This is a genomic window from Psychrobacter sp. H26 (genome assembly GCF_059073035.1).
On sequence record NZ_JCACRW010000001.1, the window covers coordinates 1,038,087 to 1,095,757 of the forward strand.

At 45.7% G+C, this 57,671-nt stretch carries 44 protein-coding genes and 1 tRNA gene (2 of these 45 cut by a window edge); 15 read left to right on the forward strand and 30 right to left on the reverse strand.

Going from position 1 to position 57,671, the window contains the following annotated elements; translation table 11 throughout:
* The 4 genes from AC5JPT_RS04235 to AC5JPT_RS04250 all read right to left on the reverse strand — a co-directional run.
* Positions 1 to 5,466, reverse strand: the 5' portion of a protein-coding gene (locus AC5JPT_RS04235) for an Ig-like domain-containing protein (RefSeq protein WP_493857224.1). 4,785 nt of this gene lie to the left of the window's left edge; only the first 5,466 of its 10,251 coding nucleotides appear in the window; it begins with the start codon at positions 5,464 to 5,466; its stop codon lies beyond the left edge, outside the window.
* Positions 5,467 to 5,513: 47 nt separating this feature from the next.
* The gene (locus tag AC5JPT_RS04240) at positions 5,514 to 6,074 is read right to left on the reverse strand and encodes a hypothetical protein (RefSeq protein ID WP_493857225.1); all 561 of its coding nucleotides are present in this window, start codon (positions 6,072 to 6,074) and stop codon (positions 5,514 to 5,516) included.
* A gap of 1,132 nt (positions 6,075 to 7,206) precedes the next feature.
* The gene (locus AC5JPT_RS04245) at positions 7,207 to 7,875 is read right to left on the reverse strand and encodes a cupin domain-containing protein (RefSeq protein WP_493857226.1); all 669 of its coding nucleotides are present in this window, start codon (positions 7,873 to 7,875) and stop codon (positions 7,207 to 7,209) included.
* Positions 7,876 to 8,116: 241 nt separating this feature from the next.
* A complete protein-coding gene (locus AC5JPT_RS04250) occupies positions 8,117 to 8,980 on the reverse strand; it encodes a universal stress protein (protein ID WP_493857227.1) in 864 nt (287 codons plus the stop codon).
* A 236-nt stretch (positions 8,981 to 9,216) separates the two neighbouring features.
* Here AC5JPT_RS04250 and AC5JPT_RS04255 point away from each other — a divergent pair, with 236 nt between their 5' ends.
* The 7 genes from AC5JPT_RS04255 to AC5JPT_RS04285 all read left to right on the forward strand — a co-directional run bounded on the left by AC5JPT_RS04255 (position 9,217) and on the right by AC5JPT_RS04285 (position 17,667).
* The gene (locus AC5JPT_RS04255; protein WP_493857228.1) at positions 9,217 to 9,750 is read left to right on the forward strand and encodes a DUF2058 domain-containing protein; all 534 of its coding nucleotides are present in this window, start codon (positions 9,217 to 9,219) and stop codon (positions 9,748 to 9,750) included.
* Positions 9,751 to 10,225: 475 nt separating this feature from the next.
* Complete coding sequence (locus tag AC5JPT_RS04260; RefSeq protein ID WP_493857229.1) at positions 10,226 to 10,630, forward strand: hypothetical protein; 405 nt, start codon at positions 10,226 to 10,228, stop codon at positions 10,628 to 10,630.
* Between the two features lie 230 nt (positions 10,631 to 10,860).
* Positions 10,861 to 13,062, forward strand: coding sequence for a dihydrolipoyl dehydrogenase family protein (locus AC5JPT_RS04265; protein ID WP_493857230.1), 2,202 nt, complete (start codon positions 10,861 to 10,863; stop codon positions 13,060 to 13,062).
* A gap of 126 nt (positions 13,063 to 13,188) precedes the next feature.
* Positions 13,189 to 14,487: an ABC transporter substrate-binding protein gene (locus AC5JPT_RS04270; RefSeq protein ID WP_493857231.1), complete on the forward strand. Its 1,299-nt coding sequence runs from the start codon at positions 13,189 to 13,191 to the stop codon at positions 14,485 to 14,487.
* The gene (locus AC5JPT_RS04275; protein ID WP_493857232.1) at positions 14,484 to 16,247 is read left to right on the forward strand and encodes an ABC transporter permease; all 1,764 of its coding nucleotides are present in this window, start codon (positions 14,484 to 14,486) and stop codon (positions 16,245 to 16,247) included. Before AC5JPT_RS04270 ends, AC5JPT_RS04275 begins: the two co-directional genes overlap by 4 nt.
* An 84-nt stretch (positions 16,248 to 16,331) precedes the next feature.
* The gene (locus tag AC5JPT_RS04280; protein WP_493857233.1) at positions 16,332 to 16,976 is read left to right on the forward strand and encodes an ATP-binding cassette domain-containing protein; all 645 of its coding nucleotides are present in this window, start codon (positions 16,332 to 16,334) and stop codon (positions 16,974 to 16,976) included.
* 61 nt (positions 16,977 to 17,037) lie between these two features.
* A complete protein-coding gene (locus AC5JPT_RS04285) occupies positions 17,038 to 17,667 on the forward strand; it encodes a CDP-alcohol phosphatidyltransferase family protein (protein ID WP_493857234.1) in 630 nt (209 codons plus the stop codon).
* 17 nt (positions 17,668 to 17,684) lie between these two features.
* On the opposite strand, the gene AC5JPT_RS04290 is transcribed toward AC5JPT_RS04285, so the two are convergent.
* From AC5JPT_RS04290 to speB, 9 genes are all read right to left on the reverse strand, one after another.
* Complete coding sequence (locus tag AC5JPT_RS04290; RefSeq protein ID WP_493857235.1) at positions 17,685 to 18,296, reverse strand: TetR/AcrR family transcriptional regulator; 612 nt, start codon at positions 18,294 to 18,296, stop codon at positions 17,685 to 17,687.
* A 257-nt stretch (positions 18,297 to 18,553) separates the two neighbouring features.
* Positions 18,554 to 20,065 carry an aldehyde dehydrogenase family protein gene (locus AC5JPT_RS04295; RefSeq protein ID WP_493857236.1) on the reverse strand — a complete coding sequence of 504 codons (1,512 nt, stop codon included), beginning with the start codon at positions 20,063 to 20,065 and terminating at the stop codon, positions 18,554 to 18,556.
* 152 nt (positions 20,066 to 20,217) lie between these two features.
* Positions 20,218 to 21,624 (reverse strand): YjiH family protein, encoded by a 1,407-nt coding sequence (locus AC5JPT_RS04300; RefSeq protein WP_493857237.1) that lies wholly within the window; start codon positions 21,622 to 21,624, stop codon positions 20,218 to 20,220.
* The gene (dld, locus tag AC5JPT_RS04305; RefSeq protein ID WP_493857238.1) at positions 21,608 to 23,398 is read right to left on the reverse strand and encodes a D-lactate dehydrogenase; all 1,791 of its coding nucleotides are present in this window, start codon (positions 23,396 to 23,398) and stop codon (positions 21,608 to 21,610) included. The genes AC5JPT_RS04300 and dld overlap by 17 nt, the downstream gene beginning before the upstream one ends.
* A 59-nt stretch (positions 23,399 to 23,457) precedes the next feature.
* Positions 23,458 to 25,176, reverse strand: a complete 1,719-nt coding sequence (locus AC5JPT_RS04310) for a 5-guanidino-2-oxopentanoate decarboxylase (protein WP_493857239.1) — start codon at positions 25,174 to 25,176, stop codon at positions 23,458 to 23,460.
* Positions 25,177 to 25,317: 141 nt separating this feature from the next.
* Positions 25,318 to 26,061, reverse strand: a complete 744-nt coding sequence (locus AC5JPT_RS04315; RefSeq protein ID WP_493857240.1) for an MBL fold metallo-hydrolase — start codon at positions 26,059 to 26,061, stop codon at positions 25,318 to 25,320.
* Positions 26,058 to 26,870, reverse strand: coding sequence for a carbon-nitrogen hydrolase family protein (locus AC5JPT_RS04320; protein WP_493857241.1), 813 nt, complete (start codon positions 26,868 to 26,870; stop codon positions 26,058 to 26,060). The genes AC5JPT_RS04315 and AC5JPT_RS04320 overlap by 4 nt, the downstream gene beginning before the upstream one ends.
* On the reverse strand, positions 26,867 to 28,213 hold the full coding sequence (locus tag AC5JPT_RS04325) for a purine-cytosine permease family protein (protein WP_493857242.1): 1,347 nt from the start codon (positions 28,211 to 28,213) through the stop codon (positions 26,867 to 26,869). Before AC5JPT_RS04325 ends, AC5JPT_RS04320 begins: the two co-directional genes overlap by 4 nt.
* A 130-nt stretch (positions 28,214 to 28,343) precedes the next feature.
* Entirely contained in the window at positions 28,344 to 29,312 is a 969-nt protein-coding gene (gene speB, locus AC5JPT_RS04330; RefSeq protein ID WP_443526363.1) for an agmatinase, read from the reverse strand.
* 250 nt (positions 29,313 to 29,562) lie between these two features.
* On the opposite strand from speB, the gene AC5JPT_RS04335 reads away from it, so the two are divergent.
* A complete protein-coding gene (locus AC5JPT_RS04335) occupies positions 29,563 to 30,465 on the forward strand; it encodes a LysR family transcriptional regulator (RefSeq protein ID WP_493857243.1) in 903 nt (300 codons plus the stop codon).
* 14 nt (positions 30,466 to 30,479) lie between these two features.
* On the opposite strand, the gene AC5JPT_RS04340 is transcribed toward AC5JPT_RS04335, so the two are convergent.
* The 3 genes from AC5JPT_RS04340 to AC5JPT_RS04350 form a co-directional block, all read right to left on the reverse strand.
* Positions 30,480 to 32,273, reverse strand: a complete 1,794-nt coding sequence (locus AC5JPT_RS04340) for a potassium/proton antiporter (RefSeq protein ID WP_493857244.1) — start codon at positions 32,271 to 32,273, stop codon at positions 30,480 to 30,482.
* Between the two features lie 204 nt (positions 32,274 to 32,477).
* Positions 32,478 to 32,813, reverse strand: coding sequence for a GlpM family protein (locus AC5JPT_RS04345; RefSeq protein ID WP_319052153.1), 336 nt, complete (start codon positions 32,811 to 32,813; stop codon positions 32,478 to 32,480).
* Positions 32,814 to 33,003: 190 nt separating this feature from the next.
* Positions 33,004 to 34,674 (reverse strand): alpha-keto acid decarboxylase family protein, encoded by a 1,671-nt coding sequence (locus AC5JPT_RS04350; RefSeq protein ID WP_493842966.1) that lies wholly within the window; start codon positions 34,672 to 34,674, stop codon positions 33,004 to 33,006.
* A 259-nt stretch (positions 34,675 to 34,933) separates the two neighbouring features.
* On the opposite strand from AC5JPT_RS04350, the gene AC5JPT_RS04355 reads away from it, so the two are divergent.
* A tRNA-Gly gene (locus AC5JPT_RS04355) sits at positions 34,934 to 35,008 on the forward strand.
* A 368-nt stretch (positions 35,009 to 35,376) separates the two neighbouring features.
* Positions 35,377 to 35,688: a DUF1244 domain-containing protein gene (locus tag AC5JPT_RS04360; RefSeq protein ID WP_319050448.1), complete on the forward strand. Its 312-nt coding sequence runs from the start codon at positions 35,377 to 35,379 to the stop codon at positions 35,686 to 35,688.
* 75 nt (positions 35,689 to 35,763) lie between these two features.
* Here the strand turns inward: AC5JPT_RS04360 and AC5JPT_RS04365 are convergent, their stop codons facing one another.
* Positions 35,764 to 36,207, reverse strand: a complete 444-nt coding sequence (locus AC5JPT_RS04365; RefSeq protein WP_443526352.1) for an SRPBCC family protein — start codon at positions 36,205 to 36,207, stop codon at positions 35,764 to 35,766.
* Between the two features lie 69 nt (positions 36,208 to 36,276).
* Complete coding sequence (gene rluF, locus AC5JPT_RS04370; protein WP_493857245.1) at positions 36,277 to 37,272, reverse strand: 23S rRNA pseudouridine(2604) synthase RluF; 996 nt, start codon at positions 37,270 to 37,272, stop codon at positions 36,277 to 36,279.
* A gap of 444 nt (positions 37,273 to 37,716) precedes the next feature.
* On the opposite strand from rluF, the gene AC5JPT_RS04375 reads away from it, so the two are divergent.
* Positions 37,717 to 38,517: an alpha/beta fold hydrolase gene (locus tag AC5JPT_RS04375; RefSeq protein WP_493857246.1), complete on the forward strand. Its 801-nt coding sequence runs from the start codon at positions 37,717 to 37,719 to the stop codon at positions 38,515 to 38,517.
* Positions 38,518 to 38,629: 112 nt separating this feature from the next.
* Here AC5JPT_RS04375 and AC5JPT_RS04380 read toward each other — a convergent pair whose 3' ends face one another.
* The 5 genes from AC5JPT_RS04380 to AC5JPT_RS04400 form a co-directional block, all read right to left on the reverse strand.
* Positions 38,630 to 39,334, reverse strand: a complete 705-nt coding sequence (locus AC5JPT_RS04380) for a hypothetical protein (RefSeq protein ID WP_493857247.1) — start codon at positions 39,332 to 39,334, stop codon at positions 38,630 to 38,632.
* Positions 39,335 to 39,636: 302 nt separating this feature from the next.
* A complete protein-coding gene (locus AC5JPT_RS04385; RefSeq protein WP_493857248.1) occupies positions 39,637 to 40,794 on the reverse strand; it encodes a CaiB/BaiF CoA transferase family protein in 1,158 nt (385 codons plus the stop codon).
* Positions 40,787 to 42,988 (reverse strand): 3-hydroxyacyl-CoA dehydrogenase NAD-binding domain-containing protein, encoded by a 2,202-nt coding sequence (locus tag AC5JPT_RS04390; RefSeq protein ID WP_493857249.1) that lies wholly within the window; start codon positions 42,986 to 42,988, stop codon positions 40,787 to 40,789. The genes AC5JPT_RS04385 and AC5JPT_RS04390 overlap by 8 nt, the downstream gene beginning before the upstream one ends.
* Positions 42,989 to 43,059: 71 nt before the next feature.
* A complete protein-coding gene (locus tag AC5JPT_RS04395; protein ID WP_493857250.1) occupies positions 43,060 to 44,268 on the reverse strand; it encodes an acetyl-CoA C-acetyltransferase in 1,209 nt (402 codons plus the stop codon).
* A 56-nt stretch (positions 44,269 to 44,324) separates the two neighbouring features.
* Positions 44,325 to 45,476: an acyl-CoA dehydrogenase family protein gene (locus AC5JPT_RS04400; protein WP_493857251.1), complete on the reverse strand. Its 1,152-nt coding sequence runs from the start codon at positions 45,474 to 45,476 to the stop codon at positions 44,325 to 44,327.
* 368 nt (positions 45,477 to 45,844) lie between these two features.
* On the opposite strand from AC5JPT_RS04400, the gene AC5JPT_RS04405 reads away from it, so the two are divergent.
* A complete protein-coding gene (locus tag AC5JPT_RS04405) occupies positions 45,845 to 46,483 on the forward strand; it encodes a TetR/AcrR family transcriptional regulator (protein WP_493857252.1) in 639 nt (212 codons plus the stop codon).
* A gap of 221 nt (positions 46,484 to 46,704) precedes the next feature.
* Here AC5JPT_RS04405 and AC5JPT_RS04410 read toward each other — a convergent pair whose 3' ends face one another.
* A complete protein-coding gene (locus AC5JPT_RS04410) occupies positions 46,705 to 47,340 on the reverse strand; it encodes a hypothetical protein (RefSeq protein WP_493857253.1) in 636 nt (211 codons plus the stop codon).
* Between the two features lie 563 nt (positions 47,341 to 47,903).
* Between AC5JPT_RS04410 and AC5JPT_RS04415 the strand changes: the two genes are divergently transcribed.
* The 3 genes from AC5JPT_RS04415 (at position 47,904) to AC5JPT_RS04425 (ending at position 52,946) form a co-directional block, all read left to right on the forward strand.
* Positions 47,904 to 49,103: a sugar transporter gene (locus AC5JPT_RS04415; protein ID WP_493857254.1), complete on the forward strand. Its 1,200-nt coding sequence runs from the start codon at positions 47,904 to 47,906 to the stop codon at positions 49,101 to 49,103.
* Between the two features lie 330 nt (positions 49,104 to 49,433).
* Entirely contained in the window at positions 49,434 to 50,696 is a 1,263-nt protein-coding gene (locus tag AC5JPT_RS04420) for an MFS transporter (RefSeq protein WP_493857255.1), read from the forward strand.
* Positions 50,697 to 51,062: 366 nt separating this feature from the next.
* The gene (locus AC5JPT_RS04425; RefSeq protein WP_493857256.1) at positions 51,063 to 52,946 is read left to right on the forward strand and encodes an autotransporter domain-containing protein; all 1,884 of its coding nucleotides are present in this window, start codon (positions 51,063 to 51,065) and stop codon (positions 52,944 to 52,946) included.
* Positions 52,947 to 53,115: 169 nt separating this feature from the next.
* On the opposite strand, the gene arfB is transcribed toward AC5JPT_RS04425, so the two are convergent.
* From arfB to AC5JPT_RS04455, 6 genes are all read right to left on the reverse strand, one after another.
* Positions 53,116 to 53,529, reverse strand: coding sequence for an alternative ribosome rescue aminoacyl-tRNA hydrolase ArfB (gene arfB / locus AC5JPT_RS04430; protein ID WP_493852050.1), 414 nt, complete (start codon positions 53,527 to 53,529; stop codon positions 53,116 to 53,118).
* A gap of 61 nt (positions 53,530 to 53,590) precedes the next feature.
* Positions 53,591 to 54,481, reverse strand: a complete 891-nt coding sequence (locus AC5JPT_RS04435; RefSeq protein WP_493857257.1) for an HpcH/HpaI aldolase/citrate lyase family protein — start codon at positions 54,479 to 54,481, stop codon at positions 53,591 to 53,593.
* A 107-nt stretch (positions 54,482 to 54,588) separates the two neighbouring features.
* Complete coding sequence (locus AC5JPT_RS04440) at positions 54,589 to 55,353, reverse strand: SDR family oxidoreductase (RefSeq protein WP_319050466.1); 765 nt, start codon at positions 55,351 to 55,353, stop codon at positions 54,589 to 54,591.
* Between the two features lie 194 nt (positions 55,354 to 55,547).
* A complete protein-coding gene (locus AC5JPT_RS04445) occupies positions 55,548 to 56,342 on the reverse strand; it encodes an SDR family NAD(P)-dependent oxidoreductase (RefSeq protein WP_493857258.1) in 795 nt (264 codons plus the stop codon).
* A 3-nt stretch (positions 56,343 to 56,345) separates the two neighbouring features.
* Positions 56,346 to 57,353, reverse strand: coding sequence for an NADP-dependent oxidoreductase (locus AC5JPT_RS04450; RefSeq protein WP_493857259.1), 1,008 nt, complete (start codon positions 57,351 to 57,353; stop codon positions 56,346 to 56,348).
* Positions 57,354 to 57,375: 22 nt separating this feature from the next.
* Positions 57,376 to 57,671, reverse strand: partial view of an acyl-CoA dehydrogenase family protein gene (locus AC5JPT_RS04455; protein WP_493857260.1) — the end only. It continues 1,510 nt past the right edge of the window; only the last 296 of its 1,806 coding nucleotides appear in the window; its start codon lies beyond the right edge, outside the window; its stop codon occupies positions 57,376 to 57,378.

The following is a 57,671-nucleotide window of genomic DNA, read 5'->3' on the forward strand; positions in this document are numbered from 1 at the left end:
ATCGTCTGCATCATTTGCAATGGTCACGTCAACAATACCGTTACCAAGATTTGCATCAAGGTCATCTTCAGTCACTTCGTACTCAACGGTGATCGGATCACCACCATCAGGGGTTACTGTTAAGGTTACTGTGTCGCCTGCAACGGTGCCAGATGGCAGGGTTACTTGGGTTTGAACACCATCTGCAAACTCTGCGGCATTGACCCCATCATCCGCTTCATCATCAATGACCACGACTGGTGCTGCGATAGCGGCATCTGCTTCGCCGCCAGGCGCCACGGTATCTACCGTTATGGTGGTCGCAGGAGACGCGGCACTCACGTTACCGGCGGCATCTGTAATGGTGTAGCTGATGTCATAGGTGTCATCAGCAAGTGGGGTGTTTGGTGTTAGGGTGTTCCCCACTAAGGTGGCTGGTACGGCCTCGCCATCGACCAACAATGTCGGTGTGCCGTTAGCCAATTCACCATCTGGTATGACCACACCTGGGGTGTTGTCGTTGGTGATGCCGTCATCAGGGATGGTTTCGGCAGGGTCAAGCAAATCGCCATTGCCATCTACGTTGTCGGTGATGACTGGCGCTGCAAGCGGTGTGTCAGGCGCTGTGGTGTCAACGGTAAAGCTCACCGCGTTACTAGGCGCACTCACGTTACCAGCCGCGTCGGTTACGGTGGCAGTCACACTATACTCACCATCGGCAGTGATGCCATCGTCTGCATCATTTGCAATGGTCACGTCAACAATACCGTTACCAAGATTTGCATCAAGGTCATCTTCAGTCACTTCGTACTCAACGGTGATCGGATCACCACCATCAGGGGTTACTGTTAAGGTTACTGTGTCGCCTGCAACGGTGCCAGATGGCAGGGTTACTTGGGTTTGAACGCCATCTGCAAACTCTGCGGCATTGACCCCATCATCCGCTTCATCATCAATGACCACGACTGGTGCTGCGATAGCGGCATCTGCTTCGCCGCCAGGAGCCACGGTATCTACCGTAAAGCTCACCGCGTCACTAGGCGCACTCACGTTACCAGCCGCGTCGGTTACGGTGGCAGTCACACTATACTCACCATCGGCAGTGATGCCATCGTCTGCATCATTTGCAATGGTCACGTCAACAATACCGTTACCAAGATTTGCATCAAGGTCATCTTCAGTCACTTCGTACTCAACGGTGATCGGATCACCACCATCAGGGGTTACTGTTAAGGTTACTGTGTCGCCTGCAACGGTGCCAGATGGCAGGGTTACTTGGGTTTGAACACCATCTGCAAACTCTGCGGCATTGACCCCATCATCCGCTTCATCATCAATGACCACGACTGGTGCTGCGATAGCGGCATCTGCTTCGCCGCCAGGCGCCACGGTATCTACCGTTATGGTGGTCGCAGGAGACGCGGCACTCACGTTACCGGCGGCATCTGTAATGGTGTAGCTGATGTCATAGGTGTCATCAGCAAGTGGGGTGTTTGGTGTTAGGGTGTTCCCCACTAAGGTGGCTGGTACGGCCTCGCCATCGACCAACAATGTCGGTGTGCCGTTAGCCAATTCACCATCTGGTATGACCACACCTGGGGTGTTGTCGTTGGTGATGCCGTCATCAGGGATGGTTTCGGCAGGGTCAAGCAAATCGCCATTGCCATCTACGTTGTCGGTGATGACTGGCGCTGCAAGCGGTGTGTCAGGCGCTGTGGTGTCAACGGTAAAGCTCACCGCGTTACTAGGCGCACTCACGTTACCAGCCGCGTCGGTTACGGTGGCAGTCACACTATACTCACCATCGGCAGTGATGCCATCGTCTGCATCATTTGCAATGGTCACGTCAACAATACCGTTACCAAGATTTGCATCAAGGTCATCTTCAGTCACTTCGTACTCAACGGTGATCGGATCACCACCATCAGGGGTTACTGTTAAGGTTACTGTGTCGCCTGCAACGGTGCCAGATGGCAGGGTTACTTGGGTTTGAACACCATCTGCAAACTCTGCGGCATTGACCCCATCATCCGCTTCATCATCAATGACCACGACTGGTGCTGCGATAGCGGCATCTGCTTCGCCGCCAGGCGCCACGGTATCTACCGTTATGGTGGTCGCAGGAGACGCGGCACTCACGTTACCGGCGGCATCTGTAATGGTGTAGCTGATGTCATAGGTGTCATCAGCAAGTGGGGTGTTTGGTGTTAGGGTGTTCCCCACTAAGGTGGCTGGTACGGCCTCGCCATCGACCAACAATGTCGGTGTGCCGTTAGCCAATTCACCATCTGGTATGACCACACCTGGGGTGTTGTCGTTGGTGATGCCGTCATCAGGGATGGTTTCGGCAGGGTCAAGCAAATCGCCATTGCCATCTACGTTGTCGGTGATGACTGGCGCTGCAAGCGGTGTGTCAGGCGCTGTGGTGTCAACGGTAAAGCTCACCGCGTTACTAGGCGCACTCACGTTACCAGCCGCGTCGGTTACGGTGGCAGTCACACTATACTCACCATCGGCAGTGATGCCATCGTCTGCATCATTTGCAATGGTCACGTCAGCAATACCGTTACCACCGTTGGCATCGAGGTCATCTTCAGTCACTTCGTACTCAACGGTGATCGGATCACCACCATCAGGGGTTACTGTTAAGGTTACTGTGTCGCCTGCAACGGTGCCAGATGGCAGGGTTACTTGGGTTTGAACACCATCTGCAAACTCTGCGGCATTGACCCCATCATCTGCTTCGTCGTCAATGACCACGACTGGTGCTGCGATAGCGGCATCTGCTTCGCCGCCAGGCGCCACGGTATCTACCGTTATGGTGGTCGCAGGAGACGCGGCACTCACGTTACCGGCGGCATCTGTAATGGTGTAGCTGATGTCATAGGTGTCATCAGCAAGTGGGGTGTTTGGTGTTAGGGTGTTCCCCACTAAGGTGGCTGGTACGGCCTCGCCATCGACCAACAATGTCGGTGTGCCGTTAGCCAATTCACCATCTGGTATGACCACACCTGGGGTGTTGTCGTTGGTGATGCCGTCATCAGGGATGGTTTCGGCAGGGTCAAGCAAATCGCCATTGCCATCTACGTTGTCGGTGATGACTGGCGCTGCAAGCGGTGTGTCAGGCGCTGTGGTGTCAACGGTAAAGCTCACCGCGTTACTAGGCGCACTCACGTTACCAGCCGCGTCGGTTACGGTGGCAGTCACACTATACTCACCATCGGCAGTGATGCCATCGTCTGCATCATTTGCAATGGTCACGTCAACAATACCGTTACCAAGATTTGCATCAAGGTCATCTTCAGTCACTTCGTACTCAACGGTGATCGGATCACCACCATCAGGGGTTACTGTTAAGGTTACTGTGTCGCCTGCAACGGTGCCAGATGGCAGGGTTACTTGGGTTTGAACACCATCTGCAAACTCTGCGGCATTGACCCCATCATCCGCTTCATCATCAATGACCACGACTGGTGCTGCGATAGCGGCATCTGCTTCGCCGCCAGGCGCCACGGTATCTACCGTTATGGTGGTCGCAGGAGACGCGGCACTCACGTTACCGGCGGCATCTGTAATGGTGTAGCTGATGTCATAGGTGTCATCAGCAAGTGGGGTGTTTGGTGTTAGGGTGTTCCCCACTAAGGTGGCTGGTACGGCCTCGCCATCGACCAACAATGTCGGTGTGCCGTTAGCCAATTCACCATCTGGTATGACCACACCTGGGGTGTTGTCGTTGGTGATGCCGTCATCAGGGATGGTTTCGGCAGGGTCAAGCAAATCGCCATTGCCATCTACGTTGTCGGTGATGACTGGCGCTGCAAGCGGTGTGTCAGGCGCTGTGGTATCTCGAATAGCATTGGCTGTTACAGCAGGGGAGATATTACCAGCCGTATCTTCGATCCTGACAGAAACTTCTAATGCAGCTCCTTCTTCTGGTGCAGGTATTTCCACCTCAACATTACCAGCTTCAATATCGTCATTAGTCAAAACCTTTTCGACACCGTTGACAATCACGGTATAACCAACACTCGAACTGTCTGGCAAGTCAACAATAACATCTACCTGATTGCCCTCTATCTCGTCAGCTGTGATAAAGGCATCTCCGTTACCGATAGCTACACCGTCTGGCGCTTCAGGCGCATCATCTGTGTCTCGAGTAGCATTAACTGTAACAGCCGTCGACTCGTTTCCAGCTACGTCTGTGATACTGGCAGTGACTTGCAGTGACTGACCTTCTAGTGGTGCATCAATAGTTACGGTTGCCATATCATTAGCAATGTCATCATCGGTTATTAGCTGGTCGATACCATTAACAGTAACAGTGTCACCTACAGAAGCATTATCTGGTAAACCAATAGAGACAGTGACTTGATTATCACTAATCTCATCAGCGGTGATCAAGGCGTCACCATTACCAATATTAATACTTGGAGCATCAGGAGCAGTAGTGTCGGGGGCGTTTACTGGATCAGATTCTACTGAGGTATTACCTGCCGCATCGGTAGCAATGGCATTAATCGTCTCACCATTGGCAAGCGGTGTATCAAGAGTTACCTCGTAGACACCTGTGGTAGCATCTGCTATTGCTGTACCAATAACATTGTCATCTGCATCTAAGATGTCTACGCGACTGCCAGGCTCGCCGCTACCTGTGACGGTCGTACCGTCGAAAGCATCAATACTTGGGGCATCAGGGGCGGTAGTATCAGGGGCGTTTATTGGATCAGATTCTACTGAGGTATTACCTGCCGCATCGGTAGCAATGGCATTAATCGTCTCACCATTGGCAAGCGGTGTATCAAGAGTTACCTCGTAGGCACCTGTGGTAGCATCTGCTGTTATTGTACCAATGACATTATCATCTGCATCTAAGATGTCTACGCGACTGCCAGGCTCAGCGTTACCTGTGACGGCAGTACCATCAAAAGCATCAATACTTGGGGCATCAGGGGCGGTAGTGTCTGCTTCTGAACTATCATCATCGTTATTATTACTACTCCCTCCCCCTAAAGCCGCTGCTGCGACTCCTGCACCTGCTAGACCCAACAACCATGGTAGCGCTGCAAAACCTTCAGCATCTGTCGCCCCTATCCACCAAGGACTGGAGTACGCATTTCCGCCCAGAGAGTGACTTTGAACCTCGTCTACCTGCATCTCAGTGACGTAATCTGTCACGTCACCTGTATCAGGTAAGTAGTAGTAATAATTTCCATTTCCAGCAGCACCGACAAGTGCGCTGTCAATATCATAAAACCCTTCAATAATGAGATCAGGGTTTTGACTATTATTCTCAAAAGAAACATGTAGATCTTTACTCACACGCTTAGTGACTATATTGTTGGGAGCGCGTCCAGCTGCTACATCAAAAATCTCATAATTCGTTTTGTCAGTAGCTTGTATCACTGTAGGTATATTGTTTTGTGTAATCACAGTGTGCTCAGCAACTGTCCCGACTTGATTGTTGGCCTTAACGGTTATAGTTTTCATAAAATCATCCTTGATTAAAGAATTCTAAACTAGGTTGCAATCTAGAATCATAAGTGAATTTTTTTGTCCTTAATTTTTGATAGCGATAGCTGGATAATGGTTTGGAAGACGTGCTCAGTATCACCAGTAGTGATGGACATAGTATCGACGTACCTCATGGTACCTAGAGACATAGCCTCTACGTCATCTCGTTTTACTAAGATGTTGTCAGTGATATTAGTATGGAATTGAAAAAAGCTTGGCTTATGGCTTTTGGTTTCTTGGCTGTATGGTGTTTGACCATATATAGACTTGTACAGAACGGCAGGTATATTGCAGAGATCACCAATATTAAAGTGAGCAACATTTTCTAGGCATGTTTGCTTATCAGTTATCATTCGCCGGATGGTAGAAGGCGTTACATTCGGTAAGCAAACCTGCAAGTATGGTGTTATACGAGGAATATATTGACGTTTTCTAGAACGAGGCCCAGTACTATCGAGGGTCTTGTTTGTTGATGTGATCAAAGAATCAGGACTACGGGCAGGTCTTACTGGGTCAGCCACTTCATCCTGGCAACCTACTAATTTCGCTAATTTAGCCGATAATAGTCTGGTTGATATCATCATAACCATCGACCTCCTGTCGATAACAAACACACCTTACTAATTAATATTTTCAAATTTATATTTTTTAGACACAAACCATCCCCGTAGAATATATATCTTCTTTGTAAATATATATACCTTAGAAAATCTGCTTCTTATATCAATACTATTCTTTTACAATTTTAATGCAATACGGCTATTATTATAAAATTGTAAACAATGTTTCATTGTGTTTTTTATTAAGACTTTCTCCTGCTCTCTAGACCTTACGGTACATACATTCTTATCATTAAATATAATAAATTCTTTTGATAAAAAGGTTCATAACACTTGTATAAGTATCAGAAATTATTGTAAAAGTTTAAAAAATCTCAAATCATCTAACTATATCAATAAGAGTCTATCTTGCTAGTTTTAGTCAATATAGATAAATAAGTCGTCAACTGTTCTGGCTTCATCCTATTTTTATTTATTAAATCAGCTCTATTATATCTATATAAATAAGTAAAAATTATGAATAGAAAAAATATTACAAGCAAACTGAATAAAATAGCACTGATATTTTAGTAACCCTTAACCAATTAAAAATTAGTTATACATTAATATATAATAAAAAACTTATTATATTTTTATCGAGAATTTTCATAAATGCAGCTTATATGACAACAGTAATTGGATAGACTTAATTTGATTAATAAATGCTGTGCTTTACGAGTGTCCAGTCACCTCATCTTAGGCTTCATGAATATATGAAAGAGTAAATCCTTCGGTGATTTTATATTTGGAATGACACATAGAATATTCCTGACTAATCAGCAGCAGTATTGTAAGTTGTTGGCAATGTTTGTACGTAAAGGTAAAGAATTATACAGCGCTCTATATGCTCCGCATAAAGATGAGATCTCCAAAAAGAGGTTTTAGAGGCCATAGTAGAGAATGATACTTGATTACTTTGAATGATAGAGAGGCGTTAAACGCGAGATGCTTAGATGCTTAGATGCTTAGATGCTTAGATGCTATATGACAGTAGTACGGTGGCAGGTAATTGCAGACTGGTCTAATACAAGTAGATACATACAGGTATGGTTATATCCACTATAGATACTAGTGTAAATATGAACTTTTAGTGCGGTGTTTTATAGACGTGAGGTGCTTAAAGCCCAATTATCTGGCTCAAATGTCCCATCTTTAGATATATCGTAGCACCCTTTGGTCCTGCCTTGGTCTGTGCATATGTGTCTGTAGGTAGACGTATCCACCCATCACGCTGATATACTTGTCCCTCGTCTAGCAGCTCACCTGCCAACACTAACAACTCTGCACCGCCGCTGACAATATCAGTAAATAGCAACTCGCCAGCGTCTATACGTAGCAAGCTAACCTGCTCAGTCCCATTTGAAAAAAGAGGACAGACATCACGGTTGCCTTGTCGCTGCCAATTGGTCCTATCTTGAGTATCGATAGCCACATGACTTGATTCATCAGATGTCATTTGTCGCAGTTTAACAAAGATCACCGCGCCTTCATCGCTATAGGGTTTGTGACCTGAGTTTGGCGGGTTACGTAAATACCAACCTGCTGGATAATGTGTGTCGTCTGCAGAAAATGTCCCTGACAGGACTAGAATCTCTTCTCCGCCCGGATGCATATGATGCGGAAAATAAGAGTTCGGTGCATAGCGCACAAGACTGGTTGCACGGGCTTTTTCTTCACCCACGCGGTCTAGCATGACACGCTCTACGCCGCTCTGAGGCGACTGTACCCATTGATGGTTTGCAGGTGTAAGGGCAGCACGGCATGAGAAATCTGCATTGATACGCATAAAATATTCCTAGGATAATGTGAAGTTGCTGAATCACTCATCATCCAACTCAAGCGGTTATTTGGCGCGCTAGATAACCGCTTATGACAATAAATAGTAGACGATGACACTGTGTGCGTAGACCATATGTGCTTAGACCAATAGCCTAGCAAAAGCTGGTGTGAGCTTAATCTAGTGTCTCTCTAATAAAGAAACAAGCAGCCTAACAAAAAAAAGCAGCAAGGACTTACTGACATATTAATTAACGCACTAAAATGACAGGTGACAACGTACTGGCGATGATTTCTGTCGTGGTGCTCCCAAGGAATAGCTGCTGCCACTTAGAGTGTCCGTAGGCACCTACCACCATAATATCGATATGATTATCTACTTGAAATGTTAATAACCCATCAACAGTATCAGCAGCAGATAAGTGATGTGCTTCAACCACAAAGCCTGCGTCCTCTAGCTCAGCCGCGGCGCCGCTCATACTTTGCTTGGCAGCATCATTATGATTACCCACCATCACGATATGACCTTCCAAGCCTTTTAATAAAGGGCTTTTTGCTACCATCCATGCCGCTTTGATGGAGGTTTTACTCCCATCAAACGCAATCATATAGGATTTAGGCGTTTCAAAGGTCTCTGAGCAGATCAGTATGGGTATGTCCGATCCACGAGCCACCGTCTCGATTTGGCTACCAATATTGATTCGGCTGTTTTTATGATCTTCACCGCGCCGTCCCATCACGATTGCACGGTTTTCTGTTTTGAAATGTTCAATACTAGGCAACAGCTTACCGTGGCGCTGATACACGCGCACATTGACATCGGCGAAGTGATTTTGGATATGACTTTTTGCGTCTTGTACCAAGGCATTGCTATAGCTATTAACGACCTTTGCTCTTTGCTCATCTAATTGCGACAACTCTTGTAGCAAGAACTGGCGACTGTTTATCCCTATCGCCCCTGACAAGTCACGTCTGACTGAAGCGGGTACATCGCTGACATGTAATAGCCCAACAGGTAGGTTCAGTCTGCTGGCATACCATGCTGCATAGTCACAAACCGATTCGGTTACTGCTGAGCCGTCAATACAAGCTAAAATATGCTGTGAGGTTGTCATAATCCATCCTTAGATTGTGTTATTTATTCTTATATAGCTTGGCATATACCGCCAACCTACGCCCTCTATGCGAGAGAAAGCGTTACAAACGCTATCCCTTAATTCGATGATAACCAATTTGGACGGTTTCAGCCAGTGCGTAACCACAAGCGCTACTAAAGTTTGCTACAATACCTCCTTTAGTGTTTATGATTCAGTATTTAAGACTTACGTATCGTTATTTAGGTGATTAAATTATGGCAAAAAACGCCCTACAGGCTCAACTATTAAAGGCTGGATTGGTCGATAGTAAAAAAGCCAAAAAAATCAGCAAGCAAACTCAGCATGCCAAGCGTACTGGCGACTCAGAAAGTCTAGAGACCAAAAAAGCGCTGGCAGATGCCCAAGCAAAAAAGCTTGAAAAAGATCAGCAGCTCAACCAACAAAAACAGCAAGCGCTAGAAGAAAAAGCATTAAAGGCTAATATCATCCAAATGATTAAGCAGCATCAAATAACGGATACAGATGGTGAGGTCAGCTATCAGTTCGTTGATGAGTCTAGAGTAAAGAAAATTGCTATCACACAGAAGCTGTATGATCAGATCGTAGCAGGTCATGTCGTGATCGCACGACTAGAAGACAGCTACGCCCTACTTCCTCGTCCATTGGCAGATCGCATCGATACAAAAATGGAAGGCTTCATGGTCGTGTCTAATGACACCGCTGAAGAAGTACTAGAAGAGGATGATCCTTACGCCGCTTATGTGATTCCAGACGATTTGATGTGGTAGGTATCTCGTTACTGCTGTACTGCTTAGATAAGTTTGTAGTCAAAACCCCTTCATAGAATCAATGTTTTATGAGGGGGTTTTGCTATCTAGAGTCAGCTGGCATAGACATTCGCTTGCCAAACTGCTTGAAAGTGCATTGTCTACAATCAAGAAGAAAGCACCTATGACTGGTTATGCTTCTTTAAGCGACTATTGCTGGTTTGGTCGAAAAAAGTAACCAAGCCCTATAAATACCATATTATGAATGTATAAGCTTGAACAGTCATTCAATAACCACTACAATGCGATTTTAAGGTATTCAGCGGTAATCTTTTATTTATATTTGAGTAATCACTCAAATATATAAGTATGTCGACTATGTCTATTGACATGTAATAGTAGACGTTTGCACTGTCATCATCTACGTAGATTACCTATATAGCTGTGTTTATATCGTTCTTAATTCACTTTCACCCTTTCTCAGAAGAGATCACTCATGCCAAAACACTTACCTCTCTCATTACTATTACTTCGACTGGGTGTTTTTATTGTCTTTCTTGTTTGGACACTAGACAAATTCGTAAACCCTGAGCATGCTGCCAATGTATTTGCTAAGTTTTACGCTCTAGAAAACTTGGGCACTAGTATGGTTTATGCGGTTGCTAGCTTGCAGATCATTCTCATATTGTTGTTTGTCGCGGGTTTATTCAAAAAATGGACATACGGTATTATTTTATTGCTCCATGCTGCCTCGACCTTTGCCACCTTTCATCTTTATCTTCAGCCCTTTGACAACTTGCTGTTCTTTGCCGCATGGCCGATGCTAGCTGCTTGCTTGGTACTGTTCTTGATGAGAGACTATGACACTTGGACACTGGGCAAAAACACTGCTGTGGCATAATTTTTGGTTGCATCTGCTGTTAGACTCTATAATTACCAAATAATATAAATACCAGACAGCAGGTTGCAGGTCATATACTATAGTTCTGAGGTTTTACGTTTTGTCTCAGGCATACCAGTAAACCGTTCAGCGCAGTAGCTCTATACAATTACTACCATCACGTCATGACACTACTCATAGTGCAATGACGACGACTTTAGCCTTCGCCACACTATTAGGCCGGATCCCTCATGATTAAGAGAATATTTTTAATACTATTAATATTGATACTAGCGGCAAGCTTTTTTTATTTTGACCTCAATCAATTACTGACGCTTGACGGCTTAAAAGGGTCGATGGCTCAGTTCAATGAGTATAAAGCACAGTCCCCGTTACTGGTTATCGGTGGTTTCTTCTTACTCTATGTGGTCGTCACTGCCCTATCCTTGCCAGGCGCTGCTATTTTGACTTTGGCAGCGGGAGCACTGTTCGGATTGGTGCAAGGCTTACTGATTGCCTCATTTGCCTCTACTATAGGTGCAACGCTCGCTTTTTTGACCTCACGTTATCTGCTGCGCGATACCATCAAGCAGCGCTTTCCTGAGCGTCTGGCAGCAATTGATAAAGGCGTTGAAAAAGAAGGCGCGTTTTACTTATTTACCTTGCGATTGGTACCGATATTTCCGTTCTTTTTGATTAATCTGTTGATGGGCGTTACCGCTATCAAGTCATGGACTTACTATTGGGTTAGCCAAATCGGTATGCTTGCTGGTACTTTTGTTTTTGTAAATGCAGGGACACAGTTGGCACAAATTGATAGTCTATCAGGGATCTTATCATTCGATTTGATCCTCTCATTTGCGCTATTGGGCTTGTTCCCATTGATCGCAAAAGGAGTGATAAATATGTTCAAAAAAAGACGCGTCTATAAGAACTATAATAAGCCCAAAACCTTCGATCGCAATATGATCGTCATCGGCGCAGGTGCAGGCGGTCTAGTGACCAGCTATATCGCCGCGACAGTCAGGGCAAAAGTCACCCTGATTGAGGCAGGAGAGATGGGCGGTGACTGCTTGAACTATGGCTGTGTCCCAAGCAAAGCCATTATTAAAAGTGCAAAAGTCGCAGAGCAGATGCGTGATGGTGAGAAGTATGGTCTTGAGAATACCACGCCGCATTTTTCATTCAAAAAAGTCATGGCGCGCGTACACGATATCATCGCGGAGATTGCACCGCACGATAGCGTCGAGCGCTACACTGATCTGGGCGTTGAAGTCCTAAAAGGGTATGCCAAACTGATCGATCCATGGACGGTGGAGGTCACCCTCAATGATGGTGGCACTCAGACGCTCACGGCACGCACTATTGTGCTTGCCACTGGTGCACGCCCCTTTGTCCCGCCACTTCCAGGTATTGAGGAGACAGGTTATGTCACCAGCGATACCTTGTGGGAGAAATTTGCAACGCTTGATGAGACACCCAAAAAGCTCGTTGTGTTAGGTGGTGGCCCCATTGGCTCTGAGCTGGCACAAGCATTTGCGCGTCTAGGCTCAGACGTCACCCAAATCGAACGCAGCACACGTCTTATGAAAAAAGAAGATGAGGAAGTCTCCGAGTTTGCTCAAAACGCACTAGAGGCCAGCGGTGTCACGGTCTTGACATCTCACCAAGCGGTTCGCTGCGAGATTCGTGATGGCAAAAAGTACATTATCGTTCAGCAGCTAGGTGATGAGGATCAAAGCAGTCAGCAAAAAGGCCTACAAGAAAATCTACAACCAGAGATGGCGCTTGAATACGATGAGCTACTGTGTGCAGTCGGTCGCAGCGCTCGTCTTGAAGGTTATGGACTTGAAGCGCTCGGTATCGAGACAGATCGTACTGTGGTTACCAATGAATACCTAGAAACGCTATATCCTAATATTTATGCAGCAGGTGATATTGTTGGGCCTTATCAGTTCACACATGTTGCCTCACATCAAGGGTGGTATGCTGCGGTCAATGGCTTGTTTGGTCACTTTAAGAAGTTCAAAGTTGATTACCGAGTGATTCCATGGACGACCTTTATTGATCCTGAAGTCGCTCGCGTGGGTTTGAACGAGCAAGAAGCAATCGATAAAGGCATTGATTTTGAAGTGACGCGCTACGACTTTGAAGAATTAGATCGTGCGATCACTGATAGCGCTGCCAAAGGCTTTATTAAAGTCATTACACCCAAAGGCAAAGACAAAATCCTAGGGGTTACGATAGTGTCCGAGCACGCTGGTGATTTGATGAGCGAGTTTGTACTCGCAATGAAACATGGCTTGGGACTGAACAAAATACTTGGTACTATTCATACCTACCCAACATGGGCGGAGGGCAACAAATACGTTGCTGGCGAATGGAAACGCAACCACGCCCCTGAAACCGTATTGAACTGGTTAGAGAAATATCACACATGGCGTCGTGGTTAGCCGCCTGTATGGCCATTGAATGACCTGATCGACAAAACAAGCCTGAGATCATCTGGTTGAGCTAAGGTGTGTCCTTAATAGTTTTTATCAGCTCAACTCAGACATATAAGCATAATGGAAGCTTCAATGGACCCAACCTCTTCTCTACTGATGCTAAGACGCTTCACAAAATGTAGTGCTTATGCAGCGATGCTTGGCATTTGTATTGGTATTTCTGCCAGTACCGCATCAACCAACAGCACCACGAGTGACCAAGCGTTATCGCCATGGCAACAGATAGAGGCGCAAGGTAAGAATCAAGACGTTTATTTTTATGCGTGGGGCGGCGATCCACAGATCAATGCTTATCTACAGTGGGCGGCCAAGCAGGTTGAAGATAAATATAATATCAACTTGGTCCATGTCAAACTGAGCGATACCAGTGAGGCTGTCAGCCGCGTACTCGCAGAAAAGTCAGCCAATAATAACGATCAGGGCAGTGTTGATCTGGTATGGATTAATGGCGCTAACTTTGCCACCATGAGTGAAAACTCATTGTTACTCAAGCAATGGGCAAATAAACTGCCAAATTTCTCATTAACCGATCCCAATAATAATCCGACAGTCAATTATGATTTTGGTGTACCAACCGAAGGAATGGAAGCCCCTTGGGGACAGGCGTCATTGACCTTTTATTATGACAGTCTCTCGGTCAATACACCGCCGGCCACCCTTGATGAACTCAGCACTTGGACAGCACAGAATCCTGGACGCTTTAGCTACCCAAAGCCGCCTGACTTTTTGGGTATGAGCTTTTTAAAATATGCCCTGGTCATGCTCCATGAGCAGCACGATGCTGAGACCGGTCAAAACACCAAAGCACAATTGAGCCTGCCTGCCACTGAACAAAACATCGCGCTCGTACTAGATCCATTGTGGGCATTTTTGGATGACTTTCATCCGACGCTGTGGCGTGATGGTGAGCAGTTTTTACAGACAGGGGCACAGATGCGCCGTTTGGTCGATGATACCGAGCTGAGCTTAGCCTTTACCTTTTCAGCACCTGAAGTGCCTGCCGCCGTCCAGCGATTTGATTTGCCCAAAAGCATACGCAGTTATGCGATGAGTGATGGTAGCTTGAGTAATACGCACTTCGTTGCCATTCCTTACAATACAAGCCACCCACAAGCCGCGCAGCTGGTCGCTAACTTTTTGATGAGTCCAGAGGCGCAGGCGCACAAGCAGACCCCTGCCGTGTGGGGTGACAAAACGGTATTGGTCCAGTCAATGCTTAATCCTGAGCAGCAAGCACTGTTTGATAGTAAGCAAATACATCCAAGCGCCCTACCCTTTGACAGCATCACGCGCACAGTGAGTGAACCGCATCCAAGCTGGGTAGATGCCATTATGCAAGGTTGGCAAATTCGTTATGGGGTAAGCCCATGAGTCAGGGTTTTGACAAAATAGCAAAGACGCAAGCGCGCGCCAAACCTTTTCTCCTTGAGCAAACAGACTGGTTTACACGTATTGTCACTTTGAGTCCAAAACTCTTGGTTTTGATATTGATACTACCTGTATTGGGCGGTCTGATTGGTGTGGTGTTGCCTGCTTTTGGCTGGGTGCCTGCGCTCGATAGAACCACGCTTAACTTACAGAGGTTTACTGAGCTTTGGCAAACGCCAGGACTTACTCAGATGGCAGCCTTGAGCGTTGCTACTGGACTCATCAGCACCCTACTTGCTTTTATTCTCGCACTGATGATATTGGCAGCCTTTTTTAACAGTATTTGGCTACAACGTATTGAGCACTTACTAAGCCCTATCTTAGTCATTCCTCATGCTGCAGCCGCTATTGCGGTAGGGTTTTTGATTGCGCCGTCTGGGATGTTTGCACGGCTCATCTCTCCGTGGCTCAGCGGCTGGGCGTTGGCACCAAACGGTATATTGCCACATGACCCTTACGGCATCAGTATTATATTGGGTCTAACCTTAAAAGAGCTCCCATTTCTGTTATTAATGGCGTTAGGCGCGTTAGCACAGCCTGAGCTTGGTAAAAAGCTACGACAGCAATATAAAGTCGCACTCAATCTCGGCTACTACCCGATCACTGCTTTTTTTAAGGCAGTATTTCCTCTGTTATACCCTTTTTTACGTCTGCCCATATTGGCGGTACTCGCTTATGCCAGTGCAAGCGTCGAGATGCCATTGATACTCGGTCCTAACACCCCGCCCACGCTCGCCGTCTCTATCATGAATTGGTTCAATGATGTGGATTTGACCTTGCGTATAAAGGCCTCTGCTGGAGCACTATTACAGCTGGCATTGACGGCAGGGTTGGTCGCTTTTTGGTTAGGCGGTGAAAAAGCCATCAAAGCATGCTGCGGTGCTTCTTTGACCAATGGCAAACGCCAATACGCGGATAAAGCATGGCAAAAAATTACTGGTGTACTTACTGTCTTCGTTATCGGTTTTATGCTGCTCTCGCTTATCGGTCTGGCATTATGGTCTATTGCTGGCTATTGGCGATTCCCAGCGCTGCTACCAGAGCAGTTTGTCTGGTTGCATTTTGATAGTGCCTTTGCACAGATGGATACGCCACTTTTTAATACCCTAACTATCGGTCTTGTCAGCACTGCATTTGCGATTATACTTGCCCTGTTGTGTCTAGAAGCTGAGCAATTGCGTGCAAAGCATCTTTCAAACTTGACCAGTTTGATTATTTACTTACCACTACTGGTGCCCAGCATTGCCTTTTTGTTTGGCTTGGTGTGGATGCAGCAATTAATCAATTACCAATCAGCATTTTTCAATGTTGTCTTTGCGCATGTGTTATTTGTCTTACCTTATGTGTTTTTGTCACTTGCCAGTAGCTATCGACGTCTAGATCCTCGCTTTGCCCATGTGGCAGCCAGCTTAGGTGCAGCACCAATTAAGGTGTTCTTTCAGATCAAACTGCCGCAGTTGTTTGCCCCGATTTTGATAGCTATCGCACTTGGTCTAGCGATTAGTTTTGGTCAATATTTACCTACACTATTAGCAGGCGGCGGTCGTATCGCCACGATAACGACAGAAGCGGTGACACTCGCGAACGGTGCCAGTAGGCGCACCAGTGCCGTTTATGCCATCATACAAATGGCGCTGCCGCTCATTGGTTTTATACTGGCTTGGATATTGCCAAAGTTATTTTTTAGAAGTGGCGCTCGCTAGCAGTCTGATCGTTCATAAAAACGGTCACCAAAAATATCAACCATAAAAATATCAGTCGTTCAAAACGCATATAAAGGGTTCTCGATGCCATCAACTTTACAGATAAAAGACTTGCAGCTGTTTCGTCAAAACGAGCGATTACTCAGTATGGATGAGCATATCGCTGGTGGCGACATACTTACCGTAATGGGACCTTCTGGTAGCGGCAAGTCAAGCTTACTGAACTGGCTGACGGGATCATTATCCAAGGATTTTACGTCAACTGGTACGGTATGGCTAAACGATCAAGACGTCACTCACCTGCCAGCGCACATGCGCGGTATTGGCGTACTGTATCAAGATGCGCTGCTGTTCTCGCATTTGTCAGTGGCAGGCAATATTGCTTTTGCGATGCCAAAAAACAATAAAGACGGTGGTAAGAAGCAACGACTCGAAAGAATAGAGCACGCGTTAGCACAAGTGGGTTTGGCAGGTATGGGAGATCGACACCCTGACAATCTATCAGGTGGTCAACAAGCGCGCGTGGCATTACTACGGACCTTGCTTGGCGCACCCAAAGCCATACTACTGGATGAGCCCTTTAGTAAGCTTGATACTCAGCTCAGACAAGACACGCGCCAGCTGGTCTTTGAGCAAATACAGACATACAAGCTCCCTGCTATCATGGTGACACATGATGAGAGCGATGCCAAAGCAGCAGGCGGCAAAATCATTCACCTTGATCGATAGCCTTGGATATTATGCTCAAACATCCAAACACAGTATAAGCGAACCACAAAAGGCACCTTGCATGCTAGACAAGTTTCTTACGCCTGTTATCAAACCGATCCTTAATCCTGTCGTTGTGGTCTTACACAAACGCGGTGTCACCGCAGATCAGTTGACAGTCGCTGGGTTCTTGATTGGGATGTTGGCATTGCCGCTCATCGCCTTTGAGCTGTGGTATAGCGCACTGGCAGTAATTATTGTGAATCGACTCTTTGATGGTCTTGATGGTGCATTGGCACGTCATGCACAGCAAAGCTCCAGCGCAGGTGGCTACTTGGACATTACGCTAGACTTTTTATTTTATGCTGCGGTGCCACTTGGGTTTATATTGGCCAATCCTGCACAAAACGCTATTGCAGGCGCGTTATTGCTAGCGGCGTTCATAGGAACTGGGTCGAGCTTTTTGGCATTTGCGATTGCCGCAGAAAAATTCAAATTGGATAAACCTCAGTTTAAGTACAAAAGCTTTTACTACCTAAACGGCCTCACTGAAGGCACCGAAACCATCGCGCTATTCATCGCTTTTTGTATTTGGCCACAGCATTTTGTGCTACTTGCCAGTATCTTTGCGACTGCTTGCGCGATTACGATCTTTACCCGCATCCATGGCGGCTACCATACCCTCAAGCAGTTAGAGGCTTCGCAGCGATAGAGATATCTAATCCACTGCTAGGCTTTTGCTGAATGATCAAGTCGCAGCGCTTCTATAGATGAGGCCATATCTTCAGCAAGATTATGAATCGCCGCACTATCGACATCACGCTGTGCGAATGCACGCAGACCCATGACCTCCGCCTGTAGTCGTCGTCCTAGCCTCACTGCATCAAGCTGACTGTCTATCTCACCTATCTGCTGAGCCTTTTTAAAGCACTCTATAAATCGCGTCTCCATCCCTACCAGTAGCAGCTCAACTTTCTCTAGTGCCGCCTGCTCACGAGCGCCTAGCTCTAATAAGCTTTTGACCAGCATACAAGCACGGCTCGGCAATGCTTTATCACGAATACCGCCCAGCTGCCTGATATAAGCGGCCAAACCTGATAAAGGCGTTTGATGATGGCTCAATACACGCTCAAGCTCGGTCAGTCCTAGGCGAGCGTAGTATTCTAGCGCCTCTTGAAACAGGCCATCTTTACTGCCAAAAGCAGCATAAATACTCCCTGGACGCATATCGAGCGCTTGTTCGATATCTTTTAGGGAAGTGGCATGAAAGCCCTTTTGCCAAAAAAGCTGTAATGCTCGCTCCAGAGCGTCTTGACGATTGTAGAGTGCGCTGCGTGACATACTATGCCCCATGTAAAAAGCCGTGACATCATATAAAAATGAGCACGGCGATAAATTTGAATGATTGCTCAATTTTATCCTGAATGAGCCCTCCAGTAAAGTTAATGCCTTTTAATAACGTTAACAACCTTGATATAGTAAACAAATTAGTCAATAGAACATAAGATGCTAATGCCCCTAGCTATCAATCACCATATAGCTAGGGGCACGGCTCTAAAGTATCTTATAGAAGCATAAGCAATCTAATCAGTGAGCATTCATTGTGTCAGCAGTACGTGCTTGCTCTTTTGGTAAGCAGATAAACCATCGCCGCCCAGCTCGCGGCCGATACCGCTTTGCTTAAATCCGCCCCAGCCCGCTTCTGGCAACACGATTTGCTGCTCATTAATCCAAAAGTGACCTGCTTGGATTTGTAGTGCCATTTCTAGCGCTACAGTCTCATCGGCACTCACGATAGTCGCTGCCAAGGCAAATTTGCTATCATTGGCTAAGCGAATGGCTTCTGACGCTTCGGTAAAAATTGTACTGACCAATACAGGGCCAAACACTTCTTCCATCCATAACTGACTGGTCGTTGGCACATCTGTATAGATGGTTGGCGTTGCAAAATATCCTGCGCTATCCACTATCTTGCCACCCGTTAAGCACGTGAGCTGCTCGGTCGTGGCAATATCAACGTATTTTTTGACTTGGTCTAGTTGCTGCGCGCTCACCAATGGACCCATTTGAGTATCGGTATCAAAACCGTCACCGATTTGTAGATTTGTCGTTTTTGCTTTTAAGGTCTCAAATAGCGACTCAGCAATACTTTGGTGAACAATTAGCCGTGAAGTTGCTGAACATATTTGACCCGCGTTGGTAAATATACCACCAATAATCAAATCACAAGCGTGATCAATATCGGCATCTGCACAGACTACGATGGCAGATTTACCGCCCAGCTCTAGGCTGATATCTTTGACGTTTTTGGCTGCTTGATTCATGACCTTTTCACCGACCGCATTACTCCCGGTAAATGAAACTTTATCAATCCGTGGATGACTGCTCATAGCAGCGCCCACTTCAGCTGCTCCCGGTAAGATATTTACCACGCCTTTGGGCAATCCTATCTGGGACAAGATATTACCCAGCATCAGCTCTGGCAATAGGGTCACCTCAGACGGCTTTAATAATACCGTACAGCCTGCCGCTAGCGCTGGTGCTAGCTTCCAAGCTGTCGTCACCATCGGAAAGTTCCAAGGGGTGATCAGCGCACAAATACCCACAGGCGCGTACGTCTTTAGCAGCCTGATGCCCGACTCAAGCGTAGATACCTCAGACCATGTGGCCTGATCGGTGATGAGAGTGGCATAATAGCGATAGCAAGCAATCGCATCACCAACGTCTATCTTGGCCTCCTCAATTGGCTTGCCGTTGTTTAGCACCGATAGCCCAACCAATTTATCAAACTGCTGCTCCATAGACTCTGCAATCGCGCTTAGATAACGGGCGCGTATGCTCACATCAGTCTGTGACCAGCTGGCATAAGCCTCAGTAGCAGCACTGACTGCTGATTCGACATGAGCGCTGCTACACAAGCGTGTCGTGGCAATTATTTCGCCTGAGTTGGGGTCATATAGGGCATGGCTATTTTTATTATCAGAATCGGTCGTGAGGCTGTCAATAGCGACCCAGTCGCCATTAATATAAGCGGCATTTAATACCACTTCTTCTTGGGCGACCTGTTGGGCCTTTTGTCTGGTTAGGTATGTAGCGTTTGCTGTATTCATGAGTATTCTTACCTCTTATTTTTTATAGTGTTTACTTTACTGATGATGGTTATAGGCATCCTATAACTAATGGCGACCTACACACTTATATCAAAATAGCAGGACCACCAGTTGCCGTATCGTTTAGCCAAACCTCATCGTAACGTAACTGTCTAATACAGTAGATGCGCCACTGAGGTAATCACTACCAAGCTAATAAGCGTACGCAGCATAAAGATAAAAAACAGCTCTAATACGTTGAGTTTGATGTTTGATTTTAAGATAAGCGCACCGACTTCAGACATGTAGATAATCTGAGTGATTGAGGCCGCACCAACGATAAATCTTGTCATCTCACTCTCAATACTCTTGCCAACCAGTGCTGGCAAGTACATATCTGCAAAGCCCATAATCATAGCTGGCGCGGCTTTTGCGGCCTCTGGAATCTGCAACCATTCAAGCAATGGCACAAGTGGGGTCGCAAGCCAATTAAAGACAGGCGTGTACTCTGCTAATCCAAGACCAATGGTGCCGATAGCAAAAATAACAGGAATCAGTCCAAAGTAGATATCGAACAAGTTACCAACGCTGCGTTTGAACACATAACCCAAGCTCGGCATAGAGTGTGCACGCGTGACGGCGCGATTGATCGCCCACTGATAAGTGGTGTACTGTGCAGGAATACCTTCGTCCAGCATGCTTTTGCCAGCATGATAGGTATCGGGTTTTAGTGATAGTGGCGGTATACGCGGCATAATGATTGCAGCGATAAAACCAGTCAGCGCAATGGTTAGATAAAAGTAGACAAAGTTATCGTCCACGCCGATGGTTTTGGCAACAACATAGGTAAAGGCGATAGAGGTCACTGAAAAGGTAGTGGCGATGATGGCTGCTTCACGCTGGCTATAAAAGCTCTTATCATACTGCTGCATGGTGACCAGCAAACCAATAGACGCCGCTCCAAACCATGAAGACATGGCATCAACAGCTGAGCGACCCGGCAATTTAAACAGCTTTATAAAAATCTTACTGGCTAAGGTGCCCAAAAACTCCATCAAACCAAAATCAGTCAAAAATGGCAGTGATAAAATGGCAAAGAAAAATAACGGAATGAGGATAGGAATCAAATCTTCAAAAATGACGCCGCCGGTATTACGATTGATAATAAATTCAGGACCGATCTGTAGATAAATCATCCACACAAATAGCATACCCAAAAATCGGGTGGTCAGCCAAAACCAATCAACATCAAAAAGGTTTTTTATCAGTGAGTCTTCAGGCAGATTGGGTTTTAGCACCTTGACTGCCAGCGCGCCCAGCGCAGAAATGGTCACAATTGCCATGGCAATATAAACCACAAACCCGCCTAATACTGCTTGCAACGTATCGGTTAACACGCCCAACAAAATCGTGACCTTACCATCCCACTCAAACGGTATGATAAATAGGGCAATACCCAATGCTGAGAACAATAGAAACTTCCACATTGCTGCGCGCCACTGCCCTGCCTGCGGCGTTTCTGGGTCGACAGTATTGTTCCCTAAAATCGGCTGCTGCGATTTATCAATAGCATTCGTCATTTAACTTCTCCTTAATGGGCGATGATCGCCAGTTTTTCCATTTTTCTGTCTGACCGATACCTGGATTTAACGAGTTGGTTGGATCCAGTTTTTTATAAAAGTGCTTTAATTCAGCCTTGGCGGAATACATGTGCCCGACATTATGTTCAGCAGGATATTCAATATGACGCTGGTCATAAAATGCTAAGAGCTCTTCCTTGAACTGCTTGGCATTAGTAGTTGGGTGTAACAAGTAATCTTGATGCAGGACATGACAAAAAAAATGTCCCAAATAAAAGGTTTTGCTGACTTGATCTTGCAGATGCTTGGGTAACACTTCATCCCAATCTACAGCGTTTCTTGGCAAGGCGATGTCAGTCGATAGCAGCTCACCAAATTCAGTGTGGTTGAGATTGTGATAACGGAACATAGCAGCTGTAGCAGCACTGCGAAAAACCAATAGCGCTTGTGATTCAGTCTCTGTACACGTATGTAATGTGCCTTGATACTGCTGCATATGGTGTTGCAAAAACGTCTGCGCAGCGGCAATGTTATCGTTATTACTGTTACTACGATTACCATCGATGCCATTTGCCACCTTAATAATCAGATGGTACTGATATGAGCGCGCCTGCGTACTCAACGAGACAGGTAATGATGGCGGCACAACCCTAGAGATCAGTTGCAATATCCGATCAGGCAACGTCTTTGGTAGATGCCACTTGTCCAGATAATAGCCTATGGTTGCTTGCAGCCGATACAGCAATCCTATCTTGCTAGCAGGTAGTTTGCGCATACTCAGACAAATGTCACGACCATAACCCAACGTAATCTCGTTGTAGTCTTTGTGCATATATTCTGCTAAGACAGGCAGAGCCAGCTCGCTTTTTAACCACTGCTGTCTGAGTGCCGTCAAGGTATCTGCGTCATCAGACGAAATATAAAACGTTTGCTCTTGCTTGGGTTTGGCAAATGTCGCCACTCTAACCGCAAATACGATTACCTTGCCCGCTGAGCCAGATGCTTCATACAGACCGCTAGCATCATTATTAAATCTAGCTGGAGTATCGGCATCGCAATCACGTACTTTGTGTTGATAGTGCTGGTTGCAGGCTTTACTGCTCGTACTGTCTAACTGTTTTTGGAACCTGCCTGTTTGCAAGTTCTCAAGTATCTCTTCTGGATACGTCCCCAGATTCAGCCCTAAATGATTGATCAGCTCAAACGCGCCTTGGGCATTGCGTCTGGCAAATAACGCCATCTCAGTATAGGCAGGGCCACGCTGCACCAGCATACCGCCTGAGCTATTGCAGATACCACCTATCACTGATGCCCCAACACAGCTAGAGCCCAGTACAGAGTGTGGCTCACGTCCTAATGGCGCAAGCGTTGACTCTAACTGCTGCAAAGTAGCGGCTGGCAAAGCAACCAGCTCTGTTGCATCGTTGAGCAAGTGCATGCCGCCCAATAACTGCATGGACATCACGACTAGTGGTCGGTCATACTCACCGTTCAGTGTTGAGCCACCGGTCAATCCTGTATTGGCCGCTTGCGCGATGATAACTACGTCCGCAGCGGCACAGATATTAATAGCGCGCCATAGTGCCACAAGTGAGGGCGGTGTCACAACGGCCACGGTAACATCCGTCACTGCCTTAATTGCCCCTTGTACATAAGGTTGTTGCTGGCTACGGCTGGTCAACACATTACTCACGCCAACCACAGCCGTCAATTCTGCTAACAAGCGCGGTATTCGCTTCTGTCTATTTTCCGACAAGTTGTTGGCATTTGGCATCGTTGACGTACTTCCTTGAACAATCAGTTTTATTATTAGTAGCGCTAATATTGATAGCGTTAGCTAAAATAAGTGATAGTTTTCCCCATTTCTTCTAAAAACTCATCCGCTTCATCAATCTCATAGATGATTGGCTGCTTGCCTTTGATATCTGATTGCAACGACTCTAGCAGCTGCTGCTTATCGGTAATTCTGCGATAACCAGCGCCAAATCCTGCAGCTAATGGTTCAAAGTTTGGCGTTTTGATATTGACACCGATCAGTGGCAAACCGCCCTCTTCCATATAACGGCGAATCTCGCCATAGCCTTGGTTGTTCCACAGCAGTACAATCAATGGCAGTTCAAGCTCGGCTGCACAAATAAGTTCCGCAATGGTAAATTGAATACCACCATCTCCGATTAAGCTGACGACTGGTAGGTTTGAACCAATCATAGCCCCGATCGCAGCGGGCAAACCATAACCTAGCGTGCCAAAGCCCGTTGAGGAGTTAAACCATTTGCGCGGTGCCAATGCTTCAAAACCAAGGTTGCCGCTATAGACAGGCTGGGTTGAGTCGCCCACAAAAATCACGCCTTCCACCTCATCTCGAATCAGTTTTAGCAAGGCGTTTTGACCGGCAAAGTCTGGGGTTGTCTCTTCTATGAGCGCTTGTTTTGCAGCATTCACTCGTGACAATGCCTGATGGTCGAATACCTGCCCGTTTAATATCTGAGTTTCTAAACGATTGCATAGACCACTGACAGCCATCTGTGCGTCAGACAATACCGCGATATCCGCGATAAATGGACGCTGCAACTGCTCAGCATCACAGTCGATACGCACTAGTGTGCCATTGATTTTGAACTCACCATTAAAGAACACATCGTAATCGGTCTCGCCAAGCTCCGTACCAATGGCGAGCACCCAATCTGCCTCTGTAATCACCGCTCGACCCGCGTCTAATGACTGGTTACTGCCTAGACTTAACGGATGGCTAGGTGGCAGTAATCCTTTAGCATTGATGGTCAAAAACGTAGGCGCATCGATCAGCTCTGCCAATCTTTGTGCATCGTGATCGACATCGACGCAGCCACCACCATAAAGCAGCACTGGGTTTTTCGCGATTTTTAATGATTCGATAATCAGATCTAACTGCGCAGAGTTTGGTAGTGGTCTCATCACTTGTGGTGAATTTAGACTATTAGCCATACCTTTTAAGCTGGGCGGCTTGGCAACATGGCTGGCATCAGCGGTAATGACATCAATAGGCAACTGAATATGGACTGGTCCTGGACGTGCGCCATTAAATAATGCAAATGCTTCGGCGATAACTTTGGGCAATGTCTCAGGCTGCCAGATGGTTTTGCTCGTGAGTGCTACCTTACTGACCATGCCTTGCTGATCGTGCAGTTCATGCAAATGCCCCTCCCCGCTCCCCGTGTCTTTTACCTTATTGACGCTAGAGATCACCAGCATCGGTATAGAGTCAGCCAGTGCTTGCGCCATCGCTGTCATGATATTGGTCATGCCAGGGCCTGTGATGATAAAACACACGCCAATCTTGCCTGAGGCACGGTAATAACCATCTGCCATGAACCCAGCACCCTGCTCGTGACGCGGGGTTATATGACGAATATTGGTACTCGGTAGACCGCGATATAGCTCTACCGTATGCACGCCCGGTATGCCAAACACCGTCTCTACCCCGTAATATTCTAGCCACTGGACGAGCAACTCACCACAAGTAAGAGACGGGATTTTGGGTGATACAGGAGGCGTTTGTGTCAATTGGGTCATGGGGTAATTATCCTAAAAGAGTCAGTAAGTATGGAAAATCGCTTATTGCTTATCGTGGTTATTTATAGCGTTGTTATCTATTTTCAGTAGCTATTTATGTTGAATAGCCATTTGTTTTAGATTCTATCTAAATGCGATCAATCACAAATCATGATGGCGTAACCAGTCATCAATCATCACGTGTAAACGCTTGCCTGAAAAACTAGGAAAGTGACCGCCATGAACGACACGCACAGGCAGCGCATTGAGACGGCGCATGCTTTTGGCATAGTCAGTCATGTCGCTATGCCATGTATCTTCGATCAATGGACCGTCATAGATAAGATCGCCAGAAATGAGCGTTTCGCTAGCCGCTTCCCACAAGGCGATACCGCCTGGTGAGTGACCGGGTGTATGAATCACCTCAAATTGACGATTGCCCAAATCAATCATGTCACCATCTTCTAATGGCATAATTTTGGCAGGTGCAGCAATTTTGTAGCCGCAATGAGCGTAAGGCTCGGGCGGTAGCGCGTCAAACATCTCGTCATTGACGAACATATCTGCCAGCGTACGGGCATTGTCTGGCTCAGCGAGAATATGCGCTTCAGCAGAATGCACGTGACAGCAGTCAAACTCGCTGGCAGCGCCGATGTGATCAAAATGCGTATGACTGGCAACGCCCACGATATCGCGATCTGTGAGTAGAGCAACGTGACGACGCAGCGGTACTGCCCCTAATCCAAAATCGACTAACAAATCGCGCTGGCTGCCGCGCACGTGCCACAGATTGCAGCGAAAAAACGGCTTAATCCACGGCTCATCGATGAGCGTGACACCATCGCTATGCGCGGTGGTGCGATACCAGTTCTCTGGTTTGATAAGCGCTAGTGATTGTTTACTCATAAGTCAGCTCCATTAGAAATATCCAAGCGGCTGAGATTTAAGTCACTGGTATTTAAGTCACTAAGATAGTTTTGGTGTGTACGGCTCTCATCAATACGGGCGAAATCGATATCGACGATCATCGTGCCAGCCGTTAGGCCAAGTCTGCCGAGCACCTCACCATCGGGACCGGCGACAATGCTATTGCCACAATAATGAAGGTTTTCTTCTATGCCCGAGCGGTTGATACAAGCGACAAAGCATTGATTGTCCATGGCGCGAGCGCGCACTTGAAGCACCTGACGTTCTGCATTTGGCAGCATATTGGCTGTCGGTGATAGGATGATCTGCGCGCCTGCTTGCACAAGCTCTCTAGCTACTTCTGGGAATTCGTTGTCATAGCAAATCATCAAGCCTAATTTGCCAAAACGCGTATCGACCACACAGGGATTTTTACCTGCTGTAAAAAACTCGTGTTCGCGATCCCACAGGTAGCGCTTATCATAAGTGGCAAGGCGCTGTCCGTTGTCGTCTATTAGAACGGCAACATTACTCAGCCCACCACTATCTCGCCGTTCAGCAAGACCAAATAACACATGTAAATTGTACTGATTAGCAAGCTTTGCCACTTGAGCCACAATTGGCCCATCGATCGCTTCCGCTAAATCATCAAGGCGCTCAAAGATGTTGTAGCCTGTAAATGCAAGCTCTGGTAGTGCGATCAGATCTACTTTTGCCTCAACGGCTAGGCGGCAAAGCGATTCTAGTGCATCTAGGTTGGCAGATGGTTCAGACCATAAGGGATTGGTTTGAGCAATCATCAGTTTCATAATGATGGCTCCTCGTTAGCGGAAATAATGGCATCATTCGGACGGGTAAACACCGTCGCGCCTAACCAGTAGAGTCCACCTGTAATAATAAAGACGGGTAACGATGCACCAAACGACGGCGGAGCAATCAATGTCCAATAAGCCGCTAGAGCCGCACCCATCACATAAGCTGCAATCGCAATCTTTGCAGTAGGACGTCCCAATTGATGAGTCGCATCAAGCAGTTTTGCCGTATAGCCTTCTTTACTAACAAGGTAATAATCGACAATCATAACGGAAAATGCGGGGATAAATAGCGCGCCTACGATCAGCAGGAAGTTTTGGAACTGATCTAAAATACCCGGAATCAACGCGCCAAAAATAGTGACCAGACCAATGATAAGAGCAGGCTTCCAAAAGCTCATATTGGGTTTAATGTTCATACAAGAAAGCGTGGCGCTATAGACTGCCATGACATTGGTCGTCATGACCGAGAAGAAAATAACCAGTGCGGCTGGCAGGCCAAAACCAAAGTCAGCGAGCAAGCGCGTCGGATCATAAGTCTGCTCCATACCATACATGATAGACAGACCTGAGATAGTAGCGCCCAACCCCATGGCAACGATGGCTGCCACAATGTAACCAAAATATGTACCCCATATGGCAACTTTTGGGGATTTACAATTGCGATTGTAATCGGCGGCAGACGACATCCACGAGAAGGCAGTGGCGATGACAATATCAAAGGCGATACCTAATGTAATGCCATTACGCGACTCAACAGGCATCTCAAAAAGTCTTGAGACATCGTAATGTTGGTTGAGTTGATAGAGCACTATAACGGTAAGCGCCGCCATTGCCAATGCAGCCCAGCGTTCGACAAGCTCGATGCCAAGGTGACCACGTAGCACAATCAGCACCACCACGGTCTCGCACAAAATCACAAACAGTGGCAAGTTGCTATAACCTGTGGTGGCCTCAACCGCGTAATCAAGACTCATGCCAGCCAATAGCGCCTGAATACAGCTCCACGCAATCAGCACACCCATATTTACTAACGAGATCAATTGACTACCAACGGGGCCATAAGCACGGCGCGTCAGCGCCATCGATGGCAGTCCGGTACGCTGCCCCATTAGACCGACCAACAGCAGCGGAATCGCCCCAATCAATGAACCAATGAATACGGTGGTGATAGCCATCGTGAACTGTAAATCAGGTACGAGTAACATGCCCGTCAAAATGGTCGTCACCACAATATTGGCGCCAAACCATAACGCAAACGTACCAATCGAGCCTAGACTTTGTCCAGCCTCATTTGGAGAAAGTGTGTCTTGACCAAAAAACGAAGAGGATTTACTCATTGGGGTCTTCCTTAACCAAATTGCATTCATACCAGCGGCTAAAAAACGCTGATAACCATGTCCTTGTCTACTCACATACCCTATTCGGATAGCTGCTTTACCTGCAGCTCTAACTAATAAGCGGCTGCTCTTAGTAGACGGCTTTTACCTTATCGTCATAGCGTACGCCTGGTAAGATACATAGCATCTCAAACAGCAAATTTGCCGCCAGTACAGAGGTGTTGCCAAATGGATCATATGGTGGTGATACTTCGACCAAGTCTCCACCGACCACATCAAGACCGCGCATCCCGCGAATGATTTCGATACCTTGCGTGGAGGTCAAACCACCAATCTCAGCGGTACCCGTACCAGGCGCAAACGCAGGGTCAATCCCATCAATATCAAAACTTAAATAAACAGGACCATCGCCGAGCTTTTCGCGTACTTCTGCCATGAGTGGCGCAAGCGACTTATACCAGCACTCTTCAGCAGGCACGACGCGAAATCCTTGCTGGGTTGACCAGTCAAACTCTTCGGCGCTATAACCTGTACCGCGCAAGCCAATTTGTACCACACGGTTGCCATCGATGAGGTTTTCTTCGACAGCGCGGCGGAACGGTGTGCCATGAGCGATTTTTTCGCCAAACATGTCGTCGTTGATATCAGCGTGAGCATCGATATGCACCATACCGACAGGGCCGTGTTTTTTGGCGAGTGCACGCAGGATAGGTAGTGCGATGGTATGATCGCCGCCTAGCGTGAGCGGAATGGCACCGTGCTTAACGATTTTTTCTGAATAGAATTTTTCGATGATATCAACGCTTTTTAGCAGGTTGAATGTATTGATAGGAACATCGCCGATATCGGCCACTTGCAGTGACTCGAAGGGAGCCGCACGCGTGGCGACGTTATAAGGGCGAATCATTCTTGACTCATCACGAATCTGTCTAGGACCCAATCTAGCACCGCTACGGTTCGAGGCGCCAATATCTAGAGGCACACCAACGAATGCCACATCTAACCCTTCGGCATCAGCCTGAGTTGGCAGACGCATCATAGAAGCGAAACCGCCAAATCTTGGCATGTCGTTACCGCTTAATGGTTGATTGAATGTCATAAGTTACTTCCTTGTCCGTTTTGTTTATATATACAATTTGCTACATACGATTGACAATACATAAATATAAGGGAAGGAACCATGGTAAAATTTAGAAGTAAACTTTTGGTTTTTCGTAGTAAATTGTCTTTATCGGTTATTAACAGAAGTTTAGAAGCAGTAATACTGATCAAATACTAGTGGCTAAAAAGATACATCGTCGAGGCAGGACAATGTTAAGACAGTACGTCATTGAAAAAAGGAATCGATTTTGATATTAGATGAGCTGATAAAAATAGACATCAAAACACTACGTAGCTTTATGGCTATCGTGGAGTGCCAAGGCGTCACTGCCGCTCAGTCACGTTTGAGTGTTACAACCTCGGTGATCAGTGGTCATTTAACTCATTTAGAAGATCGTTTAGGCATGACATTATGTCACCGTGGTCGAGCAGGGTTTAAGCTGACAGAGGACGGTGCGGCGGTCTATGAGGCATGTTTGGGTTTTACCGAATCAGTCGCAAGCTTTCAGCATCAGCTGCATTACATTAAGCAATTAGATTCAGTACACGGTGGCCATATCAGGCTGTGCTTGATTGATCAGATGCCCAAGTTTTTTTATGACGCGCTTAGACAGCGTCTTGCCAGCAGCTACCGTGATAACCCACTGATTCACTTTTCTATCGACGTACAAAGTCCTGAGAGCATGTTAGAAAAGCTCGTAAGTAACGAGAGCGATATCGGTGTGGGTTATTTTGGCAGCTTTCCACCGCTGCTTACGTTTCAGCCAGCATTTGTTGAAAAGCAAGTGGTCTGCTGCGGACGCGAGCATAGGCTTTTTTATAACTCAGATGATTTGACACTTGAGGGTTTAGAGCAAAATTATCCATGGATAAAAAGAGGCTATGTGGTTGAACATCATATTAATCACATCCGACCTAAAACCTTGAGCGCCACCACTTACCATATGGAGGCGACCGCGCAGCTTATCCTTGCAGGTCATCATGTTGGTTACTTACCGCGTGATCTGGCGAGGCGTTACGAGGGTATGGGACTGATGAAAATACTTCTGCTCAATGAAGCAAGCTACGACGTCGAGCATCACTGGGCGTACCGGGAAAATCAGCCCAAGCAAGCAGCTGACTTCTTAAACAAGATGATGAATTTGCTATAAAAACAGGATGACTATCACATCTCTGTAGCAGACGGTTGTTGGTGCTTTAGACCGATACTTCTTAGCTTACCTTTATCACCCACTTCTTTTATGATCAACGACCACTCGTCATTTACTACGATGGTATCGCCTGATACTGGTGCGGTACCTAAGTGTGATGTCATATACTCGGCGACCGTCTGCTCCCACATGTCATCTTGGCTATTGGCATCTGTCTTTTTCAGCTTTTTTACTAGGGTATCGGACGCCATAACTTCTGCAAAAAATGGTAAATCACCGAGCTTAACACTGGGAGATAGTAGCCAATCGCCATAAAAATCATCAATCGCCTTACGATCTAGAGTCGTATCATTGAAAATTTTGGCGATTTTACTCGCATGATTGCCTCTCATGGCATACCAGACGCTATCGCCAAATTTTAGCTTTGTGTTTTCGTCCACCACAACAATTTGCTGTCCCCGCACTAGTGCAAAGATGCTGATCTCATCGGGGTTGATGCTTCTAGATATTCCCATAGGATGACGGCCAATGGCAAATGCGCCTGATTGCGCTTCAAACTCGTATAAAGTAATACTCGCCTTATCTGATACCCAGACCTCGTGTTCCTCTTTCGGGTCTTTATTGGTCGGAATACGCACCTTAAATAAATTTGCCATAGTAGGAATGGTCGTGCCTTGTAATATGAGCGACAACACCACAACCCCAAACGCAATATCAAACAGCATAAAGGCATTATCTATACCCGCCATAACAGGCAAAATAGCAAGGGTAATAGGTACCGCACCGCGCAAACCAACCCAAGAGATAAACCCAATCTCGCGGTCTTTAAACTTGAATGGCTTCACACTCGTATAGACCGCGATAGGACGGGCAACAAATATCATAAAGACCGCTATCGCCACTGAATAATGCCAGACATTAAGGACGTTTGATGGCGTGACCAATAGTCCCAATACCACAAATAATACCGCTTGTGATAGCCAAGCAAAGCTGTCCATCACGCGCATCACATGCTCGGTTGAGCGTACCTTGTGATTGCCTATTAGCACCCCTGTCAGATACACTGCCAAAAACCCACTACCGCCAATCAAGTTGGTCGCGGCAAACACTGCCAAGCCTGCTGATAGTATCAAAATGGCATACATACCCTCTGCCAGATGTATCTTGGGCAATAGCCGAGATAACAGATAACCAAAGATCAAGCCCATTCCCAAGCCAAAGCCTAACTGCTCCAACAGTAAAACTAAAAAACCAAAAACCGTTTGCCCAGCGGGATCAACGTTCAAGGCAATGAGTCCTGTCACCAGCAATATAGCCAAGGGATCGTTGGCACCAGACTCTAGCTCAAGCGTGGCTTGGACACGATCGTTGAGCTTGACGCCGCCGTTACGCAGTAGAGAGAATACCGCTGCCGCATCGGTCGAGCCCACAATCGCCGCCATCAATAGACCAAAACGCCAATCGACATCGAGTAGCCATGTGACAAACACCCCGAGCACCAGCACGGTGATCAGCACGCCCCATGTCGCCAAGGTAATCGCAGGTTTTAGACCGACCCGAAATGATTTAAAGGACGTACGCAAACCACCGTCTAATAGAATACAGGCGAGCGCTGCTTGACCCACAAAGTTGGCAATCCCATATTGAGAAAACTCAATACCCAAGATACCCTGCTCACCTGCCAGCATACCGACGATCAAAAATAGTAATAGCAATGGCACACCTAAGCGTGCCGACAATGTGCTCGCCATGATACTGGCAAAGATTAGCACTGACCCTACAAGGTATAGGATATTTAAGGTATCCATTTTTGAAGCCCTATTTTTATCGTTGTTATATTAGTATGTGGTGCAGCATAATAGTAATCGATTGCCAAAATATTTGCGTTATCCCACTGTGAGCAAACATCACGCCAGATAGCCTTTGATCATAAATCTTTTGCTTGCCTATCTACACTTCCTCTATCTTATCCAGCACCCCTATTCTCACAGAATGCTCTCTATCATAAAACTCTACGTCTGAATATACTGCCATGCTAATACCAAAATTGCCGCTGCAATCAGCCAAGCGACGACGCCTAATAGAAGTGCTTTATACAGTCCGATATAACTGATGCTAAAAAATACGGCAAAGGTATAAATCAGGTGCGGTATGACCCCTAGCATACTAAATATCAACGCGACCTTTAAATCTGCGGGACTACGCTCAGTACCAACAATAAAGTGACTGATCAATGTAAAGGTAGGAAACAGCGGCGCAAGTGCAGCCAAATAAAAGAACCGAGTTTGTGCAAATAATTGAATAGCCAGTACCATCAACGCGCCAATAAGCATTTTTAACCAAATCACGACGGGGTTATCTCCTATTGAATATAAAGGCTAAACATAGCCCAATCAGCCATGATACTAGAGTCTACGAATTGACATAAGAGGCATCGCTGATTAATTGACTAGGGTGATAAAAAAACGCAAAAAACCCCATTTAGCCATGTTGCTAAATGGGGTTTTCACTTTTATTCAGTAAACTTTTACAAGTTACTTAATCCTTCTTTGGTTTTAGTGCGGCGCTAATATCGGCTAGCAATGGCGGAATATCATGCTTATCAGCGATGACTTCTATCATTACAAGCTTATCGGTAGTCGCGGCAGCTTTGTTTAAAGCCGCTTTTAGCTCGCCTGCTGTTTCTGCTTTGAGCAATACACTATTCGCTTCAGTGGCGCCAAACGCTTTTGGCATGATCTGCCAATCGCATTTAGGAATATCGTTGTAGTATTGGTTCTCGCCATGGATGGCGCGCTCCACCGTATAACCATCGTTATTGATTAGGACGATGACTGGATTGATACGCTCTTGAATCATAACCGCCAGTTCTTGGATAGTAAGTAGTGCTGAACCATCACCAATCAATAAAACACTGCGCTTATCTGGCGAGGCAACCGCTGCACCTAAACTGGCTGGCAACGTATAGCCGATCGACCCCCACATTGGCTGCCCATATGACGTCACGCCCTCTGGCAGACGCACATCACTGATACCAAAGTATGCTGTTCCTTGCTCAGAGAATACTAGGTTATTACGATCTAAGCAGTCAGCAATGATATGCCATAGGTCGTCTTGGCGAATCGCCTCATTATCCCCGCCTTTTTGTTCATGCGGCTTAACTGGCTCACAGAATGGTTTTGGTACGATATTGATGCCAGAGGTCATGACTTCATGCAAGGCCTGTAACGCATCTTGCAAGGCAATCGGTGCAAAGTTCTTTCCACTGATAGAAGCACGCTCATAATGCAAGTCGACTACTATACTCTCGTCAATATCTTGGCTAAATCCTGCGGTAGTGGTGTCCGTATATTGCACCCCTACTTTTATGAGACATTCGCAGTTTTCTACCGCATCTTTGACGATAGGACGTGAGGCAACACCTGCATAAGTCCCAGCCCAGCGATCGCTGTTTTCATCAAGTAAGGTCTTACCCCAAGACAGCGTGGTATAAGGAATATCGGTGTCAGCGATTAACGCTTTGAGCTGTGGTTGTAAGCCCAAACGATGCACCATCAGATCTGCCATTAGTGTGGTGGTCTTATTTGGCAAGAATTCTGTTAGCGCTTGCTTGAAGTCCGATAATGCCGCTTGACTGGTGATATCTTCTTGACTATCGATCAGCTTGGTCGTTGGTGGATAGATAGGCTGACGCGCGACGTCTGGTGAAAGCAGTAGGTAACCTGGACGATGCTTTTTGAGAATCAGTCGAATGACTCTATCAATTTCTGAGGCGGCATTTTCAGGGGTAATCTGCGCTCGTGCTACCGTCACAGGCTCGACCATCTTAATAAAATGATTGAATACGCCATCGCCCAGCGAATGATGAATACGGCGCTTTGAATCTTGCAAAGCAGTGCTTGGTGCCCCTACGATATGCAATACAGGCGCGTACTCGGCAAAAGAACCTGCCGTCGCATTAATAGCGGATAATTCCCCTACCCCAAAAGTCGTTACCATAGCGGCAAACCCACGCTCGCGTGCATAGCCGTCGGCCGCATAGCCTGCATTTAGCTCATTGGTGTTACCTACCCAGCGTAGCTTATCAGAGGCAAGTACATTGTCCAAAAAAGTTAAGTTAAAATCACCCGGTACGCCGAATATCTCAGAAGCACCTGCTTCTGCAACACGATCAAACAAATAATCAGCGATGGTATACTGTTGACTCATTTTTCATCCCTATGACTTATCTTTATAAGTATTGATAACTGTGAATGTAATTAAAGCGAAATTATAAAATGCGTTCCAGCTTATTTATATATGCAAAGCTTTTGGAATACATATTATAATAAACCGTTATAACATACATTTGTGGGCAGAGGACATGCCTATTTTAATAACTTTAATTTTTTTCGTCATAGGTGTTGACACCCAAAAAAAACTGCGTATAATACGCCTTCATCAACTGACGATAGTCAATTGATAATTAGCGGGAATAGCTCAGTGGTAGAGCATAACCTTGCCAAGGTTGGGGTCGAGAGTTCGAATCTCTTTTCCCGCTCCAAATATGGCTTGAAAGAGCACTAAAACCCTCATTTCTTATATAAGAAATGAGGGTTTTTTTTGTCTCATTTTTGGCGCTTGTAGCGATTTTTAGTATGGACTAAACAATCCAGTTGCTACACAAATAGGGCTACTAAAGAAATTCACCGTGAATAGAACGTAACCATTTCAAGCTAACTTTTTAAAGCGGAAATCTCATTTTAACTATTAAAGTTATATTATAATTAGAAAGCTTTAAGCTGATAAACGGCTGCTATAATTGAGTTTATTTTGCATGTTTTTGATATAACTCAACACAGGTTGCGCAATGTTTATATCATTAGTATCATCTAGCTTTAAAATAGCTCAACGACAATTAGGGAAAACCTTATGGCAAAGTTAGAATCAAATATCGAATTAGAAGCTGCGGCATTTCGTCGCTTATTGGCGCATTTGGATGAGCGTAAAGATGTACAGAATATCGAGCTGATGAATCTTGCTGATTTTTGTCGTAACTGCTTGTCTAAATGGTATAAAGCTGCGGGTGAAGAGCGTGGTATTGACATCGACTACGAAGATGCACGCGAGCTCGTTTATGGTATGCCTTACGCTGAGTGGAAAGAGAAATATCAACAAAAAGCCACGCCAGAGCAGTTAGCGCGCTTTAATGAGATTGAAGCTGCCAAGAACAAAACCAATTAAAACCAACGGGTAGCGGCTCAAATAAAATAGCTACTACCCGTAAGTTACATCAGACGAGCTCATATGACTACTAGATTAGCGGTTTTCTATAGATTTGAGTATGCTACTAAACCCTATGGTTCCTTGTTTTTGCATTTGACGGTCGAATAGACGACCAACTAATGGCAATGGTACCGTCAATCGACCCTCAGATACCCACGTCACGTGTGTGGTGCCATCACCCAAGTCTTTTAGGTCAATGACGCCTTTGTCGTGTCGCATCTTGATAGGTTTAGATTTTTCGATTTGGTATTGCATATGAGTAGGACGCTCAAACGCTGTAATTCGCTCCCAAAACTTAACAGGTCCTGTCTTAATGGTGCGTAAAGCGCCAACGCCATTGCGCTCCTCATCACCTTCAGTGACTAACTTAGCTACTCCTACCGCTTTAAATGATCCATAGCTCGCATGGTCACTCAAGGCTTCAAAAACGTCATCAATTGGTTTTTTGACAATGCGCTCTACTTTTATTTTAAACATAATAGTGTCTCGTTAAGGTTAGAATTATTTAGCTTACTGGCATTTCAAAATAAGTAAAGCAATCAGATGTTAACGTGAAGAGCGCTTAGCCCCGCGACCTTTTGAGGGACGCTTACCGTTTGTAGTGGGCTTACCGTTGCCACCAGCATTCTTGCCACGACCAGTGGGACGTCCATCTCTACCTTTGGACCCTGCTGGCTTTCTGGCATCATCCTTGGCATGTTTATTACGCCCTTTTGAAGCGCCCGCCGATTTTGAGGATGACTTTGACTTTGATGAGGTATCGTTATGAGGCTTTTTTCTTGGTGCTTTACGAGATTTTTTGCCTGAATGATTATCTTGTGACGAAGAGTTCTCTACAGCCTTGAGCAAATCAGTTAACTCCTTTGGCGTGAGGTCTCGCCAATCGCCTACAGGGAGTCCTTTCAGACTGACATTCATAACTCGTGTACGTTCAAGCTTGACGACGTCATAACCAAAATGCTCACACATACGGCGAATTTGGCGGTTCAGACCTTGAATGAGTGTGATATTGAATATGTTGGGCGCAACCTTAGTTACGGGGCATTTTTTCGTCATTTTGCCTAGCATCGGCACGCCACCTGCTAGCCCTTCAATAAAGCTGTCCGTTATCGGCTTATTGACCGTGACCAGATATTCTTTTTCGTGGTTGTTACCAGCACGCAATACTTTATTGACCAGGTCGCCATTGTTGGTCAAAAAGATCAGTCCTTGAGAGTCTTTGTCCAGTCGACCAATCGGAAAAATACGAACCCCATGTCTGACAAAATCGACAATATTGTTTTTCTCAGAGCTTTCTGTCGTGCTCACAATACCCACGGGCTTATTTAAAGCAATAAATACAAAATCATCAGGCTCTCGTGGCTCAATCAACTGTCCGTTTACTTTTACGGTATCACCAGCGACCACTTGATCGCCGACCGCAGCACGCTTGCCATTGATGTATACGTTACCCTGCTCCACAAAGCGGTCAGCGTCACGCCGTGAGCAAATACCACTTTCACTGATATATTTATTTAGACGAGTCGAGGAAGCGTTAAACATAAAGCACCGTTTTACCTGATAAGAAGTATTTTTACTAAAAAAGCCTACATTGAATGGGACGTCCATAACGAGACTGCTGACATTATATAGGAAATCCAGTAACCCTTTGAGCAGAGATGGGCAAAAACCTAGAAATATATACAGAGTCGTGTAATCGTAAATAGCGGTAAGGTGACTTATTAATGATAGCGACTCTCAGACAGGCGTATACGGAGTCATTCGTAGTGTACCTTTTATAATGACAATGGTACTGATGCAATCCATCAACTTTGATGCTTACTTCAGTAAAAGACTACCTTACCATTCATCGCTTTCAATGACCAAAGAACTCTGATACAAATAATAAGGTTAAAGGATTAACACAGATATCACACAACGTAGATATGACGCCCTATTTATTGTGCGTGTTATCAGACTCAATAGTGTTCACACAAGGAAAAGATCATGCCAAATATTAATGTCAACGGAACCACCCTGTTCTATAGCGATGACGGTCCCAAAGATGCGCCAGTATTGGTACTAAGTCACTCGCTATTTTTTGATCACAAAATGTTTGTTCATCAGATAGAGCAGTTATCTAAAACCATTCGCATTATAAGTTATGACGATCGAGATCAAGGTCAAAGTGCGCGTTCAGAGCTTGTAAGCGTTGATATGGATACACATACCAATGATGCTATCGCTTTGATTGAGGCGCTTGAGCTACAGCCTTGTTTCTTCGCTGGTAACTCTATGGGCGGGTTTATTGCGCTACGTTTAGCCGCTCGTCGCCCAGACTTATTAAAGGGTTGTATTGTACTTGGATCTAGCGGAGAGCTTGAGTACAAACTAGCCGATTTTTCGCCTTTGGTAGAAGGATTAAGTGCACAAGGTACTGAACCATTTATCGATACGCTTATGTACATAATGTTTGGCGATGATTACTTGGCAGATGCCTCTCGAGCAAGCGAGCGTGAGTACTGGCGCGAACATATGCTAGAGCTAGAACCAGACATTGCGCGTAGTGCCGATGGCGTTATTCATCGTACGGGTATACTAGATGAGATTGAGGGCTGTCAGGTACCTATGCTGGTATTGGCAGGTGAGCAAGACCATGCGTATGAAGTACCCCTGTCAGAAAACATTGTTAAAAAGGTAGCAGACGGCAAAATGTTTGTCATTCCAAAGGCCGGTCACTCCGTAGCACTTGAGCAGCCAGAAGTCGTCAATAAGTTTATTGTCGACTTCATCTCAGCACATTCGTAATGATATTAGAGGCGCTTAACCATAGTAATCAAAGGGCGCTTTAGATATCTAATCTAAAGCGCCCTTTTGTGGTGGACAAATGACTACTCATCGTATGAGATAGCGCTTTACCTTACTCGGCATCATCTAAAAGCCTATTTAACTCATCTACCATGGCATCATCTATGATACTGTTTTCTACATAGCTGACCATTTCATCTATAGTTGTCAGGTCCATTTCTCGAATACCTAACTCAGCCAGTTGCTTGTTGATAGACGCTAAGCTATCGTTGTCTTCAGCATCATCTAATAAGTCTTCTTCGAATCGACCTCTAACAAACCAATACATCTTTTCAAGTACCGTGTCTTTTTTGGTCAATGTAGAATAACCATCGCCGTAGATAAACAGATTGAAATGATAAGGTATCTCTACATCATTAATAAAAAAGGTACGCTGGCACTCTAACGTGTAGGCTTGGATCTCTTCACCTTCCACACTATTCGCGCTTGTATCGTCTTCGTCGTATTCAATCACTTCCTCTACCAGTCCGCCAAGTAGTTGATAGTCGCCTACTTTGATTTTGTGATTATAAATAATAGCAGAGTCTGCGATTGCATCGAAAATAATAGCACTAACATCTAACGTATGATTATCAATATCATAAAACGCTTTGAGCGCTGGCAGAAACTCTGTCAGCTTATCTTCAGGTACTTGAATAAGGAACTGCTGCTCATATATTTTGATCATATCTTCAGGAGCATAGGTATTGGCAGTATCGTTCTCATTTCTACCAGTAGGCTGCAAAGGTAGGAAGTTATATGGGTTATTTGTGGTCATTCAGAACGGCCTTTTTGCTTAAGTTAATGTGTTGAATGTCTGTATTTCTCAGTCTCTAAGAGCCTTTGAACGTGATACTATTTTTCAGTACCGTAAGAATTTAGGACTTATGAGTGTATTGTCTCTTATTCAGACAATTTTAGATAGACAGTTATAAATATACACGTTCAATCACTTTACTTTAGACAGGCAGTCTAAATGGTACAGACTAAAGAGACGATACTAGCCAGCAGCGGCTTGGTATCGCCTTCAATTACTAATCCAACTTTCACTTTTCGCTAAAGCTACTTACATACTAGTCGTTAAAAGGTTCGCTGCCACCCAGGCGTTGTATGATGCTCGTCTTGATGTGAAAATAATGGATGCGCTTTAGCTTCATATAGATTCAAAACAGGGGTCACACAGACATCCGTTGCTGCAAATACGTCCTGCCAATGCTCAAGCGTCTGACTGGCGAATGTCTCCACCATTGTTTTGGTGGCTGTTTGACTTTCAGGCGTAGTTGGCATGATCCCAAGCTGCCAATGTATGTTTTTAAGGGCAGGCAAATCCAAAACCTCGCATAAACCTTGCCAAAATTTTAGCTCCAATGCACCAACGGCCATATAGCGTAGGTCAGCGGTTTGGTACAGTCGGTAACATGGCAATGCGCCACCTAAAAAATCGTGCTGCGGCATAGGCGGCGTTGCTGAAGTATCACCTGACAAACGATTAATTAACTTGCCGGTTACCTTTGGCATGACCATATGATTATAAAGGCTATGCGCCATGCTAATAGCAATATGTCGTCCTTTGCCGGTACGCTGGGCGGCAAACACAGCAGCCAGTAGCGCAATCACCGCTGTATCACTACCACCTGCCAAGTCCGCAAACTGGATATTGGGCATGGCCTGCCCGCCCTCTGCTGTTTTTAACTGATCAAGTACACCGCTAATAGCCATGAAATTGATATCGTGACCGGCCTTGTCAGACCAATGATGAGTTACTTGAGAGTTATCTTTTAAGTGGGCGTCTTCTAAATGCACACCTTCTCTTCCGTGAGACTCTTCTCTTGTGTCTTTGCCTGCCACACCATAACCAGTAATCGACACCATGACTAGCTTTGGGTTGATAGTATGAAGCGTCTTGGCATCTAGTCCGATGTCCGCAAGGATACCTGGACGAAAGCTGTCTAGCATCACGTCAGCATTTTTAAGATGTGCTTTTATACTGTCTATCGCTTTAGGATCATGAAAGTCATGCTTCTCAGTCGTCTTACCATGGTTTAAAGCCGCAAATAGCTCACCAAACACGCGAGCAGGATCGCCTTGTTTGGGTTCTATTTTGAGGATGTCTGCCCCTAGATCTGCAAGCAGGCGCGTGGCAAAGGGCCCTGGCAGGTTACGAGTCAAATCGACGATTCGTAACCCTTGTAGACAATCTGCCATTTGACCATGATTTGATACATGTACATCAGTCATCAGAGAACGCCTCGCCTTTGGCTGCCATGTCTAACAATATCTGGGCAGGCTCGAATCGTTCGCCGTATTTGGCCGCCAGCTCGCGACTACGCTTGACGAACTCACTGACACCCATTGCATTGATAAACTGTAGCGTCCCGCCGTGCTGTGGGGCAAACCCCCAGCCAAAGATAGACCCTATATTGGTATCGGCGACCGAGCGTACGACGTTTTCTTCATAGCATCTCGCAGATTCATTGGCTTGAATAAACATTAAGCGATCAACTAGGTCCTGCTGTGAGGGTTGCTCTGACTGTGGTGGATACAAGTTGATAAGCTCAGGCCATAAATGCTTATTACCGTCTCCTGGATAATCATAGAACCCTTTGCCATTTTTCTTGCCTTCGCGCCCATGCTCATTGACCAACGTCTTTAGTATCTCGTAAGAAGGGCGCACAGTGACAGATTTGCCTTCGGCTGCCATATCCACCTGCTGCTGCTCGCTGACATGTAACGCTAGACTCAGTGACACTTCATCTTGCAATGCCAGGGGCGGCATAGGCATGCCCGTTCTTAATCCAGCGACTTCGATACTACGCGGATGGACACCCTCGCCCAGCATCGCGATGCCCTCTGATACATAGGTACCAAATACTCTAGAAGTATAAAATCCATGGCTGTCATTGACGACGATAGGCGTTTTGCCGATTTGCAAAACATAATCGAACGCTTTGGCGAGCGTCACATCGTCGGTTTGCGCGCCTACGATGATCTCAACGAGCGGCATCTTGTCTACTGGTGAGAAAAAGTGCAGACCAATAAATTGATTTGGACGAGTGCTGGCTTTTGCCAGTCCTGTAATAGGTAACGTTGAGGTATTAGACGCATAAATAGCTGTGCTTGGAATCACGGCCTCACTCTGCTGGGTACACTTGGCTTTGATTTCTCGGTTTTCAAATACTGCTTCGATGATGAGATCACAATCAGCCAAATCATCGTAAGAGACGGTTGGCGTGATACGTGTTAAGAGGGTTTGTTTTTTCTCTTCGGTAGCGCGCTTTCGGCTGATGGCTTTATCCAAAATGTTAGCAGAATACGCTTTGCCTTTTTCAGCATTCGCAATATCTGTATCCAATAGCACGACATCTATACCTGCTTTAGCAGTGACATAAGCGATGCCTGCGCCCATCATACCAGCCCCTAAGATACCGACTTTTTTGGTCGGTGTCCGCTCAAACCCTTGAGGGCGAGACTGACCTTTTTTGATATTATTCAGCTGCGTCCATAGGGTGTTGATCATGTTTTTTGATTCAGTAGACAGCACACAAGCGGCAAAATAACGCGACTCAATTTCAAGTCCCGTATCGATATCTACCAAACAGCCCTCAAACACACAAGACATAATATGAGTAATCGCTGGATAGTTGCCGTGAGATTTTTGATTGGCCATAGCTGGGGCGATGGAGAATATAGGCACCACTTTGGGGTGTTTGCTATCACCACCAGGGATTTTAAAGCCTTTCTTATCCCATGGCTGCTGCACGCTTAGATTATTTTGAATCCAGTCCTTAGCCTGCACCAGCATATCTGCATGATCGATAGCTGTCGCATCAATCAGACCGATGTCTTTCGCCGCAGCGACGCGCAACTCTTTGCCTTGCGTCATCAGCTCTAGTGCCACTTGAATACCGACCAATCGCGGCAAGCGCTGCGTACCGCCGCCGCCCGGCAGCAAGCCCAATTTCACCTCAGGTAGACCAAGCTTAGCCTTCGGCGTATCAATGGCAATGCGATAATGACAGGCAAGCGCCAACTCTAAACCACCGCCCAGCGCCGTTCCCGTCATCGCAGCGACCACAGGCTTGCCTGAGGTTTCAAGCTGACGCAAACTCCCTTTGAGCGCTTCAGTTAATATAAATGCTTGCTCTGCTGTCTCGATCTTACCCAATTGGTCGATATCTGCGCCAACTACAAAGGTGTCTTTGGCAGAAGTGAGAATCAAGCCTTTGGCTGAGTCATCATTGATAACGCTATCGACCATTGTGGCGAACGACTCCGTAAAACCGTCACCGATGACATTCATTTTGCGTTTGCTTTGGTCAATTGTAACGGTGACGATGCCATCGTCATCACGCTGGGCGGAGAAGTTTTCTAATGCTTTAATGACTGTCACGCTATCTGTTGTCTGGTTAGCTGCCTGGTTGTTTGTCATCATTTTTATCCCTTAAATGATTCTTTATCTATTGTTTTTTGCCTACTTGTTTTTCATTTTATTTGAGAAAGAAGTTAGACACGCTCGATGATGGTGGCAATGCCCATACCACCGCCCACACATAGCGTGATCATGGCGGTCTTGAGGTCACGGCGCTCTAACTCATCGAGGACGGTCGTCATTAGCATCGCACCCGTTGCCCCAAGCGGATGACCCATGGATATTGCACCACCATTAACATTGACAATATCAAGCGAGATTCCAAAATCATCAGCGGTATTCATCGGGACAGCAGCGAATGCTTCGTTGATTTCCCACAGGTCTATATCAGAGGCTTGCATGCCCGCTTTATCGAGGGCTTTTTGGCAAGCTGGCGTTGGACCTGTCAGCATGATGGCAGGTTCTGAGCCAATAACTGATGCCATCGTGATTTTGGCGCGTGGTTTTAGACCTGCTTTTTGACCAGCAGCAACGCTACCGACCAAACAAATGGCTGCCCCATCAACGATGCCTGAAGAGTTGCCTGCATGATGTACATGGTTGACGGTTTCAATCGTGGTATATCGGTCCAATATCACGCTATCAAAGCCCATTTTACCTGGCATAACAAAAGAAGGTTTAAGACCCGCTAAAGTCTCGACATTGGTATTAGGGCGGATGGTTTCATCTTTATCCAACAGCATCATGCCATTGATATCGGTGACAGGAACGACAGACTTGTCATAATAGCCCTTCTCCCACGCCTGTGCAGCGCGGCGATGCGACTCGGTGGCAAAGGTATCGACATCACTACGACTAAAGCCTTTGAGCGTCGCGATGGTATCCGCACCCACGCCCTGCGGCACAAAGTGCGTCGCTTCATTGACGCGTGGATCCATGTACCATGCACCGCCATCAGAACCCATTGGCACGCGGCTCATGGACTCAACACCGCCTGCCACTACCATATCCTCCATACCTGACATGACCTTGGCAGCCGCCAGATTGATAGATTCTAGACCAGAAGCACAAAAGCGAGACAAGGTTAACCCAGCCACACTTTGCGCCCAACCAGCATCAATGACGGCAATACGTGCAATATCCGAGCCTTGTTCACCCACTGGCGTCACGCAGCCAAGCACCACATCATCGACCAAACTGGTATCCAAATGGTGGCGCTGCTCCATCTCTTTTAATAGGGTACGCGTTAGCCAAATCGGTGATGCCTGATATAAGGATCCATCCTTTTTTCCTTTGCCACGTGGCGTACGGATAGCATCGTAAATATATGCAGTCTCAGTCATAAAAAATCCTTTTTTATTTTTAAACAAACCATCATTTCAATCAATAAGCAACACGTCTACATGAAGCGCGAAGCCAGCTCTTTCATAATCTCATTGGTACCGCCATAGATTTTTTGTACGCGGGCATCAGCGTATAGACGTGCGATAGGATATTCTGTCATATAGCCATAGCCACCAAACAGTTGTACACATTCATCCAGCACTTCACATTGTTTTTCGGTAACCCAGTATTTGATCAGTGACGCATGCGGTACAGACAATTTATTCTCAAGCATTGCATCTACTGCCGCGTCACACATGCTGCTAGCAGCAAGATAATCGGCATAGCACTCTGCCATCTTGAAGCGGGTATTCTGAAACTTCCAAATAGGCTTACCAAAAGCTTCGCGACCTTTTACATAATCTAGGGTCAAGTTGATCGCTAGCTTCATCGACCCAATACCTGATAACGCAATGATCAGACGCTCACGTGGCAACTCCTGCATCATTTGTATAAAACCCATACCTTCTACCGTACCTAAGAGGTTGGTTTGCGGCACACGTACATTACTAAAGAACAGCTCTGAGGTATCTTGCGACGTCAGACCAATCTTATCGAGATTGCGTCCACGCTCAAACCCTTCTACTTTATCGGTTTCTACGATAATAAGTGAGACACCTTGCGCGCCTTTTTCACGGTCTGTTTTGCATGCCAATAAAATCAGATTGGCATGCTGACCATTGGTGATAAAGGTTTTTGAACCATTAATGATGTAGTCATCACCGTCTTTTACCGCATAGGTTTTGATGTTTTGTAAATCAGACCCTGTACCAGGTTCGGTCATAGCGATGGCGCCAATGTATTCGCCTGTTGCCATCTTGGGTAGCCACGCTTGTTTTTGTTCCTCAGTACCGTGGTCTAAAATATAGGGCGCGACAATACCTGAGTGCACCATGCCGCCAAATCCTGACTGATTGGCCTCAGTCTGTGCGTAGATAAGCGCCGCCTCATGACCAAAATCACCACCGCCGCCGCCATACTCGCTTGGTATCGCCGCACACAGAAACCCCATTTCGCCCGCCTCTTCCCACGCATCGCGATCAATCATGCCGTTTTTGCGCCACTGCTCGTCTTTGGAATCCCAAGATTGGAACATTTTTAGGGCACTGTCGTGCACCATCTGATGCTCTTCGGTCATCCAGTTCGGAGTGAATTTTTCGATACTCATAATGTCTATCCTTGACAAGGTTAAGTGAACAACAACGATATCTACGTTATTTTAGTAAAGAGACAAATTACGGTAATTTATATTACCATTAGCTATATACTATAAATTCATTGTATTTGCTGATAACTGAGTCTTATACTAGGTGATGAAAAATAAATTCGCAATCAAATGAGTAAAAATGGTAATTATCGTTACTCATTAAATATAAATGAAATATGCTTTTATCAATCCGGCTATATCATCAGATATCTAGCGAGTGATATGCATGGATAGACCATGACTTAACGTAGTGTTAAATTATCGATGCTAAATAATCGATGCTGAATAGGCAGTGATAAACAAGCAGTAACAAACAAGGAATGATAAGTATGACCGTCGCCAATCAGTTAGATGATGCCAACCCAACTCGAACTCTAGCCTCTCTATCCGATATGCGGCCTGCAACTTTGGAGAAAATTGAGAAGGCGGTTCGTCAAGATTTTGCAGGATTTGACGCAAATGAGGTAACGATGGCACAGATTGCAAAATCTGCAAATGTCTCATTGCAAACGCTCTACAAGTACTTCGGCGACAAACAAACGCTGTTTTATACCATTATGGATATTGTGCTGGGCAGACTGGCTGCTCGTATCATGGATCATTTGCAGGGTATTGATAGCGTCCAAGATCGCCTGCGAAAAACGCTGTGGGTGTGTTTTGACTTTGTCGACTCGCACCCAGATGCGGTGATGGTGCTCTCATCTGTATCGGCATCACGCATACGTAATATTGCAATTTATGAAAACAAAGAATTAATTGGCGCATTTTTGGCAGTACTAGAAGATGGGCAAAATCGTGGGGTACTCAATGACACCGTTCCCTTACATATACTCTTCGATGTGTTTATGGGCTTTATCAGTCGTCTTGGACTCATGCATACCATTCGCCAAACAGAGACACCCATAAATGCAGAGTTTGATGCACTATTCACTATTTTGTGGCGTGCTATCTCTAAACCTGAGGTTTAATATGATACTTGTACAACGATTCTTATGCCTCAATGTTTAGCACAAGAAGGTATTCAACACACTAACCGTAATTAAAAAAACCAAAAAGCCCCATGACAAAGTGAGGCTTTTTTCTGTCTTTTAAAATTTTTTGTTTTTTGAAACTATTTGTCTTTTAAAATCAATCTGATTATTCAGTCAATATAACTAATCAGTTAAGCTGATTGTATATTCACAGTATTTCAGATGCTACTAGATTTCGGCAATCCGTACTCTATATGTTCGATCCTGTGATTGGGTTTCTCGATAGTCAGCTGATAACTTTTTATAACCCCATCGTATGGCAAATGGCTCTCATACTGCTGATAGTGCTCACAGATACACTCTTCAATCGCTGACTTACGTGCAGCATCGTCTAATTTGGCAAAACCATTGGGCAGATATACTTGCGCAAAACGCGACGCTGCATCGCGAGACATCCAGTTTGTGCTACTGACAAAGGTAAAACCCACATCGGCACGCAAGCTATATTTGGGTAATGTATCAGAATGGTTCGCTACATCATCCTTAATCTGAGCGATGTCTTCTGCGAATGGCTGATACGGTATCTCAAGCACAGCGAAAAGTGCTATCAAAAATTCATCTGCCGTAAAGTATTTATCCATATAGCTGCCATCGAGTCCGAGGTGCTTGTTCGATAGCACATGGCGCAGGCGGTCATAGGCAGGTATGGTGTGTTTGAGAGGATAGCCCATTTGCTTGACGATATCTTGCGGGCGCAGCTCAAGCGACTCTATTTGATTAATTATATACTGCGCTAGAGAATGGCGTGGATGATAACGACGGGTATATTTAGATGGATTAGTAATGTGGCTCATGATATTGAACACCTTAGACTCCTGTAACTCCGACAAAAAAGGTTGAGATATGCCAAATAGGCAAAAAATCAGGCACAAATGAGGGTGTCGGAGTACAGGCTCATGCGCTTTACCAGAGTTGTTTTATATCGTGCTGGAAGTTGCAAGGTTTGAATGCTGTCACAAGGTTGGCCTCATGATCAGTCAGTCAAAACTGTTAAACCCACGATAGATCGTTCAACGATGATAGCACATCAGATGACAGAAAATAAATACTGATATGTTTACTTATTTTGCAAATATCAGCAGCTGCTGTTTTGAGCTATAAGTATGTTTTAATCTTCGTTATGATATGTCGCCTTATCTCCCCAAATGATAGAATTAAAGCGCTCTAATATCATTGCTCAATAGCACTGTATACCATGCTCTCTTTTAGTAAAGTCTACGTAACATCTCTTATCAGAAAATATCTATGACGATCCTCTTTGACTTGCTATCTTGCACCGCGACCCTTGTATTACCAAATGTCTACCCCACCTTGAGTTATCACCCGTAGTATTAGCACCTGCTTTATATTGGATCTTATGACACATAACCTTGAGGCCAGCGCAAACGCTCGCCGAACTCAGTATTTTCAAGTATTTTTGATGGGCGTTAGTGCCTTCATTATGAACACTACAGAATTCGTTCCTGTGGCACTGCTCAGTGATATCGCTCAAGACTTCTCTATCACTACGGCGGAGACGGGATGGATGCTGACACTCTATGCTTGGATTGTCGCAGCGATGTCATTACCCCTGATGCTACTGACCAGCCGATTTGAGCGCAAACGACTGCTGTTGGGAATTTTTGCGGTATTCATCGCCAGTCATGTGCTGTCTGTATTTGCGTGGAGTTTTGACGTGCTGCTCATTAGCCGCGTCGGTATTGCACTATCGCATGCGATATTTTGGTCCATCACAGCAGCTATTGCCATACGCGTGGCTCCTGAAGGCAAAAAAGCGTTGGCACTCAGTGTACTGGCGACTGGCACTTCATTGGCAATGGTATTGGGTGTGCCGCTAGGTCGCTTGGTCGGTCAATGGTTCGGTTGGCGCGCCACCTTTGGCGGTATTGGTGTCATTGCGCTGGTTGTATTTATGCTACAGGCGAGGCTTTTGCCCACGCTGCCCAGTATGTTTGAGGGGTCTTTTAGAAAAATTCCAGAACTACTCAAAAACCCACTTTTGGTCTGCTTATATTTGCTTATCTTATTGGTCTTTACCGCCCACTATACGGCGTATTCTTATATAGAGCCGTTTATGCGTCAGGTTGGTAACATCAGCGAAAGCGCAGCGACTTTTGTGTTGCTGCTGTTTGGCGCGGCAGGTATTTTGGGCAGTATTATATTTAGTCGTTGGGGCGATAGGTTCAATACTCAGTTGATGCTGATGTCGACGATATTGATACTGGTAGCGATGCTGACACTATTGTTTGTCGTAACCTCAGTATGGGCGCTTAGTCTCAATGCCATACTGTGGGGTACGGCGCTGATGTTGCTGATTATCTCGATGCAGGCCAAAGTCATCATGGTGGATGTCAACGCCCAAGACATGCTTATGTCGATGTTCTCAGGTATTATTAATCTGGGAATCGGTACGGGTGCGCTATTTGGCGGTTATGCTGTCACCCACATCTCGCTGTCTAGCGTCGGCTATGCGGGTGCTGCGATTGCCAGTCTTGCGCTACTTCTCATGCTATTTATGATAAAACGTTTTCCTGAGCTGAGTCGGCGACTGGGTTAATCAAAAACACTATCAAAAGATAGTCATTAAAAAATAGCAGTAAACATGCCAGCCATATAAACGGGCTGGTATTTTTTTGTCATTGTCTCTTAGATCATTGCAAGAATTTACTTAAACATTCATTGAACGAACGTTCACGTATAGTTATACTGATTTCTATTGGACAAAAGTATGCTTAATCGATAAGCATACTTAATAAAAGATCGACAAGGATTGAGCACACAAGGATGCGTGTAAAATGAATGACACTAAAAACAGGGACGCTGTTGTCTACGATCTGCCTTTAATGGCATTGAATATTGCCAGTTTTCAGCTTGTTGGAGGTTGGTGATGTCGAACGGAACAACTCAACGAGAGAACCAGAACAGCACCGCACCGCTTAGACTAGGCAATGTGCATTATGCTTGGATCGTCGCTATGACTGGGTCTGTGGCAATGTTCTGCGGACTAGGATTGGGGCGATTTGCCTTCGGTATGCTATTGCCATCTATGTCATCTTCTTTGGGGCTGAATTACACCCAAAGTGGCACATTGGGATTTACCAACCTAATAGGCTATCTCGTCGCCGTACTTCTGAGTCCATTGGTGCTACCGCGACTTGGCACTCGCAATACTGCGACAGCCAGTCTGCTCCTTATTGCAGTTTCTATGCTTGGTATGGCTTTTACGACAGGGTTTCCGGCATTATGTGCACTCTATGTGCTGACAGGTATCGGTAGCGGCGGTGTGGTTTTACCAATGATGAGCGTCATGTCACATTGGTTTTTTCCATCGCATCGCGGACTTGCCTTAGGATTGGTTATGGCAGGCCCGGGATTTGGCATCATACTATCAGGTTTTGTGGTACCCAAACTTGTGCCCCTTTTAGGTCTACTATCCTGGCAGACAGGCTGGCTCATTTTTGCTGTTATCAATGTGGTAGTGGCTTTGCTGACTTTTACTTTGATTCGCAACCATCCAGATGATGTGAGGCAAGACCCTTTTGGGCGTATCCCTACCTCACCTGTCAAAAACAAAAAAAAGCTAGAACGCAGCAATATCAAGCTACTTGTACATTTGGGTATCATCTTTGCGATTTATGGTGCCACTTACATGGTTTACGTCACCTTTATCGTCACTAGCATGGTCGGCGCTTATCAACTGAGCGAGGCGACTGCTGGTGGCATTTGGGCATGGATTGGACTGCTTAGCATGTTTTCAGGCATGTTGTTTGGTTGGATCTCTGACCACATTGGCAGACGCCTTGGTCTTGCCTTGGCTTTTTTCTTCTTGGCTATCGCTTATCTGTTGGTCGGACTCACTGATTGGCAGTTAGGGCTGTATTTATCAATTGCCTTGTTTGGCATAGTGGTGTGGAGTGTTCCTGTCATCATGGCTGCCTCTGCAGGCGATTATTTTGGAGCGGCAGCCGCAGCAAGTGCGCTCGCGGCACTGACGTTTGCTTTTTCAGGTGGACAGGCGCTTGGACCTGTGCTGGCAGGTTATCTTGCAGAGATGACTGGGGACTTTAGTATCAGCTATCTACTATCTGGCATCGCAGCTTTTGTGGCACTTGGACTGTCTCTGTTGTTGCGTCCACAAAAATCAACTTGAGACTGCTATACGTACACTGATACTCCTAGCTATACGGGCACTGTTTTTGATAGCGCTTTTTCTGTAATGCCTTATATATCGCACTACTCTCTACGCTATGTATGATTAGAAATGTGTTGGGTTAAATATAGAGATGGCTCAGTTAAAATAGCTGATCTAAAAAGTTGCAATCTCCATATGCATCATATACTTACCGCTTCTCTATAATAGAGGACCATAATTAATTGCTACAGATTTTTTAAAGCTTTGCAACTGATATTTTGACCGCTATGTTCTTTTATTTTTGCTATCAAAAGGATTGATAGCTTGCCCAAAAGCAGTTACACTCGGCTGACAAACTATTACATTTACGACAAGGAAGTCGCTATGTCTCGTCATACCCTTCTCCCCGCAGTCAGCCAGACTACGCTCAAAACGCTCACCAAAAGCATGTTAGCCATTACGCTATGTACAGCAGGATTTGCTCACGCTAATGATTATAGTAGCGTGACTTTTTTTGGTGATAGCTTGACCGATGGCGGCTATTTTAGCCAAGTTGTGCCAGGTCCTGCTCAGTTCACTACTAACCCTGATAATACCTGGGCGACCTCATTTGCTGAACAGCTAGGTACAACCGCTACCCCTGTGGTGTTCGGTAGTCCTCAAACTGGCAATAACTATGCTATTGGCGGTGCAAGAGCAGGAGAAGATGAAGTGTTCCCTGGTGGTGTTCCCATTGCTTCTGCCAATAGCCAAGTCAGTAATTACTTAGCTGATAACAACGTCGATCCTAATGGACTCTATGTCGTTTGGGCAGGGGCAAATGATTTGCTGGCGGCGGGTGAAGACTCTGATAATGCTCAAGCTACCATACTAGGCGCAGTAGCCAGCCAGATCGATACGATTAATACTCTAAAGGATAATGGCGCAAACTACATTTTAGTGCCTAATATTCCTGATGTTGGCCTGACGCCTAGATTTCTTCCAGATCCAAGTTTAGAAGGACAAGAGCTCGCAGACGCTTTAGCCGCCCAAGGGGCTGCAACTGGCGCAACTGGTCTATACAATCAATTTATGCTCAGTGGCGTGGCGGGTACTGGGGCTAATATCATACCCCTAGATATGTTTAGCTTGTCACGAGAAATCATTGCATCACCTGCTCAGTATGGCTTTACCAATGTTACTGATGAAGCCTGCGGTGACAATAATAGCTCTCTAACTTGTGGACCTGATGATCTTGTAGAGGCAAATGCTAATGAAACCTACTTCTTCGCTGACGGCATACATCCTACAGGGCGCACTCATCAATTAATTGCAGATTATGCAAATGCGGTTGTTACGGCACCAAGTCTAATAGGCGTTTTGCCTCATATTGCGACGACCACTGGACTGGCAACCAATGAGCGCTTGCAGTCACACATCAATCAAGTCCAAAATAGCGTGCAAAAACCTGCCCGTACCCTATGGGCAGTCGGTGAAGTTGCCAATCAAGAGATTGCAGGGTTTGACGGTGACAATAACACTCAGGTATTGCTTGGTGTAGATTTTGCTCATCCAAACTCAGCCAACGCGGTGACAGGTTTATATGGCCATATCACCCAAAAAGACTTTGAAGACTCCGATGTCGGTACTGGTTTGAGCGACATTGATCTTGGAGAGGTTGGTTTTGGTGTTTATCATAGCAACAACCTTGGCGGTTTACAGCTCAATGGTGCTGCAGGGTTTGGCAACATGGATGTCGATGTTACACGTAATGTCACACTTGGTGGCAACCGACAACAGTTTGAGTCAAATGCTGATGGCAAGCGCTTCTATGCCAATGTACAGGCAGGCTACCCTATGCAAGTCAGTCGCATTGCCATCACCCCTTATATCGGCGCAACAGCAAGCCGCGTAAAAATCGACGGACTCAAAGAAAAAGAGATGTCTGGCATCGCCATGCAGTTTGATGAACAAAAATACTCTACGACATATGGCAAGCTCGGGCTAAAAGCCAATCATACCTTGATGGAAAACCTCAACGTATTTGGTGATATTCATTACCAAAAGCAGCTGAGTGACAATCGCGACGCGGTAACCGCACGTTTGAATACGCTACCGAACATCAGCTTTGAGACGCCTACGATCGAAACTGATGATGATAATGTTGCTATGACACTTGGTCTGTCTAGAAGCTTTGGCTTGTTGAACGCCAATGCTGGTGTCACACATTTACAAGGTGATGATGACGACTCAACCAGCTTATTTGTTGGTCTTAGCGGTGCATTCTAAACAAGTAGCGAGTCTGTAATAATGGATTGCGGTATAGGTGATAACTAATCCCCTATACCGATTTTTATTTTAAAATACCTATAATAGCTTTTACCGCGTAGCACCTTCTACGGTATATACCTTCTATTGAAAATATGTCTTAACAACAAAATCTAATATAGCAAACCTTCTAAAAATCCACTTTACCGCGTAAGGCTTTTGTTTTACCACGCTGGGTTTTTTGGTCTACGCGTTTGCGTTTGGCGTTTCTACTAGGCTTGGTCGGTTTTCTGGTTTTATTGACGTAAGTGGCTTTTGTGATAAAGCTCTGCAGTCGCTCAAATGCGTCAATCTTATTACGCTCTTGCGTACGAAACTGTTGCGCTTTTATGATGAGCACACCTTCTTTGGTGATGCGGCTATCTTTGCTGTCTAGCAATCGCCGCTTGTATTCGTCGCTCAGACTTGAGGAATGAATATCAAAACGCAGATGAATGGCAGAGGATACTTTGTTGACATTCTGCCCGCCTGCACCTTGTGCGCGTATCGCACTGATTTCAACCTCGTTGTCATTGAGGCTGATACGGTTGTTGATAAATATCATAGTATGCTTTTATAAAGTATGGATAGATGTCATCCATGATATCGTATTATAGATTTGCCTGCTACTTTGCCAGTAGCTGGTTCAATAGTTGACGACTGCGCGCAATCACTGGTGCATCCACCATCTCTCCCTCTATTTTGAACACGGCCCGCCCGCTGCGCTCGTACTCATCCACCACACGCTGAGCAAAGGATAGCGCCTTAGCTGTTGGCTGTAATGTCTGCTGGACGACAGCCACTTGTTTGGGATGTATACATAGCATTCCTGATAGACCCATCTGTGACCATAGCTGTACTCGGTTATTTAGTCCAACTTCATCATTAAAATCAGGATAAATAGTGTCGATAGGCGGTGATAACTGGTGTACTGTTGACGTTAGAATGAGTTGATAGCGAATCTGATTGGCGATGACATCTGCAGCAGCTGTCCCTACTTGAACCTGCAAGTCGTTGCATAGATCCAAAAACCCATAACTAAATGCCACTAGCCCAACTGCCTTTGCCATACTATCGATCTGGTACAACCCAACAGCACTCTCGATCAATGCAATGACAGGTAAGCCTGTGACCTGATGGACACTATTGATGTCTTCTACTCTCTCAGCTTTGGCTAATACCACACCCGCTAAGTGTGGCATTTGCTGACACAGTACGATGTCTTTGAAGAATGCTTCACTGCCTGCCTTGTTGATACGTACCCAAATCGATCGATAGTCTTGAGTGCTCTCTTGGTCTCTGGTTTGATTGTGGTGCTGGTGGTCATAGTAATCTTTTAATGCCGCACGTGCTGTTGCTTTATCCTCTGGCGCTACCGCATCTTCTAAATCTACAACGACCGCATCTGCACCACTAGCAAAGGCTTTGTCTACTCTATCGATTCGAGTCGCTGGTACAAATAACCATGTTTTATTTTTAGAAATGGTATGTATACGGTCATTGTTCATCGATCCCATACTGCACTCCTTTTATAGTTCAGCAAAAATTAAATGAGAAAAACCGCATGAGCATTAGTCCCATACGGTTTTCGATAGTAACAATATTTTGACTGACGTCATGTTAATTAAGCCAGCATACCACCATCGACAACAATAGTTGCACCAGTCGTATAGCTTGAGGCATCCGATACCAGATACAGTACGGTACCTGCCATCTCATCAGGGTCAGCTACGCGTCCTAGCGGAATTGAGTGTAATGCCATTTTCAAGACTTTATCGTTAGTCGTCAAGGCCGAGGCAAATTTGGTATCGGTCAGGCCTGGCAATAACGCATTGACACGGATATTTAGTGGACCACATTCTTTGGCAAATGCTTTGGTCATGCTAATGACGGCAGCTTTGGTGATTGAATAGATCCCTTGCTTGTCCCCTGCTACTAAGCCGTTGACGGATGCTGTGTTTAAAATCACACCGCCGCCCTGCTCTTTCATCATTTTGCCAGCAGCCGTTGACATAAAGAAGTAACCACGAATATTCACTTCAACGGTTTTGTCAAAAGCGGCTAAATCTGTGTCTAAGATATGACCATAGTATGGGTTGGCTGCTGCATTATTGACCAAAATATCGATTTGACCAAACTCGCTTTTGATATGTGCAAACGTTGCGTCAATTTGCTCCATATCTCCCACATGACAAGCAAAAGCGCTTGCTTTATAACCATCAGCGACAATGCTGTCAGCGACTGCTTGGCAAGCGTCGATTTTGCGGCTAGAGACGATGACATGTGCGCCTCTTGATGCCAAGAGACGGGCAATAGATTCACCAATGCCTCGGCTAGCACCCGTTACTAGGGCAATCTTGCCCGTTAAATCAAATAAATCTTTCATCATTATTCCTTATATTTTTGGATATTTTATACGTGTGAGATTCACTGCTATACATATTAGTGGCTAAAGTAATTCGGTTACTAAGCTTGTATGTTTGAGCCTATATATTCAAGCCTCATTCACTGAACGCAGATAATCGCTGTCATACACAACAGCGATTATTGAACACTAATAAGCAAACCACAAGCGCTCACCGATTACGCTAGCATACCACCATCTAAGGTGAATGCATGACCGTTCATAAAGGTGCTCTCATCACTGGCAAGCCACGCAATCGCATTAGAAATCTCGTCAACGTTTCCTAAACGGCGTAGCGGACTAGCTTTGATAGTTGCTTGCTGCGTACGCTCATCCATAGACGCCATAGTATTGCGTACCATTGGTGTATCGATGAAGCTTGGGCAGACCGCATTAAAACGAATATTAGCGCGAGCATACTCGTGGGCTGCTGATTTGGTGAGACCCATAACTCCGTGTTTGGCAGCACTATAAGCTGAAATCATAGGCGCTGAGCGTAGACCTGCAATAGACGCTACGTTAATCACATGACCGCCGCCACTCGGTAACATACACTTAACTGCGGCACGCATACAGTGCCAGACGCCTTTTAAATTCACGGCGATATTGCGATCAAACTCTTCATCACTCAGCTCATGCATCGGTGATGGTTTATGATCGATGCCAGCGTTGTTTACCACCACGTCTAGACCGCCCAGCGTTTCCATGGCAAAATCAAATAATGCGCGCACTTCATCACCGCTGGTCACGTCTACTTTTTTAAAGACGATACTGTTACCAGCATCCTGACCTTGCTGGGCAACAGCAGCACCCATTTCTTCTGCCATATCTCCGATGACCACTTTTGCGCCGCGACTGGCTAACAATAATGCACTTGCGGCACCAATGCCTGAGGCACCGCCCGTGATCAAAACTCGCTTGCCAGCTACATTACTAGCTACGTTTGATGCAATTCCATCTGTATTTGATGTCATGATTTATCCCTCTACCTTAAGTACTAGTTTGCCGAAGTTTTCACCGTTAAAGAGCATCATAAGCGTATCAGGGAACGTCTCAATACCCTTAACAATATGATCTTTCACTTTCATGTCGCCTGACTGAATCCAGCCTGCAATTTCTTTCATGGCGATTGGATATTCTTTGATATTATCGAATACCACAATGCCTTCCATCCGAGCACGATTGACAAGTAGTGACAGATAGTTCGATGGACCTTTTACTTCTGTGGTGTTGTTATATTGGCTAATGGCGCCGCAAATAACGATACGAGCATGTAGGTTAATTTGCGTAAGTACATCATTCAAGATGTCACCGCCAACGTTATCGAAATAGACATCGACGCCGTTTGGACAGGTTTTTTTCAGTGCTTTTTTCACGTCTTCGTTTTTGTAGTCAATCGTTGCATCAAACCCAAGCTCATCGACCAAGAATTTGCATTTCTCAGCCCCGCCTGCAATACCGACGACGCGGCAGCCTTTGATCTTGGCAATTTGACCGACCAAGCTACCCACAGCACCAGCAGCACCAGAGACAACAACGGTCTCGCCTGCCTTTGGCTGACCTGTTTTTAGCAGACCAAAATACCCTGTCATACCTGGCATACCAAGTACGCCTAGGTAATAGGACAACGGCGCTAGGTTTGGATCGACTTTATGCAACCCAGTACCATCACTTACCGCATACGACTGCACGCCATTATGTCCTGCCACATAGTCACCGACCGCAAACTTTTCATGTTTACTCTCGATCACTTCACCGACCGTACCACCGCGCATCACATCACCAATCTGTACCGGCTCGATATAGGATTTTGCATCATTTAGCCAGCCGCGCATAGCAGGATCGATAGAGATATAGTCAATTCTAATCAGTAATTGACCATCACTGATAGTCGGTACTTCTGTTTCGGTATAATCCCAAGTCTCAGCGCTTGGTGCGCCAACAGGTCTTGCTTTTAGGCGCCATTGTTTGTTTATCGTTGTCATGTCTCTTTCCTTAGAGTTGTGCTTAGAACCAATCCGCTTGCATATCAGTACAAACAGCGTTGGTGTTGGTTAAAATCTCGATATCGCGCTTAATTAATGGCAGTTCCCAATCGATAAAATACTTAGCCGCTTGTATCTTGCCCTTATAAAAGTTCTGCTGCTCAGTATCTTGTGTAGTGCTTAGTAGCTGCTCGGCTTTACTGGCTTGACGAACCCAAATCCAACTCAGTACGATTGAGGCAAAGATATTCATTAGTGCTTGGGCATTACCTGTAAGCGTTAACGCTTCCTCGGTCTGCAACACTTTGCTTAGATGTA

Coding starts and splice junctions, on each gene's coding strand:
- AC5JPT_RS04240 (WP_493857225.1), bottom strand. CDS start 6,074: ATGATGATATCAACCAGACTATTATCGGCTAAATTAGCGAAATTAGTA.
- AC5JPT_RS04245 (WP_493857226.1), bottom strand. CDS start 7,875: ATGCGTATCAATGCAGATTTCTCATGCCGTGCTGCCCTTACACCTGCA.
- AC5JPT_RS04250 (WP_493857227.1), bottom strand. CDS start 8,980: ATGACAACCTCACAGCATATTTTAGCTTGTATTGACGGCTCAGCAGTA.
- AC5JPT_RS04255 (WP_493857228.1), top strand. CDS start 9,217: ATGGCAAAAAACGCCCTACAGGCTCAACTATTAAAGGCTGGATTGGTC.
- AC5JPT_RS04260 (WP_493857229.1), top strand. CDS start 10,226: ATGCCAAAACACTTACCTCTCTCATTACTATTACTTCGACTGGGTGTT.
- AC5JPT_RS04265 (WP_493857230.1), top strand. CDS start 10,861: ATGATTAAGAGAATATTTTTAATACTATTAATATTGATACTAGCGGCA.
- AC5JPT_RS04270 (WP_493857231.1), top strand. CDS start 13,189: ATGGACCCAACCTCTTCTCTACTGATGCTAAGACGCTTCACAAAATGT.
- AC5JPT_RS04275 (WP_493857232.1), top strand. CDS start 14,484: ATGAGTCAGGGTTTTGACAAAATAGCAAAGACGCAAGCGCGCGCCAAA.
- AC5JPT_RS04280 (WP_493857233.1), top strand. CDS start 16,332: ATGCCATCAACTTTACAGATAAAAGACTTGCAGCTGTTTCGTCAAAAC.
- AC5JPT_RS04285 (WP_493857234.1), top strand. CDS start 17,038: ATGCTAGACAAGTTTCTTACGCCTGTTATCAAACCGATCCTTAATCCT.
- AC5JPT_RS04290 (WP_493857235.1), bottom strand. CDS start 18,296: ATGTCACGCAGCGCACTCTACAATCGTCAAGACGCTCTGGAGCGAGCA.
- AC5JPT_RS04295 (WP_493857236.1), bottom strand. CDS start 20,065: ATGAATACAGCAAACGCTACATACCTAACCAGACAAAAGGCCCAACAG.
- AC5JPT_RS04300 (WP_493857237.1), bottom strand. CDS start 21,624: ATGACGAATGCTATTGATAAATCGCAGCAGCCGATTTTAGGGAACAAT.
- dld (WP_493857238.1), bottom strand. CDS start 23,398: ATGCCAAATGCCAACAACTTGTCGGAAAATAGACAGAAGCGAATACCG.
- AC5JPT_RS04310 (WP_493857239.1), bottom strand. CDS start 25,176: ATGACCCAATTGACACAAACGCCTCCTGTATCACCCAAAATCCCGTCT.
- AC5JPT_RS04315 (WP_493857240.1), bottom strand. CDS start 26,061: ATGAGTAAACAATCACTAGCGCTTATCAAACCAGAGAACTGGTATCGC.
- AC5JPT_RS04320 (WP_493857241.1), bottom strand. CDS start 26,870: ATGAAACTGATGATTGCTCAAACCAATCCCTTATGGTCTGAACCATCT.
- AC5JPT_RS04325 (WP_493857242.1), bottom strand. CDS start 28,213: ATGAGTAAATCCTCTTCGTTTTTTGGTCAAGACACACTTTCTCCAAAT.
- speB (WP_443526363.1), bottom strand. CDS start 29,312: ATGACATTCAATCAACCATTAAGCGGTAACGACATGCCAAGATTTGGC.
- AC5JPT_RS04340 (WP_493857244.1), bottom strand. CDS start 32,273: ATGGATACCTTAAATATCCTATACCTTGTAGGGTCAGTGCTAATCTTT.
- AC5JPT_RS04350 (WP_493842966.1), bottom strand. CDS start 34,674: ATGAGTCAACAGTATACCATCGCTGATTATTTGTTTGATCGTGTTGCA.
- AC5JPT_RS04360 (WP_319050448.1), top strand. CDS start 35,377: ATGGCAAAGTTAGAATCAAATATCGAATTAGAAGCTGCGGCATTTCGT.
- AC5JPT_RS04365 (WP_443526352.1), bottom strand. CDS start 36,207: ATGTTTAAAATAAAAGTAGAGCGCATTGTCAAAAAACCAATTGATGAC.
- rluF (WP_493857245.1), bottom strand. CDS start 37,272: ATGTTTAACGCTTCCTCGACTCGTCTAAATAAATATATCAGTGAAAGT.
- AC5JPT_RS04375 (WP_493857246.1), top strand. CDS start 37,717: ATGCCAAATATTAATGTCAACGGAACCACCCTGTTCTATAGCGATGAC.
- AC5JPT_RS04380 (WP_493857247.1), bottom strand. CDS start 39,334: ATGACCACAAATAACCCATATAACTTCCTACCTTTGCAGCCTACTGGT.
- AC5JPT_RS04385 (WP_493857248.1), bottom strand. CDS start 40,794: ATGACTGATGTACATGTATCAAATCATGGTCAAATGGCAGATTGTCTA.
- AC5JPT_RS04390 (WP_493857249.1), bottom strand. CDS start 42,988: ATGATGACAAACAACCAGGCAGCTAACCAGACAACAGATAGCGTGACA.
- AC5JPT_RS04395 (WP_493857250.1), bottom strand. CDS start 44,268: ATGACTGAGACTGCATATATTTACGATGCTATCCGTACGCCACGTGGC.
- AC5JPT_RS04400 (WP_493857251.1), bottom strand. CDS start 45,476: ATGAGTATCGAAAAATTCACTCCGAACTGGATGACCGAAGAGCATCAG.
- AC5JPT_RS04405 (WP_493857252.1), top strand. CDS start 45,845: ATGACCGTCGCCAATCAGTTAGATGATGCCAACCCAACTCGAACTCTA.
- AC5JPT_RS04410 (WP_493857253.1), bottom strand. CDS start 47,340: ATGAGCCACATTACTAATCCATCTAAATATACCCGTCGTTATCATCCA.
- AC5JPT_RS04415 (WP_493857254.1), top strand. CDS start 47,904: ATGACACATAACCTTGAGGCCAGCGCAAACGCTCGCCGAACTCAGTAT.
- AC5JPT_RS04420 (WP_493857255.1), top strand. CDS start 49,434: ATGTCGAACGGAACAACTCAACGAGAGAACCAGAACAGCACCGCACCG.
- AC5JPT_RS04425 (WP_493857256.1), top strand. CDS start 51,063: ATGTCTCGTCATACCCTTCTCCCCGCAGTCAGCCAGACTACGCTCAAA.
- arfB (WP_493852050.1), bottom strand. CDS start 53,529: ATGATATTTATCAACAACCGTATCAGCCTCAATGACAACGAGGTTGAA.
- AC5JPT_RS04435 (WP_493857257.1), bottom strand. CDS start 54,481: ATGGGATCGATGAACAATGACCGTATACATACCATTTCTAAAAATAAA.
- AC5JPT_RS04440 (WP_319050466.1), bottom strand. CDS start 55,353: ATGATGAAAGATTTATTTGATTTAACGGGCAAGATTGCCCTAGTAACG.
- AC5JPT_RS04445 (WP_493857258.1), bottom strand. CDS start 56,342: ATGACATCAAATACAGATGGAATTGCATCAAACGTAGCTAGTAATGTA.
- AC5JPT_RS04450 (WP_493857259.1), bottom strand. CDS start 57,353: ATGACAACGATAAACAAACAATGGCGCCTAAAAGCAAGACCTGTTGGC.